Origin of the sequence: Pseudomonas sp. BN607, from assembly GCF_029871175.1 — a bacterium.
Taxonomy (GTDB): Bacteria; Pseudomonadota; Gammaproteobacteria; order Pseudomonadales; family Pseudomonadaceae; genus Aquipseudomonas.
Window position 1 is genome coordinate 159,774 of record NZ_SSOE01000069.1, and the last position, 41,800, is coordinate 201,573.

The following is a 41,800-nucleotide window of genomic DNA, read 5'->3' on the forward strand; positions in this document are numbered from 1 at the left end:
TCAAGAACATGTCCAAGCGGGCCTCGGAGCTGCTGCGCGACGACCTGGAGGCCAAGGGGCCAGTGCGGGTCAGCGATGTCGAGACGGCGCAGAAGGAAATCCTCACCATCGCCCGGCGCATGGCCGAAGCCGGCGAGATTGTGCTCGGCGGCAAGGGCGCCGAGGAAATGATCTGATCTTATAGCGGCGGCAAGCCCGCCGTTGACCCTGTGGGAGCGGGCTTGCCCGCGAAGCAGGCGCTGCGGTGGATCGCACGGGCGTTGCCCGTGTTCGCGAGCAAGCCTGCTCCCACAGCGTGCGCGCCAGTTCAATCTTTTTGAGCGAGTGTGCATTGGCTGAACATGGATTGAGTACCTGAAAACATGTCCACCAAAGAACATCACCCCAGCGACCTGATCCGCGCCCGCGACCTCGAGGGCGTGGATGTGTGGACGCTGCCCAGCTTCGACCCGGAGCCAGAGCCCGAGCCGGAACCGGAGCCTGAGGTCATCGCGGAAGAAGTAGAGGAAGTGCCGCTGGAAGAAGTCCAGCCGCTGACCTTGGAAGAGCTCGAAGCCATTCGTCAGGAAGCCTACAACGAGGGTTTCGCCACCGGTGAACGCGAGGGCTTCCACAGCACCCAGCTCAAGGTCCGCCAGGAGGCCGAAGAGGCCCTGAAGGCCAAGCTGTCCAGCCTCGAGCGGCTGATGACCAACCTGATGGACCCGATCGCCGAGCAGGACACCCAGATCGAGAAAACCGTCGTCCACCTGGTGGCGCACATGACCCGCCAGGTCATCGGCCGTGAACTGCGCAGCGATTCCAGCCAGATCACCCAGGTGCTGCGCGAGGCGCTTAAGCTGCTGCCGATGGGGGCGGACAATATCCGCATCCACCTCCACCCGCAGGATTTCGAGCTGGCCAAGGCCCTGCGCGAACGCCACGAGGAAAACTGGCGGCTGCTGGAAGACAGCGCGCTGCTGCCGGGGGGCTGCCGCATCGAAACAGCCCACAGCCGCATTGACGCGACCATGGAAACCCGTATCGAAAAGGCCGTGGCACAGCTGTTCGACCAGTTGCACGACCATTCACTGCACCCGGCGGCTCCCGACATGTCGGTAAACCTGGACGCCCCGGTCGAGCCTGCCATGGACAACCCTGATGCGCCTTGACCGCACCAGTTTCGGCAAGCGCCTGGGTAGCTACGCCGAGGCCATCGAGTTGCCAGCGCGGCCCATCGTGGAGGGCCGCCTGTTGCGCATGGTCGGCCTTACCCTGGAGGCCGAAGGCCTGCGCGCCGCTGTCGGCAGCCGCTGCCTGGTCATCAATGACGACAGTTACCACCCGGTGCAGGTCGAAGCCGAAGTCATGGGCTTTGCCGGCCCCAAGGTGTTCCTCATGCCGGTTGGCAGCATTGTCGGCATCGCCCCGGGCGCCCGCGTGGTACCCCTGGACGACGGTGGCCGCCTGCCCATGGGCATGGGCATGCTCGGCCGGGTGCTCGACGGTGCTGGCCGAGCGCTGGACGGCAAGGGCGGAATGAAGGCCGAGGATTGGGTGCCGATGGACGGCCCGGTGATCAACCCGCTCAACCGCGACCCTATCAGCAAGCCGCTGGATGTGGGTATTCGCAGCATCAACGGCCTGCTCACTGTCGGCCGAGGCCAGCGCCTGGGCCTGTTCGCCGGTACCGGCGTGGGTAAGTCGGTGCTGCTGGGCATGATGACGCGCTTTACTGAAGCCGAGATCATCGTGGTCGGCCTGATTGGTGAGCGGGGCCGGGAAGTGAAGGAGTTCATCGAGCACATCCTGGGTGAGGAGGGGCTCAAGCGCTCGGTGGTGGTCGCATCGCCCGCCGATGATGCGCCGCTGATGCGCCTGCGCGCCGCCATGTACTGCACGCGCATTGCCGAGTACTTCCGCGATAAAGGCAAGAACGTGCTGTTGCTGATGGACTCGCTGACCCGTTTCGCCCAGGCCCAGCGGGAAATTGCCTTGGCCATCGGCGAGCCGCCGGCCACCCGCGGTTATCCACCGTCGGTGTTCGCCAAGCTGCCCAAGCTGGTCGAGCGGGCCGGTAATGGCGAGCCGGGTGGCGGCTCTATCACGGCGTTCTACACGGTGCTGTCGGAAGGTGACGACCAGCAGGACCCGATCGCGGACTCGGCACGGGGCGTGCTCGACGGCCACTTCGTCCTGTCGCGGCGACTGGCTGAGGAGGGCCATTATCCGGCCATCGATATCGAAGCGTCGATCAGCCGGGTCATGCCGCAGGTGGTGGACGCCGACCACTTGCGCCAGGCGCAGAAATTCAAGCAGCTATGGTCGCGCCTGTCGCAAAGCCGCGACCTGATCAGCGTCGGTGCGTATGTGGCGGGCGGTGACCCGGAAACCGACCTGGCCATTGCCTTGCAATCGAAGCTGGTAGCGTTTCTGCGTCAGGGCCTGCATGAGAACGTGGGCATGGCGCAGAGCCGCGATGATCTGGGGGCGATTTTCACGCCCCCGGCAGGCTGATAGGCCATGGCACTGCCCGGACGTGCCGCGCGCCTGGCGCCGGTGGTGGATATGGCCGAGGAGGCCGAGCGCAAGGCGGCCCAGCGCCTTGGCCATTTCCAGCAGCAGGTGGCCACCGCCCAGGCCAAGCTGGCCGAGCTGGAGCGCTACCGCGAGGATTACCAATTGCAGTGGATCAACCGTGGCGGGCAGGGGGTCAATGGCAGCTGGCTGGTCAATTACCAGCGCTTTCTGGGGCAGCTGGAAGCGGCCATGACCCAGCAGCGGCAAAGCCTGGTCTGGCACCAGAACAACCTCAACAACGCCCGAGGCATCTGGCAGCAGGCCTATGCCAGGGTGGAGGGTTTGCGCAAGCTGGTGCAGCGCTACCTGGATGAAGCCCGGCGGGCCGAAGACAAGCGTGAGCAGCGGTTGCTGGATGAGCTTTCCCAGCGGTTGCCCCGGCAGAGCCATGTGTAGGGGTTCGTCGCTGGTCTTGCAGCGTTTGTGAGATCGAGCGCCGCCCCCGCGGCGCTCGATCCCCCGGACACCGCAGGCCGCACGGCGAACACTTGCCACCCCCACCATCGCCTGCTAAACCTTAAAGGAGTTGCATCCGCCATCATCGAAGGAATCGCTAGCATGGCAGTCGAGACTGATTTTTCGCAGGACGGGAAAAAGCTGACAATCAAGATCAAGGGGCGCTTCGATTTCGGCAAGCATCAGGAGTTTCGCGACGCTTACGAACGCCAGACCAGCCGGCCAGATTCGGTTGTTGTCGACCTGAGGGACACTACCTACCTGGACAGTTCTGCGCTCGGCATGTTGCTGTTGCTGCGCGACCACGCAGGCGGCGACGAGTCGGATGTGCGGGTGGTGCATGCCAGTTCCGACGTGCGCAAGATCCTCGCCATTTCCAATTTCGAAAAACTCTTCGATATCAGTAGTTGAGCCCCGACATGCCGGCCGAACAGGCTTTGACCGTGCTGGTAGCTGAAGACGGTGCCGCCGACCGCCTGCTGCTGGCGCAGATCGTGCGCCGCCAGGGTCATGAGGTAGTTACCGCAGAAAACGGCGAGCAAGCTGTGGCGCTGTTCGTAGAGCGGCGCCCGCAGTTGGTGCTGCTTGACGCATTGATGCCGGTGATGGACGGTTTCGAGGCGGCGCGGCAGATCAAGGCCCTGGCAGGCGAGGCGCTGGTGCCGATCATTTTCCTCACCTCGCTGAACGAGGAGCAAGGCCTGGTGCGCTGCCTGGAGGCCGGCGGTGATGATTTCATGGCCAAGCCCTACAGCGCGGTGATTCTCGCCGCCAAGATACGGGCCATGGACCGCCTGCGCCGGTTGCAGGCCACCGTGCTGGAGCAGCGCGACCAGATCACCCGGCACCATCACCATCTGCTGAACGAGCAGCGGGTGGCCAAGGCGGTTTTCGACAAGGTCGCCCACTCCGGTTGCCTGTCGGCGCCGAACATCCGCTACCTGCAATCGCCCTACGCGCTGTTCAATGGCGACCTGATGCTGGCGGCGTTTACCCCGGCCGGCGACATGCGCGTGCTGCTGGGCGATTTTACCGGGCACGGCTTGCCAGCGGCGGTCGGAGCCATGCCACTGGCCGAGGTGTTCTACGGCATGACCGCCAAGGGCTATGGCATGGCGCAGATCCTGCGCGAGATGAACGCCAAGCTCAAGCGCATCCTGCCGGTGGACATGTTCTGCTGTGCGCTGCTGCTCAACCTCAGCATGCAGCGTGGCTCGGTGGAGGTATGGAACGGCGGCATGCCGGATGGCTACCGGCTGTCAGTAAAGGGCCAGGTGCTGTCGGTGTTGGAGTCGCGGCACCTGCCGCTGGGCATTCTCGCTGCCGAGCGCTTTGATGACAGCACCGAGGTGTTGCCGCTGGCGGCAGGTGAGCGCCTGTTGCTGTTGTCGGACGGGGTGCTCGATACGGCCGACGACGAGGACCGCCTGTTCGGCGTACAGCGGCTGCGTGCAGTGCTGGCCGATAACCGTGAGCCGGCCCAGTTGTTCGATGAGCTGATGCAGGCCCTGGAGCGGTTTGGCGGGCGTCCTCGCGACGATATCAGCTTGTGCGACATCCGCATGTTCAGCGCCGAAGAGCGGGTCCCGGTGCCGATGATCTACGCTGAGAGTGGCCGCTCCAGCCCGCTGGATTGGTCGCTCGGCTTCGAGGTTCGTGGCGAGAGCCTGAAACGCTTCAATCCGGTGCCGTACCTGGTGCAGTTGTTGCAGGAAATTCACGGCCTGCGCACGCGTACAGGCAACCTGCACAGCGTGCTCAGCGAGTTGTATTCCAATGCCCTGGAGCATGGCGTGCTCGGCCTGGACTCGCAGCTGAAAAGCGATGTGCAGGGCTTTGCCAACTACTATCAGGAGCGCGCCCGGCGCCTGGGCGCGCTGACCGATGGTTTTGTAAGCATCAATTTCAAGGTTGAACCGCATGGCGACGGCGGGCGTCTGATGATCGAGGTTCGCGACAGTGGTGCCGGCTTCGATGTGCAGCGTGTCCTGGCGCGGCCTCCGCGAGATCAGGGGTTGAGCGGTCGTGGTCTGAACCTGGTGCAGCGGCTGGCCAGTGATGCGCGCTGGAGTGAAGGCGGGCGCTGCGCACATGTGGACTTCGTCTGGTGAGCCAGCGGCTGGCTCGGGCATAATCTGGCTTGATCAAGGAGTGAACAAGTGACTGACATGCATATTGACCACAAGGTACTCCGGGACCTGCGTGAGGTCATGGAAGATGGCTACCTGCAGTTGGTGCAAACTTTTCTGGATGACTCCGAACGGCGTCTGGGGCAGCTGCATGCGGCGAAAAACGCCGAAGAACTCGGCGCGGCTGCCCACAGTTTCAAGGGCAGCAGCAGTAACATGGGGGCGGTTGCCCTCGCAGCGCTGTGCCAGCAGCTGGAAGAAAGTGCCCGGCGGCCCCCGCTGTATGGCATCGAAGACCTCATCAGCCGCATCGACGAGGAGTTCGCTGAAGTGCAGCGCTTTTACCGCGATGAGCAGCAGCGTATATCTGCAGGCTGAACTGTGAGTTGGCGCGAGTCTTGCGTGTCTCTAGCCAGATGATTTTATTGTTTCTGGCGCGGAGACCCCTCGATGCCTGTCGCACCCAACCCTCTATTGCAAGCTAACGCCGCTGCCAACACATCGCGTCCGGCCGCCGTTCAGGCGGACAAACCGCAGCAGGCAGTGGGCGACAAGGGCGACGGCTTTGGCCAGGTGATGGCCCGACAGGGCCGCGACAAGGCTGTGGGGCAGGATGAAAAGGTCGCCCAGGCCAAACCCAAGGACAAACCTGATGTGGTGGCGGGCGGCAAGGAAGACCCGGCCGACGAAACCGCCGTTGCCGATGACGGCAACAAATTGCCAGCGCAAGAGGTGGTCCAGGCTGATACTGGCTTGCTTGATGCCAGCCTGGTGGCCGGCCAGGTCACCGATGCCCAGCCGGGCGCGCAGCTGATCCAGGCCCAGGCCGAGACGGTGGCGCCGATGCTGCAGGCCGCTACTGCGCAAATCCAGGAGGCGCTACCTGAGGCGCCGCCTGCCGAAGAAGCGTTCGACCCGGAAGCCGACCCTTTAGCCAACCTGCCGACCTTGCGCCTGGCGCTGGAGCACAGTGCCCAGGCCAAGGGTAATACCTCCGCACATGCCCTTGATCCCTCCCAGGCCCAGGGTGAAGATGGGCAGGTGGCCGTCAATACCTTGGCGAATGTGGTCGAGAATGCCGAGGGCGAAAGCGGTGAACCGGGTGACAAGGCCTTTGGCGCCTTGCTCGAAGATGGCTTGAAGGACACCAAGAGCGCCAGCAGCGACACCCGTGTCGACGATTTCGCCAACCGCCTGGCGAGCCTGACCCAGGCGGCCACGGCCAAGACCGCCAACGCCGTGCCGGCCAATGCCAGCCCGCTGCACCAGCCGTTGCCGATGAACCAGGACGCCTGGGCCGAAGGGCTGGTCAACCGGGTCATGTACCTCTCCAGCCAGAACCTCAAGTCGGCGGATATTCAACTGGAACCGGCCGAGCTGGGCCGCCTGGACATTCGCGTCAATGTCGCGGCGGACCAGGCCACTCAGGTCACCTTCATCAGTGGTCACGCCGGTGTGCGTGATGCCCTCGACAGCCAGGTGCACCGCCTGCGCGAGCTGTTCGTCCAGCAGGGGCTGGCGCAGCCAGATGTCAATGTGGCTGATCAGTCGCGTGGGCAACAACAGCAGCAGGGGCAGGCGCAGGCGCAGGCGCAGGGCAGCAACTTGTCCGGGGTCGCGGCGCGGCAGGCGGAACAGGGTGGGGTCGAGGTGGTTGATAGCGCCCGGCCTTTGGAGCAGCAGGTGGTTGTCGGCGACAGTGCGGTCGATTATTACGCCTGATGTCTGGTGCATGGCTTGGTTTTTGTGGCGGCGCTCGATCTCACCGCCGCAAAATCCCTCAAGCCGAATTCTGGCATAACACTTGCTCAAGCCAAGCCATTCTCCCTTGAACCCCCGATGGACGACGGATTATTGGCATGGCGAAGAGCGAAGCAGTCAAAGACCCCGCCACTAAAGGCAAACTCAAGCTGATCATCCTGGCCGTAGTGGGCCTGCTGCTGGCGATCGGCCTGTCGGTGGGCGCTACCTGGTTCATCATGCACAAGAGCGAGCCAGCACCGGCCGCTGAAGCCGCGGCCAGCAACGTCAAGCCTGCGGCGATCTACGAGGCCCTCACCCCGGCCTTCGTGGTCAACTTCAACCAGAACGGCCGCCAGCGCTACATGCAGCTGAGCATCACTATGCAGGCGCGCAGCCAGGCTGATCTGGATGCACTGAAGGTGCACATGCCGGTGATCCGCAACAACCTGGTGATGATGTTTTCCGGGCAAGGCTTCGACACCCTCGCCAGCAGCCCGGTAGGGCAGGAGATGCTGCGTCAGAAGGCTACCGCAGTGGTCCAGGAAGTGGCGCAGAAGGAAGTCGGCAAGCCGGTCATCGACCAGTTGCTGTTCACCAATTTCGTATTGCAGTAGGAGTCCGTAATGGCCGTACAGGACCTGCTGTCCCAGGATGAAATCGATGCCCTGTTGCACGGCGTCGACGACGGGCTGGTGCAGACCGAGAGTGCATCCGAGCCTGGCAGTATCAAAAGTTACGACCTGACCAGCCAGGACCGTATCGTGCGGGGTCGCATGCCGACCCTGGAAATGATCAACGAGCGCTTCGCCCGTTATACCCGCATCAGCATGTTCAACCTGCTGCGCCGCTCGGCCGACGTCGCCGTGGGTGGCGTGCAGGTCATGAAATTCGGCGAATACGTGCATTCGCTGTACGTGCCGACCAGCCTCAATCTGGTCAAGATCAAGCCGCTGCGCGGCACATCGCTGTTCATCCTCGACGCCAAACTGGTGTTCAAGCTGGTGGACAACTTCTTTGGCGGCGATGGCCGCCACGCCAAGATTGAAGGCCGCGAGTTCACCCCGACCGAACTGCGCGTGGTGCGCATGGTGCTGGACCAGTGCTTCGTCGACCTCAAGGAAGCCTGGCAGGCGATCATGCCGGTCACCTTCGAGTACATGAACTCTGAGGTCAACCCGGCCATGGCCAACATCGTCGGCCCCAGCGAAGCCGTTGTGGTGTCCACCTTCCACATCGAACTGGACGGCGGCGGCGGTGACCTGCACGTGACCATGCCGTACTCGATGATCGAGCCGGTGCGGGAAATGCTCGATGCCGGTTTCCAGTCCGACCTGGACGACCAGGACGAGCGCTGGGTCAAGGCATTGCGCGAGGACGTGCTGGACGTGGCCGTGCCCATGACTGCCACCGTCGCCCGGCGTCAGCTGAAGCTGCGTGACATCCTGCACATGCAGCCGGGCGATGTGATCCCGGTCGAGCTGCCCGAGCACTTGGTGCTGCGTGCCAATGGGGTGCCGGCGTTCAAGGCGCGGCTGGGTTCGCACAAGGGCAACCTGGCCCTGCAGATCATCGACCCGATCGAACGCCGCTGACGGCGTGCCGGTCGCTCATAACGAATTGAATGCCTGTCGAGGAAACCATGGCTAACGAAAACGAGATCACCTCCCCAGAGGACCAGGCGCTGGCCGACGAGTGGGCTGCAGCGCTGGAGGAAACCGGTGCCGCCGGCCAGGCGGACATCGATGCATTGCTGGGTGGTGACACCGGCAGCAACAGCGGCCCCGGCCGCCTGCCGATGGAAGAGTTCGCCAGCTCGCCGAAGCCGAACGAAAACGTCAGCCTCGAAGGCCCGAACCTGGATGTGATTCTGGATATCCCGGTGAGCATTTCCATGGAAGTGGGCAGCACCGAGATCAACATCCGCAACTTGTTGCAGCTCAACCAGGGCTCGGTGATCGAGCTCGACCGCCTGGCCGGCGAGCCGCTCGACGTGCTGGTCAATGGTACGCTGATCGCCCATGGCGAAGTGGTCGTGGTCAACGAGAAGTTCGGCATCCGCCTGACCGACGTGATCAGCCCCAGCGAACGTATCAAGAAGCTGCGCTGAGTGAAGGGCACGATGCGCGCCATTGCGGCACTCGCGGTGCTGTTCGCCAGCTACGCCTGCCTGGCCGCTGCCACGCCTGCGGTTACCCCGGCGGCTGCGCCTGGCAGCCTGGGTGGGCAATTGGCGCAGATGGTTTTCGGCCTGCTGCTGGTGGTCGGCCTGATCTTCTTCCTGGCCTGGTTGCTGCGGCGCCTGCAGAGCACGGCGGTGAAGGGTGGGCAGGTGATCGAGATCGTCGGCAGTCGCGCCATCGGCCCGCGTGACCGCCTGCTGCTGGTGCAGGTGGGCAAGGAGCAGATCCTGATCGGCCATACCCCTGGCAGCATCGAGGCGTTGCATGTGCTGGCTGAGCCGGTGCAGGTGGCGGAAAGCGCCCGTCAGGCGACGCCGGAGTTCGCCCAGCGGCTGCTGGAGCTGATGGGCAAGAACCCTAAGGACAACAAGTGATGAGCGGCGCGCTGCGTACGTTGTTGACTCTGGCGTTGCTGCTGGCGGCGCCATTGGCCCTGGCCGCCGACCCGCTGTCGATCCCGGCCATTACCCTGTCCAACACCGCGGACGGGCAGCAGGAATATTCGGTCAGCCTGCAAATACTGCTGATCATGACGGCGCTGAGCTTTATTCCGGCGTTCGTCATTCTGATGACCAGCTTCACCCGTATCATCATCGTCTTCTCCATCCTGCGTCAGGCCTTGGGGTTGCAGCAGACGCCGTCAAACCAGCTGCTGACCGGCATGGCGCTGTTCCTTACCCTGTTCATCATGGCCCCGGTGTTCGACCGGGTGAACCAGGACGCGCTGCAGCCCTACCTGAAAGAGCAGATGACCGCCCAGCAGGCCATCGACAAAGCCCAGGGCCCGCTCAAGGACTTCATGTTGGCGCAAACCCGGCAGAGCGACCTCGACCTGTTCATGCGCCTGTCCAAGCGCACCGACATCGCCGGCCCCGACCAGGTGCCGCTGACGATCCTGGTACCGGCGTTCGTCACTTCGGAGCTCAAGACCGCGTTCCAGATCGGGTTCATGATCTTCATCCCGTTCCTGATCATCGACATGGTGGTGGCCAGTGTGCTGATGGCCATGGGTATGATGATGCTGTCGCCGCTGATCATCTCGCTGCCGTTCAAGATCATGCTGTTCGTGCTGGTCGACGGCTGGGCGCTGATCATGGGTACCCTGGCCAGCAGTTTCGGCGGCGTCTGACGCCGTCAAGGAGAGCCGCCGATGACACCTGAAGTAGCTGTCGACCTGTTTCGTGATGCTTTGTGGCTGACAACCTTGATGGTTGCCGTGCTGGTGGTGCCGAGCCTGTTGGTGGGCCTGGTGGTGGCAATGTTCCAGGCGGCCACGCAGATCAACGAACAGACCCTGAGCTTTCTGCCGCGCCTGCTGGTGATGCTGGTCACGCTGATCATTGCCGGGCCGTGGCTGGTGCAGAAATTCATGGAGTACATCACCACGCTCTACACCAACATCCCGCAGCTCATAGGCTGATGCGGCGATGCTGGAGCTGACCGACACGCAGATCGGCACTTGGGTCGCCACGTTCATCCTGCCATTGTTCAGGGTGACGGCGGTGCTGATGACCATGCCGATCTTCGGTACCCGCATGTTGCCGGCGCGGGTGCGCTTGTACGTCTCCGTGGCCATCACCGTGGTGATCGTGCCGGCACTGCCGCCACTGCCTGAATTCGACCCGCTGAGTTTGCCGGGCCTGCTGCTGTGTGCCGAGCAGATCATCGTGGGTGCGTTGTTCGGCCTGGCGCTGCAGTTGCTGTTCCAGGCATTCGTGGTTGCCGGGCAGATCGTTGCGGTGCAGATGGGCATGGCGTTCGCCTCGATGGTTGACCCCGCCAACGGGGTCAACGTCGCGGTGATCAGCCAGTTCATGACCATGCTGGTGAGTGTGTTGTTCCTGTTGATGAACGGCCATCTGGTGGTGTTTGAGGTGCTGACCGAGAGCTTTACCACCTTGCCGGTGGGAAGTGCGCTGGTGGTCAACCACTTCTGGGAGCTGGCCGGGCGCATGGGCTGGGTGTTTGGTGCTGGCCTGCTGTTGATTCTGCCGGTGATTGCCTCGCTGCTGGTGGTGAACATTGCCTTTGGCGTGATGACCCGCGCAGCGCCACAGCTGAACATTTTTTCCATCGGCTTCCCGCTGACCTTGGTCATGGGCATGTTCGTCTTCTGGGTCGGCCTGGCCGATGTACTGTCTCACTACCAGGCATTGGCCAGCGAAACGCTGCAATGGCTGCGTGAGCTGGCGGGGGCGCGCTGAACATGGCAGAAAGCGAGAGCGGCCAGGACAAGACAGAAGACCCCACCGACAAACGTAAGCGCGACAGCCGCGAAAAGGGCGAGGTTGCGCGTTCCAAGGAGCTGAACACGGTGGCGGTGACCCTGGCCGGCGCCGGTAGCCTGCTGGCGTTCGGCGGCCATCTGGCCGAGACCATGTTGGCCATGATGCGCATGAACTTCAGCCTGACCCGTGAAATGATCGTAGACGAGCGGGCCATGGGGGCCTTCCTGCTGGCCTCGGGCAAGATGGCGATCTGGGCGGTGCAGCCGGTCTTGATTCTGCTGTTCGTGATTTCCTTCGTAGCACCCATCGCCCTTAGTGGCTTCCTGTTTTCCGGCAGCCTGCTGCAACCCAAGTTCAGCCGCATGAACCCGTTGTCGGGGATCAAGCGCATGTTCTCGATGAACAGCGTGACGGAGCTGCTCAAGGCGCTGGCGAAGTTTTTCGTCATCCTGATCGTGGCGGTGGTGGTGCTGTCCAGTGACCGTCAGGCCTTGCTGTCGATTGCCAACGAGCCGCTGGAGCAGGCGATCATCCACAGCCTTCAGGTGGTGGGCTGGAGCGCGTTGTGGATGTCGGCCGGGTTGCTGCTGATCGCCGCGGCAGACGTGCCGTTCCAGCTGTACCAGACGCACAAGAAACTGAAGATGACCAAGCAGGAAGTGCGCGACGAGTACAAGGACAGCGAGGGTAAGCCCGAGGTCAAACAGCGGATTCGCCAGTTGCAGCGCGAAGTGTCGCAGCGGCGGATGATGGCGGCGGTGCCGCAGGCCGATGTGATCATCACCAACCCGACGCACTATGCGGTGGCCTTGCAGTACGACCCGGAAAATGGCGGGGCGGCGCCGTTGCTGTTGGCCAAGGGCACTGACTTCACGGCCCTGAAGATTCGCGAAATTGCGGTAGAACACAAGATCCAGATCCTCGAGTCGCCGGCGCTGGCGCGGGCGATCTACTACTCCACCGAGATCGAGCAGGAAATCCCGGCCGGCTTGTACCTGGCGGTGGCGCAGGTGCTGGCCTATGTGTTCCAGATCCGTCAGTACCGTGCCGGCAAGGGCAAGCGGCCGGAGCCATTGAAAGACGACCTGCCGATCCCGCCGGATTTGCGCCGCGACAGTTGATTGGTGGTAGGTGGCGGGTATTTGCCTTGAGGTTTTTGTTGGCCATGAGATCGAGCGCCGCCCGCGCGGCGCTTCGCGGGGCAAGCCCGCTCCCACATCTGTTTCGGGCCAATTATGCCTGTGCCTTTGGCGCGCGCACTCTGGGTGCATGGCTGAAGATTGATGAAGAGCAGTGGCGCAGCCGATATCGAAGGGAACAAACAAGGCGGCCAGCGGCAATCTAACTGGAGTGATTGGCCCGAAACAGACAGTGGAAGCGGCCTTGTGCCGCGAAGCGCCGCGCGGGCGGCGCTCGATCTCACAGACGCAGTCGTGCGAGGGATGAGACCCGGGCTCACAGGAAAACCCGACCAGGCGAAGCCTGCCCGCGCACGATCACCATTAAGCGGTGCGTTCTGTGAGTACCGGGGGTCTCAATCCCGATCGCCCTGCGAGGCGACCCCACGACCTACGGATGTAAGGGAATTGCGTAGGGGCTGTGAGGTGCCTGCCTTAAGTCCTTCAGCGCTCATGAGATCGAGCGCCGCCCGCGCGGCGCTTCGCGGGGCAAGCCCGCTCCCACATCTGTTTCGGGACAGGTACTCCTGTTCCCTTGGTGCGCGCACCCTGGGTGCATGGCTGGAGATTGATGAAAAAGCAGCGGCGCACCCTTAAATATCGAAGGGAACAAACAAGGCGGCCAGCGGCAATCTCACTGGAGTGACTGGCCCGAAACAGACAGTGGGAGCGGGCTTGCCCCGCGAAGCGCCGCGCGGGCGGTGCTCGATCTTACAGGCGCCAAAAACCACAAGGCGAACACCCTGATTCACCCCAAACCACAAAGTTGGAAAGCTTCTTGCAATGCCAGCCGCAGGCACCCCCTGGGCGTCAAAGTTTTGCATCAAGAGGACTCGCGGTGGATCGCACTCAGTTAATCAGCAACGCCCGTAACAACCTGGCCGGGCTCGGCCGGGGCAACCTGGGCGTGCCGCTGTTACTGCTGGTGATGTTGGCAATGATGATGTTGCCGATACCGCCGTTCCTGCTCGACGTGTTCTTCACCTTCAACATCGCCCTGTCGATCGTGGTGCTGCTGGTCTGCGTGTACGCCCTGCGCCCGCTGGACTTTGCCGCGTTTCCCACCATCCTGCTGGTGGCCACGCTGCTGCGCCTGGCCCTGAACGTGGCATCAACCCGCGTGGTCATGCTGCATGGCCAGGAGGGCCACGGCGCTGCCGGTAAAGTGATCCAGGCCTTCGGCGAGGTGGTGATCGGCGGCAACTATGTGGTCGGTGCGGTGGTGTTCGCCATCCTCATGATCATCAACTTCGTGGTAGTGACCAAGGGCGCCGGGCGTATTTCCGAAGTGAGCGCGCGCTTCACCCTCGATGCCATGCCCGGTAAGCAGATGGCCATCGACGCCGACCTCAACGCCGGCTTGATCGACCAGGCGCAGGCCAAGCACCGCCGTGCCGAGGTGGCCCAGGAGGCCGAGTTCTACGGGTCGATGGACGGTGCCAGCAAGTTCGTCCGCGGTGACGCCATCGCCGGCCTGCTGATCCTGTTCATCAACCTGATCGGTGGCATGCTGATCGGCATGCTGCAGCACGGCATGAGCTTCGGCGATGCTGGCAGGGTGTACGCCTTGCTGACCATAGGTGACGGTTTGGTGGCGCAATTGCCATCACTGCTGCTGTCCACCGCCGCCGCGATCATGGTCACCCGTGCCTCGGGCTCCGAGGACATGGGCAAGCTGATCAACCGGCAGATGTTCGACTCGCCCAAGGCGCTGGCGGTGTCGGGTGCGCTGATGATCGTCATGGGCCTGGTACCCGGCATGCCGCACGTGGCGTTCATCAGCCTCGGCCTGCTGGCCGGTGGCGGCGCCTACCTGGTGTGGAAGAAGCAACAACAGGTCAAGGTCAAGGCCCAGGAAGAGGCGCAGCGCCAGCAGGACCTGCTGCCCTCGCCACAGCGCGCGCTGGAAACCAAGGAGCTGGGCTGGGACGACGTGACCCCGATCGACATGATCGGCCTTGAAGTTGGCTACCGGCTGATCCCGCTGGTCGACCGCAACCAGGGTGGTCAACTGCTGGCGCGGATCAAGGGCGTGCGCAAGAAGCTGTCACAGGACCTTGGCTTCCTCATGCCTACCGTGCACATTCGCGACAACCTCGACCTGCAGCCCAGTGCTTACCGCCTGACGCTGATGGGGGTGATCCTGGCTGAAGCCGAGATCTACCCGGACCGCGAACTGGCGATCAACCCAGGGCAGGTGTTCGGCACCCTCAACGGCATAGCCGCGCGCGACCCGGCGTTTGGCCTGGAGGCGGTGTGGATCGACGTCGGTCAGCGCTCGCAGGCCCAGTCGCTGGGCTACACGGTGGTCGACGCCAGCACCGTAGTGGCTACTCACCTTAACCAGATCCTGCAGAAGCACTGCCACGAGCTGATCGGCCACGAGGAAGTCCAGCAACTGCTGCAGGTGCTGGCCAAGGCATCGCCGAAGCTGGCAGAAGAGCTGGTGCCGGGTGTCATTTCCTTGTCGGGCCTGCTGAAGGTCTTGCAAGCCCTGTTGTCGGAACAGGTGCCAGTGCGCGATATTCGCAGTATTGCCGAGGCCATCGCGAACAACGCAGGCAAGAGTCAAGATACCGCCGCGCTGGTGGCGTTGGTGCGCGTCGGATTGTGTCGCGCCATCGTGCAAAGCATTGTCGGCATTGAGTCCGAGCTCCCAGTGATCACCCTGGAGCCAAGGTTGGAACAGATTTTGCTCAATAGTCTGCAGAGGGCCGGGCAGGGTCAGGAAGATGGTGTTCTTCTTGAGCCTAGCATGGCCGAGAAGCTGCAACGTTCGCTGATCGAAGCGGCCCAGCGCCAGGAGATGCAGGGCCAGCCGGCCATCCTGCTGGTCGCCGGCCCGATCCGCGCCATGTTGTCGCGTTTCGGTCGCCTGGCTGTACCGAATTTGCATGTTCTGGCGTATCAGGAAATACCGGACAACAAGCAAGTCACCATCGTTGCCACCGTGGGCCCTAACGGCTGAGGTAGTGGATAATGCAAGTTAAGCGATTTTTCGCCGCCGATATGCGTCAGGCCATGAAGCTGGTCCGGGACGAGCTGGGCGCCGATGCCGCGATCATTGGCAACCGCCGCATTGCCGGTGGTGTCGAACTGACGGCCGCGCTGGACTACAAGCTGTCCGCCCTGGCCCCGCGGGTGCCCAACGCTGAGCTGGAAGAGGAGCTGCGCAAGACCCACACGCGCATCGCCACTGTCCAGGCCGAGCTGGACCACCGTCAGGACAGCAGCGACAACAACCGCCAATTGTTCGCCGGCCAGTCGCTGACCGCCGCCGAGCCGTTGATCGAGCCGCACGTCGAGACCCCCGAAGCGCCGGCTGCAGCAACGGCTGCACCGGTCGACCCGCGCCTGTTCGATGCCATGCGTTCCGAGCTGTCGGGCCTGCGCGAACTGCTGGAAGTGCAACTGGGCTCGCTGGCCTGGAATCAGCTGCAGGGCAGCAAGCCGCAGCAGGCCAACCTGTGGCGCCGCTTGCAGCGCATCGGCCTTTCCGGGCCGATTGCCCGCGAGCTGCTGGAGCTGACCGCCGAGATCGAGGAGCCCCGCCAGGGCTGGCGGATGCTGTTGGCCCACCTGGCGCGGATGATCGAAATCCCGGAGATCGAGCCGATCGAAGAGGGCGGCGTGATTGCCATGGTCGGCCCGGCCGGCATGGGCAAGACCACCACCCTGGCCAAGCTGGCTGCGCGCTACGTGCTCAAGTACGGCGCGCACAACCTGGCGCTGGTGAGCATGGACAGCTTTCGCATCGGTGCCCAGGAGCAGCTCAAGACCCTGGGCCGCATCCTCAATGTGCCGGTGACCTACGTCGACCCGGGCCAGTCGCTGGCGGCCGCGCTGGAGCCGCTGCTGCGCAAGCGCGTCGTGCTGATCGATACCGCCGGCCTGCAGGCCAGCGACCCAGCTCTGCGCATGCAGCTGGAAACCTTGGCCGGGCGTGGCATTGCCGCGAAGAACTATCTGGTGCTGGCCACCACCAGCCAGAAGCAGGTGCTGACCGCCGCCTACCACAGCTACAAGCGCTGTGGCCTGGCCGGCTGCATCCTGACCAAACTCGATGAAACGGCAAGCCTTGGCGATGTGCTGAGCCTTGCCATCAGTCATGAATTGCCCGTGGCTTACCTTACCGACGGCCCGCGCATTCCTGACGACCTGCACCTGCCGCGGGGCCACCAGCTGGTCAGCCGGGCGGTGAACGTGCAGCAGCAGGACGAGCCCAGCGAAGAGGCCATGGCCGACATGTTCGCTGATCTCTACCACAACCCACGGCGAGCGGGTTGACCATGAAGTGTGTGCAAAGTAGCTATGCCAAGGGGTACGCAGAATTGCCCTACGTGTGGCCTGAGTCCCAGCGAGACAAGGTAAAGAACAGACATGGGTAGCATGCATCCCGTACAGGTGATCGCCGTGACCGGTGGCAAAGGTGGCGTCGGCAAGACTAACGTTTCAGTGAACCTGTCCCTGGCGCTGGCCGAGCTCGGCCGCAGGGTCATGTTGCTGGACGCCGACCTGGGCCTGGCCAATGTCGACGTGTTGCTGGGCCTGACCCCCAAACGCACCCTGGCCGATGTCATCGAGGGGCGCTGCGAGCTGCGTGACGTGATGCTGCAGGGGCCCGGCGGTGTGCGCATCGTGCCGGCGGCATCGGGTACCCAGAGCATGGTGCACCTGGCTCCGGCCCAGCATGCCGGGTTGATCCAGGCGTTCAGCGAAATCGGCGACAACCTCGACGTGCTGGTGATCGATACCGCTGCGGGTATCGGTGATTCGGTGGTCAGCTTTGTCCGCGCGGCCCAGGAAGTGCTGCTGGTGGTGTGCGACGAACCCACTTCGATCACCGACGCCTACGCGCTGATCAAGCTGCTCAACCGCGACTACGGCATGAACCGTTTCCGCGTGCTGGCCAACATGGCGCAAAGCCCGCAGGAAGGGCGCAACCTGTTCGCCAAGCTGACCAAGGTCACCGACCGCTTCCTTGACGTTGCCCTGCAGTACGTGGGTGCCGTGCCCTACGACGAGTGCGTGCGCAAGGCAGTACAGAAGCAGCGCGCCGTCTACGAAGCCTTCCCTCGCTCCAAGTGCGCGCTGGCCTTCAAGGCGATTGCCCAGAAGGTCGACAGCTGGCCGCTGCCCGCCAACCCGCGTGGGCATCTGGAGTTCTTCGTCGAGCGCCTGGTGCAACCCACCAGCGCGGGACCCGTGCTATGAACGCCAGCGGCTTCAAGATGTACAGCCGGGCAGCGAAAGATGCCCAGTACGAGCTGATCGAGCGCTATGCGCCGCTGGTCAAGCGCATTGCCTACCACCTGCTGGCACGCTTGCCGGCCAACGTGCAGGTCGAGGACCTGATCCAGGCCGGCATGATCGGCCTGCTGGAAGTGGCCAACAAATACGACGCCAGCAAGGGCGCCAGCTTTGAAACCTACGCCGGCATCCGCATTCGCGGGGCCATGCTCGACGAGGTGCGCAAGGGCGACTGGGCACCGCGTTCGGTGCACCGCAACACCCGTATGGTCAGCGACGCGATGCGTGCGGTCGAAGCCAGAACAGGCCGTGACGCTAAAGATCATGAAGTTGCTGCCGAACTCCAATTGAGTCTCGATGATTACTACGGGATTTTGAACGACACCCTGGGCAGCCGGCTGTTCAGCTTCGACGACCTGTTGCAGGACGGCGAGCACGAAGGCCTGCATGAGGATGGCGCCAGTGGCCAGGTGGAACCTGCGCGCGGCCTTGAGGACGAGCGCTTCCAGGTGGCCCTGGCCGAGGCCATCGCCAACCTGCCGGAGCGTGAGCGCCTGGTGTTGGCGCTGTACTACGACGAAGAGTTGAACCTCAAGGAAATCGGTGAGGTGCTGGGGGTCAGCGAGTCGCGGGTCAGCCAATTGCACAGCCAATGTGCCGCGCGCCTGCGCAGCCGCCTGGGGGAATGGCGGGCGCGTTGAGCCCGGGTTCGTTGCAGTCGTTTTCCATGTTGTACCGAATTGAATGAATGCGCGCGCTCGGGGGCCGAGCGCGTTTGAGACTGCTTGGAGGTCTACTTGAACAAAGACATGAAAATCCTCATCGTTGACGACTTCTCGACGATGCGGCGGATCATCAAGAACCTGTTGCGTGACCTGGGCTTCACCAACACCGACGAGGCTGACGACGGCACTACGGCACTGCCGATGCTGGAAAACGGCCATTACGACTTCCTGGTGACCGACTGGAACATGCCCGGCATGTCCGGTATCGACCTGCTGCGTAAAGTGCGTGCCAGCGACAAGCTGAAAAGCATGCCGGTGCTGATGGTGACCGCCGAAGCCAAGCGCGACCAGATCATTGAAGCGGCCCAGGCGGGCGTCAACGGTTATGTGGTCAAGCCGTTCACTGCCCAGGTGCTCAAAGAAAAGATCGAGAAGATCTTCGAACGCGTCAACGGCTGAGTCACGTCAGGGGGCGCGCCATGGATTCATCACAAAACTCTTTGGGCGAGTTCGAATCGACCCTGAAGAAGCATGCCCAGGAGTTGGTAGAAAGCCTGGAGCGGGGCCGTTTCGGCGAGGCGGTGCAGCTGATTCACGAGCTGAACCAGACCCGTGATCGCGGCCTGTACCAGGAAGTCGGCAAGCTGACCCGCGAGCTGCACAGTGCCATTGTCAGTTTCCAGATCGACCCGACCATGCCGCAGGCCGAGGAGGTGTCGCAGATTACCGACGCCACCGAACGTCTGTCCTACGTGGTCAAGCTCACCGAGGGCGCGGCCAACCGCACCATGGACCTGGTCGAGGAAAGCACCCCGGTGCTCAACGACCTGGCCAGCGAGGCCAAGGCCTTGAGCGCCGACTGGCAACGCTTCATGCGCCGCGAAGTGGCTGCGCCGGAGTTCCGTGACCTGGTCAAGCGTGTCGACAGTTTTCTGACGCACAGTGCCGAAGGCAACCGCAAGGTGGCCGGCCACCTCAACGACATCTTGCTGGCCCAGGACTATCAGGATCTGACCGGCCAGGTGATCAAGCGCGTCACCAGTTTGGTGACCGATGTGGAAAGCAACCTGCTCAAACTGGTGCTGATGGCCAGCCAGGTGGACCGCTTTGCGGGCATCCAGCATGACCACGATCAATTGCGCGCAGAAAAAGATCGAGAAAAACATCCGACTCGGGGTGAAGGTCCGCAGATTCATGCCGATAAGCGTGAAGACGTCGTGTCCGGTCAGGACGATGTCGACGATTTGCTGTCCAGCCTGGGTTTTTAAGGAGCACGTTTGATGAGCTTCGGCGCCGATGAAGAAATCCTCCAGGATTTCCTGGTAGAAGCCGGCGAAATTCTTGAGCAACTGTCCGAGCAACTGGTCGAGCTGGAAAGCCGGCCCGACGATGCCGACCTGCTCAATGCGATCTTTCGCGGTTTCCACACTGTAAAAGGGGGCGCCGGCTTCCTTCAGCTGAACGAGCTGGTGGAGTGCTGCCACATCGCCGAGAACGTCTTCGACGTCCTGCGCAAAGGTGAGCGCCGGGTCGACGCGGAACTGATGGACGTGGTGCTCGAAGCACTGGATACCGTCAACAGCATGTTTGGCCAGGTGCGCGAACGCACCGAAGTCACCCCGGCCACCCCCGAGCTGCTGGCGGCGTTGTCGCGCCTGGCAGAACCGGGCGGAGCCGAAGCTGTTGCAGCGCCGGCGCCGATTGCCGGCGTGGCGGTTGCAGCTCCGGCTGAGGCCGAGGAGCAGCACCAGGACATCACCGACAGCGAGTTTGAGCAGCTGCTCGATTCGCTCGATGCGGTCAAGGCGCAAGCGGCGGCCGACGAGCAGATGCAGGGCGAGACTGTCAGCGCTGCTGGTGATGAAATCACCGACGCCGAGTTCGAATCGCTGCTCGACCAGTTGCACGGCAAGGGCCAGTTCAATGCCGAGGTTGCGCCACCGCCGGTTGCCGTCAGCAGCGAAGCGGTCAGTGACGACATTACCGACGCCGAATTCGAATCGTTGCTCGACCAGCTGCATGGCAAGGGTACCTTCCAGGCGGGCGCCTTGCCCGCCGCCCAGGCACCAGCACCCGCCGCGCCGGACCACAGCGCAGCCAGCGACGAAATCAGCGAGCACGAGTTCGAAGCCCTGCTGGACCAGTTGCACGGCAAGGGCAAGTTCGGCGGCGATGTGGCCGCTGCAGAGGCCCCGGTAGCTGCCCAGGCGCACGCGCCGGCTGCCGCCAAGGCCGCAAGCCAGCCGGTGGCCAAGCCAGCCGCCGCGCCAGCGCCATCGCCGGCCAGCAAGCCTGCCGCAGCGCCTCGCGCGCCGGCCCCGGCCGCCGAAAAACATGCCGCCAGCGAAGCGGAAACCACGGTGCGCGTCGATACCGCGCGCCTGGACGAGATCATGAACATGGTCGGCGAGCTGGTCCTGGTGCGTAACCGCCTGGTGCGCCTGGGCCTGAACAGCGGCGACGAGGCCATGTCCAAGGCCGTGTCCAACCTCGATGTGGTCACGGCCGACCTGCAGACTGCGGTGATGAAAACCCGCATGCAGCCGATCAAGAAAGTCTTTGGCCGCTTCCCGCGTCTGGTCCGTGACCTGGCGCGCCAGTTGAAGAAAGAGATCAACCTGGAGCTGGTTGGCGAAGAGACCGACCTCGACAAGAACCTGGTCGAGGCCTTGGCCGACCCGCTGGTGCACTTGGTACGCAACGCCGTCGACCACGGTATCGAGATGCCCGATGAGCGTGAAGCCTCTGGCAAGGCCCGCACCGGCCGTGTGGTGCTGTCGGCGGAACAGGAAGGCGACCATATCCTGCTGTCGATTTCGGACGACGGCAAGGGCATGGACCCCAACATCCTGCGCGCCAAGGCCGTGGAAAAGGGCCTGATGGACAAGGACGCTGCCGAGCGCCTGAGCGAGTCGGACTGCTACAACCTGATCTTCGCCCCGGGCTTCTCGACCAAGACCGAGATTTCCGACGTGTCCGGGCGTGGCGTGGGCATGGATGTGGTGAAGACCAAGATCTCCCAGCTCAACGGCTCGATCAACATCTTCTCGGCCAAGGGCCAGGGCTCGAAGATCGTCATCAAGGTGCCGCTGACCCTGGCGATCATGCCCACCCTGATGGTGATGCTGGGCAACCAGGCGTTCGCCTTCCCGCTGGTCAACGTCAACGAAATCTTCCACCTGGACCTGTCGCGCACCAACGTGGTCGATGGCCAGGAGGTGGTGATCGTGCGCGACAAGGCGCTGCCGCTGTTCTACCTCAAGCGCTGGCTGGTGCAGGGCCAGGTGCACGAAGAGCAGCACGAGGGCCACGTGGTGATCCTGTCGGTCGGCACCCAGCGCATCGGCTTTGTCGTCGATCAACTGGTGGGCCAGGAAGAAGTGGTAATCAAGCCGCTGGGCAAGATGCTGCAAGGCACCCCGGGCATGTCCGGGGCCACCATTACCGGCGACGGTCGCATTGCGTTGATTCTCGACGTCCCGAGCATGCTCAAGCGTTACGCCGCACGGCGTATTTGATTTCGGTGGCGCACCCTGGCGGGTTGCGCCGCCTAATGGAGTGTTTATGGCAGTCAAGGTCCTGGTGGTGGATGATTCCGGTTTCTTCCGCCGCCGCGTCTCGGAAATCCTCTCGGCGGATCCGACGATCCAGGTAGTGGGTACCGCGACCAACGGCAAGGAAGCGATCGACCAGGCGCTGGCGCTCAAGCCCGATGTCATCACCATGGACTACGAAATGCCCATGATGGATGGCATTACCGCGGTGCGGCACATCATGCAACGCTGCCCGACGCCGGTATTGATGTTCTCCTCGCTGACCCATGAAGGCGCCCGGGTCACTCTCGATGCGCTGGATGCCGGCGCGGTGGACTATCTGCCGAAGAACTTCGAGGAAATCTCGCGTAACCCCGACAAGGTCAAGCAACTGCTGTGCGAAAAGGTGCATACCATTTCCCGCAGCAACCGCCGGTTTGGCAGCTACAGCAGCCTGGCTCCGGTCGCAGCACCGGCCAGCAGCCACACGCCTGCCAGCAGCTTTGCCAGCCCGACAGCGGCGCGCGCGCCTGTGCCGGCCCGTGCACCCGCCCCGACGGCCACGCCTGCGCACTCGCCGCCGCCCAGGCGCAAGCCCTACAAGCTGGTGGCCATCGGCACGTCCACGGGTGGCCCGGTAGCGCTGCAGCGGGTATTGACCCAGCTGCCGGCCAACTTCCCGGCGCCAATCGTGCTGATCCAGCACATGCCGGCGGCGTTCACCAAGGCCTTTGCCGAACGCCTCGACAAGCTCTGCCGCATCAGCGTCAAGGAAGCCGAGGACGGCGACATGCTGCGCCCGGGCCTGGCCCTGCTGGCGCCTGGTGGCAAGCAGATGATGATCGACGGCCGTGGCACGGTGAAGATCCTGCCGGGTGACGAACGCCTGAACTACAAGCCCTGCGTGGATATCACCTTCGGTTCGGCGGCCAAGTCGTACGGTGACAAGGTGCTGTCGGTGGTGCTCACCGGCATGGGCGCGGATGGCCGCGAAGGCGCACGCCTGCTCAAGCAGGGCGGCAGTACGGTGTGGGCCCAGGATGAAGCCAGCTGCGTGATCTATGGCATGCCCATGGCCATCGTCAAGGCCAACCTGGCCGACGCGGTGTACAGCCTGGACGAAATCGGCAAGCACCTGGTGGAGGCGTGCGTCTGATGGACGTCCTCAGCCTGATTGGTTTGATCCTCGCCTTTGTCGCCATTGTTGGTGGCAACTTCCTTGAAGGTGGCCATGTCGGCGCACTGGTCAATGGCCCGGCGGCGCTGATCGTGCTGGGCGGCACCCTGGCGGCGGCGTTGCTGCAGTCGCCGCTGTCGTCGTTCAAGCGGGCGCTGCAGATACTGCGCTGGATCCTGTTCCCGCCGCGGGTCGACCTGGCGGGCGGCATCGATCGCGTGGTCAACTGGAGCCTGGCGGCACGCAAGGAAGGCCTGCTGGGCCTGGAAGGGGTGGCTGACGCCGAACCTGACCCCTATGCGCGCAAGGGCCTGCAACTGCTGGTGGACGGCGCCGAGCCGGAGGCCATCCGCAGCATCCTCGAAGTCGATTTCCTGACCCAGGAAGGCCGCGACATCCAGGCTGCCAAAGTATTCGAAAGCATGGGCGGCTACGCGCCGACCATCGGCATCATCGGTGCGGTGATGGGCCTGATCCACGTGATGGGCAACCTGGCCGACCCGTCGCAGCTGGGCAACGGCATTGCCGTGGCCTTCGTTGCCACCATCTACGGTGTGGCCAGCGCAAACCTGATACTGCTGCCGATCGCCAACAAGCTCAAGGCCATTGTCATGCGCCAGTCGCGTTACCGCGAGATGCTGCTCGAAGGCCTGCTGTCGATTGCCGAGGGTGAGAACCCGCGCTCGATCGAGCTGAAGCTGCAAGGCTTCATGGAGTAACCCATGCGTCGCCGTCGTCATACCGAGGAACACGAAAACCACGAACGCTGGCTGGTGTCGTACGCCGACTTCATCACCTTGCTGTTCGCCTTTTTCGTGGTGATGTACTCGATTTCCTCGATCAACGAGGGCAAGTACAAGGTCATTTCCCAGGCCTTGCTGGGGGTGTTCAATGACCCTGAACGCGCCGTCAGGCCGATTCCCATCGGCGATGAGCGGCCGTTGACCGTGCGCCCGGCCGAGCCGCTGGTTAAGGACAGCGAGCAGACCGAGGCCGGCCTGGCGGCGACCAATGTCGACCCGCTGAAAACCATCAGTGATGACGTGCGCAATGCCTTTGGCGACTTGATCAACAGCGACCAGATGACGGTGCGCGGCAACGAGCTGTGGATCGAGATCGAGCTCAATTCGTCGTTGCTGTTCGGCAGCGGTGATGCGATGCCCAGCGACAAGGCATTCGCCATCATCGAAAAGGTGGCCAATATTCTCAAGCCGTTCGCCAACCCGGTGCACGTCGAGGGGTTCACTGACAACCTGCCGATCCGTACTGCGCAATACCCGACCAACTGGGAACTGTCATCGGCGCGTGCGGCGAGCATCGTGCGCCTGCTGGCCATGGAAGGGGTTAACCCGGCGCGCATGGCGTCGGTTGGCTATGGCGAGTACCAGCCGGTGGCGGGCAACGACACCGCCGAAGGCCGTGCGCGCAACCGCCGCGTGGTGCTGGTGATTTCCCGCAACCTCGAAGTGCGTCGGAGCCTGACCGGTTCGGGCAGTGCCAATGCTACGCCGGATGCTGCGTTGCGCCGGGCTGGCACACAAAGTGCACCGGCAGTACAAGCAACGGTGGCGAGGCCGTGATACGTCAATTCCCCGTCGCTGATACGAACACGATTTTGAATGTGCCGCCGCCTGCTGCGGGAGCGGGCATGCGTGAAGTTCTGCGCGTGACTGTTGTATCTACAGCGTCCCTGCCAAATCAATAGATAGAGTTTGCTTGATGAGAGTCTGGGCAGTAGCCAATCAAAAAGGTGGCGTCGGCAAGACCACCACTACCATCGCCCTGGCCGGCCTGCTGGCCGAGGCGGGCAAGCGCGTGGTCGTTGTCGACCTCGACCCGCACGGCTCGATGACCAGCTATTTCGGGCACAACCCGGATGCCCTGGAGCACAGCTGCTACGACTTGTTCCTGCACAAGGGCGCGGTGCCGGAGGGCTTGCCCGGGCAATTGTTGCTGCCCACCAGCGACGAGCGTATTTCGCTGCTGCCATCGAGCACCGCGCTGGCGGTGCTGGAGCGCCAGTCGCCGGGCCAGAATGGCTTGGGCCTGGTGATCGCCAAGAGTCTGGCGCAGTTGTGGCAGGATTTCGACTTCGCCCTGATCGACAGCCCGCCCTTGCTTGGCGTGCTGATGGTCAATGCCCTGGCCGCCAGCCAGCAGTTGGTGATCCCTGTGCAAACCGAATTTCTCGCGGTCAAGGGCCTGGAGCGCATGGTCGGCACCCTGGCCATGGTCAACCGCTCGCGCAAGCAGGCGCTGCCGTACCAGATCGTGCCGACCCTGTTCGACCGCCGCACCCAGGCCTCGTTGGGTACCCTCAAGCAACTGCGCGATAGCTATGGGCAGCAGGTGTGGCAGGGCTACATCCCGGTCGACACGCGCCTGCGCGATGCCAGCCGCAAGGGTGTCACGCCTTCGCAGTTCGATAGCAAGAGCCGCGGGCTGATTGCTTACCGGGCGCTGCTCAAGCACCTGCTGACCTACAAGACTGCAGTGCAGGTAGCCTGATGACCCAGTTTAGACAAACCGGCACCCGGCCGCAGATGGCCCTGCAATCTTACCTTGATGGCCTGCTGCAGGATGCTACCGAGGCTGAGGAGCTGTTCGAGCCGTCGGCAGTGGCAGACGAGTTCGCCGAGGCGGTGCGTGAGGAGCAGGCGCGCGATGCCCACCCAGTGGCCCGTCCTGAGCCTGCCGAAGCGGCTGCCAGCCTTGCCCCGCGGCCATTCGCCGAGCCCAGGCTGGCAGTGCTGCCCCGCGTGATGCCTGTGGAGGCGCCGGTGGTGGCGGTGGTCGAGCAGGAAGTGGTGGCCGAGGCCGCGATTCCGGTGCTGGTCGAAGAACCGACAGCCGAGCCGGCGATGCCGCTGGTCGATGTCCACCTGCCGGCACCCGACATGCCAGTACCACCGGCCAGCGTCGACGGCCGCCCGGTATGGGCGGCCGAGCCGTTCGAATGCCTGCTGTTCGATGTGGCCGGCCTGACCCTGGCAGTGCCTTTGGTGTGCCTGGGTTCGATCTATAACCTGGCCGGCCAGGAGTTGACGCCGCTGTTCGGCCAGCCCGACTGGTTCCTCGGCATCCTGACCTGCCAGGCCGGCAACCTGAAGGTGCTGGACACCGCGCGCTGGGTGATGCCCGACCGCTACCGTGATGATTTTCGCCAGGGCCTGCAATACGTGATTTCCGTGCAGGGCTACGAATGGGGGCTGGCGGTGCATCAGGTCAGCCGCTCGCTGCGCCTGGACCCGTCCGAGATCAAGTGGCGCAGCCAGCGTGGTCAGCGCCCGTGGCTGGCCGGCACGGTGATTGAACACATGTGTGCACTGCTCGACGTCGCGGCACTGGCAGAGCTGATCGCCAGCGGCGCAGTCAAGCAGATGCACGCCAAACAGAAATGACACCGAACACAACCGCCAAATAGCGGATTTAGAGGGCTAGGGGAATGAAAAAGTCGTCTGCACAAGGTTCCGAAGATCCGATCCTGCAGTGGGTTACCTTCCGTCTGGACAACGAGTCCTACGGCATCAATGTGATGCAGGTGCAGGAAGTGCTGCGTTACACCGAGATCGCTCCGGTGCCAGGCGCGCCAAGCTACGTGCTGGGCATCATCAACCTGCGTGGCAACGTGGTGACGGTGATCGACACCCGTCAGCGCTTTGGCCTGATGCCGACCGAAGTGACCGACAACACCCGAATCGTCATCATCGAAGCCGACAAGCAAGTGGTCGGCATCCTGGTCGACAGCGTGGCCGAGGTGGTGTACCTGCGCCAGTCGGAAATCGAGACCGCACCGAACGTGGGTAACGAAGAATCGGCCAAATTCATCCAGGGCGTGTGCAACAAGAATGGCGAGCTGCTGATCCTGGTAGAGCTGGACAAGATGATGACCGAGGAAGAGTGGTCCGAGCTGGAGAACATCTGAGTTGATCCTACAGGTTGCTGTCATCTTCCTGGCGCTGGTGTGGGCGCTGAGCCTGTGGTTTTTCCTCAACTACAGTAAGCGCCAGCGCGAGCTGGCCGCGCAGCAGGCCGAGGGCGATGCGCTGCGTGACCAGCGCATCAAGGACTTGGCCAAGCGCCTGGATGACTACCAGAACGGCACCGTGCGCATGGGTGAGGCCATCCATGAACTGCGTGTGGCGGTGGCTACCCTGCCAGACCGGCTGGAGCGCCTCGAGCAGCGTGACCCGAGCAACGTTACCTTCAGCCAGGCGGCCAAGCTGGTGGGGATGGGAGCGAGCATTGATGAGCTGACCCAGAGCTGCGGCCTGACCCAGGCCGAGGCGGAGCTGATGAGCAAGGTATACCGGGCTCCTTGAGGGGCCCGTTCAGCTCCGCCTGTGCATTTCAGTTGCGAACCCAGGAGTGATTGCCGCCGACGCCGGCAAAACGGTTAAGGGGCAGCAATTGCTTCAGGGCAGCATTGGCCTGCGAGGGGTTGATGAATGGGTAGCTGTTGACGCGTGGCATGATGTGCAGGTTGATGATCTGGCGCAGCGTCCGCAGCCCGGGGAGGTGACGATCGACCACCTCGGTGAGCAGCGCCGGCCCGGTGAGGTGACTGAGCTTGTTGGCGTAGCGGTAGAAACCGCTAGGGTCCTGTTCCAGGCTCGGTCGGCTGTCGTAAAAGTCTGCATGGGTCTGGTAGCGTGCGAGCATTTCATCGGAGATCGCATCCAGCACTGGGTTGCCTGGGTGGCTACCTATGAGGCTGGTGTTGTACAGGCAATTCATGCTCATTTTTTCGTTGCACATCGGCGGTGGCAGTAGCAGCCCGTCGGGTGGGGTGTGCAGCTCGACCTGGTCGATCGTTTCGCCCTTACCGTCCGGCAGCAGGAAATCGTCTACGTCCATGTACAGCCCACCCTCATGGTGCAGCATTCGGTAGCGCAGCACATCCGTCGCTGACGCGTAATTGGTGGCGATGCCACCGTTGCCATCCAGTGCTGCATCGTACTGTGCGTAATAGCGGCTCTGGCGGAAGGCCCGGAAGAAACCCTGCTCTTCAAGCGGCACTACCTGCAGCCCTGGGGCCCGGGCTGCCAGTAGCTTTGCGTTCTGTTCGTAGGCGGTAGGCGAAGCCTTCGACAGAAACAGGCGCATGCTGTACTCACTGTCGCTCAAGCGCGCCGCGTTGGCGGCAAGGTTGGCCAGCAATGGCTCGCCAAGGACTTGGTCGCCGACCCAGAGGCTGGATATGAGTTTTGGGATAGGCGCGCTGTCCGGCGCCCGTGTCGGTATTTGTACCGGCAGGGGCAAGTCAACCCCCAAGGCGCGCAAGGTGCGCGTGCGCATGGCGTCGGTTACCGGCCGGGGCATGTCGAGCGCCACCAGGTCACGGCTGTTGGGGACTGCGACGTAGGCTTGCGGATCGACCTCGTTGACGTCGTCCTTGAGGATGAACGCATCCCGCTCCATGTCATAGGCCACCCGCGCGTTGTAGGTTTCGATGCTGCATTCCAGGTCGTCCAGTTCGCCATCGTAGTGGGGCAACCGTATCACCGCGCCGGCAACATGCGGGTCGGCGTCATCAAGGGGTGCAATGGGGTCGTGGTTGTGGAAGTACTGCGCGCCTTCCGGCTCTGGAAGCCGCGGTGGGCTGGTCGGGCTCAACGGGTAGCCGAGCTGCCCGTTGACTTCACGCGGCATGACAAAACCATCGCTTTTGAACTCGAACAGGGCCTTGATGCCTGCTGTACCCTCCGTTGCCAGCGGTACGGCGTTGAACAGCCCCCAGGCAATGTCGCCCACCCCGTCCTGTTTGGCTTTCAGGCTGTGGCCGTTGATCACCTGGTCCAGGCCCAGGCCCAATTGGGCGATGCCACCGAGCGCCAGCAGTGGCGCGAGCCCTGGCACCACCAGGCACAACGGCGCCAGCAGGTTGAGCGTATTGGCGAGGTAGCCTCGCCATCTGGCTTTGGTAACCTGGCTATCGGTGGTGATGACAAAATCAGCATCGTCGTAGCTGCGCTGGCGCTGCCGTTCGGTCAAGGCTGTAAAGATATCCCCGGTCAGTTTGGGGTTGTATTTGCCAGGTTTGTAATTCACATAGGTTCTGGGTGGCCAGACGCCGTCATCGTTGAAATAACCATGTTCAGGTGGCAGGCGGTGCCGGTCCGGATAGTCGCCCAGGCCCTCGAGCGCGGTGTCCAGGCCACTGAAGTCGAGGCCTTGAGGGCGGTCGGCGAGCCTAAAGTGTTGTTTGAGTGCCTCGCGTCGGGCGGGGTCCTTGCACTGATCGCCCACCCAGTCCTTGAGCAGGTTCTCGCTTTTGAATTCGAGGAAGGGCGAGCTGTTACCTGGCATGTACAGCAGGGTCAGGTCGCTGTGGGGGGCGTTGATGTACAGCAGGTCGGTGGCCGCATAGCCATAGATGCTCAGCGTGCTCACCCGTATCTTGAAGCGCTGCGCGATCATGCCGGCGGCTTGCCAGGCCAGCTCCCTGGCGGCATCGCTCAGGCGGCCCTGGCTGACCTGGGCGTTGCAGGCGGCGATGAAATTGAGCTTGCAGGCCAGGCGGTGGTTGTCGTGGTGTTGCTGCCAGTACGTGTCGAGCATGGCTTTGAACGGCCCGTGAAAATCCAGCGCTTCGATGAAACGCTGGAACGCTTCAGCCGGTACCTGAACGTGGGTGGAAGCATCGTAACGGGCAGGGGCCGATCGCAGGAACAGGCCGTTGTACACTTCGAAAGCGGCGCCCTGATGGCCAAAGCCCAGCGCTGGCAGGCGATCGACCAGCTTCAATGGCCCTTCTGGGAAGGTGCCTGCCCAAGGGTTGGCGAACAGCGCACCGATGAGGTTGTTGTCGGACTCCCCTTGCCAGTTGCCCAGCAGCGCCTGGGTCATGTTCTGGGTTTGCTGTACCGCTGCCACATAGCCTTGCTCATCCGGCCGGTAGTGCAGGGTGACCACATCGATGCGATCGGGGTCGACATCCACACCTTGCCCGGCAAGCCACTGCCGGATCAATCGATTGGCTTCACGGTCCGGGCGCGGGATGTTGGCCAGATGGTCTACTACGAACTGCACGCCTTGGGCGTTGATTCTGCTGTGGGTCATGACGGTCACCTTGTTCGTGGAAGGCTGACAAGGTTGGGCGCATGGTGGGTTGGCGGGTGGTAGATAGCTACCGGCCGGTGCCAGGCAGCAGGGGCAATGGTGCGGTGATATCGCGCTCTGAAGGCGTCGAATCATCGAAGCCGGCGGGTACCTTGCCGCGCAGTTGCCAGGCGAAGGCGATGATTTCGGCAATGGTCAGGTACAGCGCCTCGGGTATTTGATCGCCGAGCTCCAACCGCGCCAGCAGGCGCACCAGTTCGGCGTTTTCGTAGATCGGCACTTCGTGTTCGCGGGCGAGCGCAAGGATGGCCTCGGCCAGTTCCGCGTCGCCCTTGGCGGTGACGGTCGGTGCCTGATGGCCGTCGTAGGTCAGCGCGATGGCTTGGCGTGGTGTCGTGTCGCTCATGCGGTTTCGTCCACCCAGCGTTGTTCCATTCGTGTGCGTGGTCCCTGGGGCGGGATGCCCTGGTGGCACTCCAGGTCGCCAACTTCCAGGCCTTGGGCCAGCAGGCGCTCGCGCAGCGCGCCAAGCTGGGCGTCGATCAACCGCGCGGTCTGCTCGCGCTCCGCCCACAGCTGCCCACTCAGGCGGCCCTGGCTCAGTTGCGCCTGTACCTGCAGGGGGCCGAGCGGGGACAGGTCGAAGGCCAGCTCGATGCGCCACAGGGCTTGCCTGGGCTCTTGGGCTCCATGTTGGCGATCGGCCTTTTGTTGTGGGGTTTCTTCGCGCTGCAGTTTGACTTGCAGGGGGATGAAGTCCTGGCCGTGGCGGATCGGCACTTCGGTTTGCCAGGTGGTTTGCAGGTTGCCGTTTTCCAGCGTGCCGGACTGCTGCAGGCTGCTCAGGGTGTGGCTCTGCAGGCGCGAGATGGCGGCAGCCGCCAGGCGCAGCAGTTGCTGCAGGTCACCTTCGTCCTCCATGGCCTGCAACAGCCGCGAGGGCAGCGGGAACGCCCCGGGCGGTGTTCGTGGGCTGACCCGGTCGAGCATGCCCAGCGCATTGCGGGCCATGGCCGGCACGGCCTGGGCAAGGGTGGCGGAGGCGATCATCGGGTTGCTCGGCGCATTCGCCGAGGCCTGGGCCACCAACCGCACCAGTTGCGCCTTGAGGTCGCTGGCCACACCGGCGCCGAGGCCGCCGAGCAGCTTGGCTTCCAGGAAAGCCCCACTGTTGCTCAGGGCCTGGGCGAGTGTTTTGCCGTCGCTGAGCTGGCGCGCATCCGGCAGGCTGGCCAGAAGGCTGTTGGCGCTACTGCGCAGTTCGCCGTCACTGCTTGCGCTGCTGGCCAGCTGCTGCAGGGCATTGAGCAGGCCGGGCAAGGACGCTTGGCGACCTTGCTGAGTGAGCAGTTGCTGGGCGATATTCAACTGCTCCTGGCGCCCGCTCAGGGGCACGAAGCGCAGCGACTGGTCGCCTTGCACCAGGGCGCTGAGCAGGCTGCCGACTGGCAGCGGGCGAGGGCTGTCGATGGTTAGCGTGGCGCCGGCCTGGGCCGTGTTGAGCAGGCTGACCAGTGAGCGAAAACTGGCCGCTTGCCCTGGGGGCTGCGACAACGGCTGGTTGGTCAGGACTTTTCCTTGCAGCAGAGTGCCCGGCGGGACCTTGCGGGTGTCGAGCTGGGTCAGTGTGGCGACATTGTCGGCGCTGGCCTGCTGTACCATCAACGCCAGGCGGTTGCTTTCTGGTTGGCTGATAGTGATCTGGCTGCCTTGTGCAATCGGCTGGCTGGCACTGGCCTGCACCTGGATCTGTGCGCCGTTGGCCTGAGTCACCTGTAGCAGCAATTGGAAGGTGCTGCCGGTCTGACGCAAGGTAAGGACCTCGGCCTGCGCCGTCTCACCAGGTTGCAGCAGGCCGGGTTGGGCCTGGGCCAGTTTCAACAACTCACCTACCATTGCGGCCTTGACCGTCTGGTGAACGATGGCGGTTGATGCGTTGAGGCCATTGATGTCAGTCATTGGTGGCTAGATCGCAGTTTTCGAGCGGGGGAGGCCAGGCGGCGACCCCACGGGGGCTGGAGCATTCTTGACAGGATAACGGCAGCAAGATCGATGACTTGAGGTGTTTCCTGGGAAAATGACGCTGGGTCATGCTCCGTTGTATAGCTCGATCAGTTCATTCACGTTGAACTGGGTCGGGATCACGATCCAACACCAGTACCATCTTGCTTCATCAGGTTCGATGGCCGCCAGCACCGTCAAGCGTGTCGCCGGGTTTTCGGAAAGGATGACGACGCCCTGCTGGTCGACTGTTCCTTCCCCTGCGAGAAACATCCAGTCAATGATGGCGGGATCGACCATCACTGGGTCCGTCTCTCCACGCGGCCGATAGAACATGGATAAGCGCAAGTTGCCCTGATGTTCTTCGACTTTGAAGTAGTGGGTTGGGGTGGCATTCAGCACGGCATGGTGGCAAAGCAACGCCTCTGGGCCCAGTCTGCATTCCAGCGTGTCGACACTGACCGGAGGCTTCGGGCTGGTTTCTTTCAGAACACAGGGGGCATCGGTTTTACCGGCTTCGTAGCCCTTGGTCGCGTCGAGAACAGGCGGAACGTAATACCAGTGGTCATCCCTATTTTCCAAGGTCCCCACTGCGGGTTGGCGCAGTACCCAGGTAGCCAGATCGGTGGGAGGGAATACCTCCAGAGCAGAGGCCTGGCCACCCTCGTGGTGTTCCAGAAAAAGAGGGTTGGCACCATATTCCGTGCGCTGGCTGGCGTTACTCCCGAGAACTGAATCCGGATATCGTGTGTAAATGCCCAAACTTTCATCATCGACACCGGTAAAGGCATCAACCAGCATCTGTGAATCGACCAAACCTCCGACCATCAGGTCGCACAGGTACTCGACACCTTCCCAGCCGAAACCTGCCTTACGCAGAGCACCAGGCGAGAACAGTGCTGTAGCCAGGTACGGAAGCGGCCATGGAAACACGAGATTTTTGGTAACGATGAGGTATTTCTGCCCGGCAGTCCCCGATAGCGCGGGCGTAGCGTTGGGTGCGGCGACATGCACCGATGTTTGATGGTTGTCTGCGCCGTGTGCAGACGGGCGTATGAAAAGGTTCAAGGGTTGCACGTTGGCAAAGGGCCCACCCGTTTTCAGCGTGAATGTCTGGTCCGGGGCCTGACGCAGGTGCATGGCCAAGCCACGCGCAGCCTCCTCGTCACGATTGTTGCCGTGCGCATCGCTGAAAAAGATGCGGGGGTGGTAGCCCCAGCTGAGGCACAGTTCACCGCCCTGCTTGAGGCATCCGCTGTTTTCAACTGCGTAGACTTCAATATTGAGATGCAGGTCCGCGCTGGGATAATGCGTGATCTTGAAAGGGAGTCGCAGACCATCGCCATAGGGACGCGACAGTTCCATTTCAGTGCGCGCGTTGATGGGCTCACGAATGGTCAGCTTGGCGTCCTCCAGCGGCTCTTTGCCGATGATCAGGCGGCCGCGGCCGAGCGTCGTGGAAACGGCTCGCCAGGTTCTTCCTGGGGTAATGGTGTCGATGCCGTTGATCACCTTGTCTGGCCAGTCGTGCTGGAGCGCCTGGAGCCTGGCCAGAAGCACGTTGAGTGTATCGGTGTCGTAGGTGACGATCGCCATGCTGCCGCCGAGGAAGCTTCCTTGCGCAGCACTGGTGATCGCCCAAGCGATGACGTCATCTGCGGTCTGCTGTATGCCCAAGCTCATGTCGTATTTCCAGTCAGTGGTCAAATACAAGCATGGCCAGGTCAAATCACTGGAACTACTGGCAGATTTATCAGGGCTGGGCGGGTCGCGGCGGTTTACGGTCCGAGCGCTGTTATTGATTTAAGGCATGATTGTATACAACCATGTGAATCTACCCTTGGCAGCGCTGCCACGCGTGTAATAATGCTGGCCGCCTTTCTCGACCAGAAGCGACCGCAGGCAAATGCACCCACCATCCGTTCAATTTGGATAAGGCGAATCCGTGACCTTTCACCTCCAAGCCGCAGGTCTGGCCTGCGAGCGCGACTGGCGCCTGCTGTTCGAACAGCTCGATTTCGAGCTGGGCGCCGGCGACATGCTGCAGATCAGCGGCCCCAACGGCAGTGGCAAGACCAGCCTGTTGCGGCTGCTGGCCGGGCTGATGCAGCCGACGGCCGGGCAGATCCTGTTGGGTGGCAAGCCACTGGCCGAGCAACGCCATGCCCTGGCCAGCATCCTGCTGTGGATCGGCCACGCTGCTGGCATCAAGGACCTGCTGACCGCCGAGGAAAACCTCACCTGGCTGTGCGCCCTGCACCAGCCGGCCAGCCGCGAGGCAATCTGGGCGGCGCTGGCGGCGGTCGGTTTGCGCGGTTTCGAAGACGTACCCTGCCATACCCTGTCGGCCGGCCAGCAGCGCCGCGTGGCCCTGGCCCGGCTGCACCTGGCCGGCCCGCCGCTGTGGATTCTCGACGAGCCGTTCACGGCCCTCGACAAGCAGGGCGTGGCGCAACTTGAAGCGCACCTGGCGGCCCACTGCGAGCAGGGCGGCACGGTAGTGCTGACTACCCACCACACGCTGGAACGCAAGCCCTCCGGTTACCGTGAACTGAACCTGGGGCAATGGGCGGCATGAGCGTATTCATCCTGTTGTTGCGCCGCGAGGCGCGCCTGTTGTTCCGCCGCCCGGCCGAACTGGCCAACCCGCTGGTATTCTTCGCCATCGTCGTGGCCATGTTCCCGCTGGCGGTAGGCCCGGAAAGCCAATTGTTGCAAACCTTGTCGCCGGGGTTGGTCTGGGTGGCCGCGTTGCTGGCGGTGCTGCTGTCGCTGGATGGCCTGTTCCGCAGTGATTTCGAGGACGGCTCGCTGGAACAGTGGGTGCTGTCGCCGCACCCGCTGGCGCTGCTGGTGCTGGCCAAGGTGCTGGCGCACTGGATCTTTTCCGGCTTGGCACTGGTATTGTTGGCGCCACTGCTGGCACTGATGCTGGGGCTGCCCAGCCATTGCCTGCCGGTGCTGCTCGGCTCGCTGCTGTTAGGCACACCGGTATTGAGCCTGCTGGGCGCGGTGGGCGCGGCGCTGACAGTCGGTCTGAAGCGTGGTGGTTTGTTACTGGCGTTGCTGATTCTGCCGTTGTATATCCCTGTATTGATCCTGGGCAGTGGTGCGTTGCAGGCGGCGTTGCAAAATATGCCGGCAACCGGCCACCTGCTCTGGCTCGCCAGCCTCACGGCCCTGGCCGTGACCCTGGCACCCTTTGCGATAGCGGCCGGCCTGAAGATCAGCGTTGGCGAATAACGAGTCCCGGGCTCTCAAGCCCGGCAAATACCCTGGATGTACCCTGATGAAAATAAGCTGGACGTGGTTCCACAAGCTGGGCTCCCCGAAATGGTTCTATGCCATCAGCGGCCGCATGCTGCCGTGGCTGGCCGGCGCCGCCGTGATCCTGTTGCTGGTCGGCATTACCTGGGGGTTGGCTTTCGCCCCGCAGGATTACCAGCAAGGCAACAGCTTCCGCATCATCTATATCCATGTCCCGGCGGCGATGCTGGCGCAGTCCTGCTACGTGCTGCTGGCCGTGGCCGGGGTGGTTGGGCTGGTGTGGAAGATGAAACTGGCCGACGTCGCCCTGCAATGTGCCGCGCCGATCGGCGCCTGGATGACGGCCGTGGCATTGGTCACCGGTGCCATCTGGGGCAAGCCGACCTGGGGCAGCTGGTGGGTCTGGGATGCCCGCCTTACGTCCATGCTTATCCTGCTGTTCCTGTACTTCGGCATCATTGCGTTGGGCCAGGCGATCAGTAATCGTGACAGTGCGGCCAAGGCCTGCGCAGTGCTGGCGATAGTCGGCGTGGTGAACATCCCGATCATCAAATACTCGGTGGAGTGGTGGAACACCCTGCACCAGGGCGCCACGTTCACCCTTACCGAAAAGCCGGCAATGCCGGCCGAAATGTGGCTGCCGCTGTTGTGCACGGCACTGGGTTTCTACTGTTTCTTCGGCGCCGTGCTGCTGCTGCGCATGCGCCTTGAAGTACTCAAGCGCGAAGCACGCGCCAGTTGGGTCAGGGACGAAGTATTGAACAGCCTGGGGCGGAGGGCCGCGCAATGAGCTTTGCCACCTTCGGCGACTTTCTCGCCATGGGTCACCATGGTTTGTACGTGTGGTCGGCCTATGGTATCTGCCTGGCAGTGCTGGCGCTGAATGTCGGTACGCCACTGCTGGCTCGTCGTCGCTATTTGCAAGAAGAGGCGCGCCGCTTGCGCCGGGAGAACAACCAGTGAATCCGCAGCGCAAGAAACGCCTGTTGCTCATCGTCGGCCTGCTGGTCGGCGTCGGGGTTGCCGTCGGCTTTGCCTTGAGCGCATTGCAGCAGAATATCAACCTGTTCTATACACCGACCCAGATCGCCAACGGCGAAGCCCCGCTGGACACGCGCATTCGCGCTGGCGGCATGGTCGAGAAAGGCTCGGTGCAGCGTTCGTCCGACTCGCTGGATGTGCGCTTCGTGGTCACTGACTTCAACAAGTCGGTGCCGATCACCTACCGGGGCATCCTGCCCGACCTGTTCCGCGAAGGGCAGGGCATCGTCGCCCTTGGCAAGCTGAATGCCGAAGGCGTGGTAGTGGCTGATGAAGTGCTGGCCAAACACGACGAGAAATACATGCCGCCCGAGGTCACCAAGGCGCTGAAGGAAAGCGGCCAGGCCGCTGCCGGCGGGGAGGCCAAGCCATGAATGCTGCGCTGGTGATCCCCGAGCTGGGCCAGTTGGCGATGATCCTGGCCATCTGCTTCGCCGCCGTGCAGGCCAGTGTGCCGTTGCTGGGCGCCTGGCGCGGCGACAGCCTGTGGATGAGCCTGGCACGGCCGGCAGCCTGGGGGCAGTTCGCCTTCCTGGCGTTTGCCTTCGCCTGCCTGACCCATGCCTTCATGACCGACAATTTCTCGGTCGCCTATGTTGCCAGCAATTCCAACAGCGCCTTGCCCTGGTACTTCAAGTTCAGCGCGGTGTGGGGCGCCCACGAAGGCTCGTTGCTGCTGTGGGCGCTGATCCTCGGCGGCTGGACCTTTGCCGTGTCGGTGTTCTCGCGGCAGTTGCCGCAGGTGATGCTGGCCCGGGTGCTGGCGGTGATGGGCATGATCAGCGTGGGCTTCCTGAGCTTCCTGATCATTACCTCCAACCCCTTCCAGCGCCTGCTGCCGCAAGTGCCGACCGATGGCCGCGACCTCAACCCGCTGTTGCAGGACTTTGGCCTGATCGTGCACCCGCCGATGCTGTACATGGGCTACGTGGGCTTCTCGGTAGCCTTCGCTTTTGCCATCGCCGCCTTGCTCGGCGGCCGGCTGGACGCTGCCTGGGCGCGCTGGTCGCGGCCGTGGACCATTGTCGCCTGGGCCTTCCTTGGCGTGGGCATCACCCTCGGTTCGTGGTGGGCCTACTATGAGCTGGGCTGGGGGGGCTGGTGGTTCTGGGACCCGGTGGAAAACGCCTCGTTCATGCCCTGGCTGGTGGGTACGGCGCTGATCCACTCGCTGGCGGTGACCGAAAAGCGCGGGGTGTTCAAGAGCTGGACCGTACTGCTGGCGATTGCCGCGTTCTCGCTTAGCCTGCTGGGCACCTTCCTGGTGCGCTCCGGTGTGCTGACCTCGGTGCACGCGTTTGCCGCCGACCCGTCGCGGGGCATTTTCATCCTGATCTTCCTGCTGTTCGTGGTGGGTTGCTCGCTCACGCTGTTTGCTTTGCGCGCGCCGGTGGTCAAGAGCCAGGTCGGCTTTGCCCTGTGGTCGCGTGAAACGCTGTTGCTGGCCAACAATCTGGTGCTGGTGGTGGCCGCCTCGATGATTCTGCTTGGCACTTTGTACCCGCTGGTGCTCGACGCGCTGACCGGGGCCAAGCTGTCGGTCGGCCCGCCGTACTTCGACGCCTTGTTCCTGCCGCTGATGGCGCTGCTGATGGTGGTGCTGAGCATTGGCGTGGTGGTGCGCTGGAAGGACACGCCGGGTCAATGGTTGGTCAGCATGATGACGCCGGTGCTGATCGGCAGTGCGATCCTTGCCCCGCTGGCCGGCTTTATCGTCGACGACTTCGACTGGCCTACCCTGACCGCCTTCGCCCTGGCCGCCTGGGTGGTGCTCGGCGGCCTGCGCGACATCTTCGACAAGACCCGCCACAAGGGCCTGGTCAAGGGCTTGCCTGGCCTGGGCCGTAGCTACTGGGGCATGCAGCTGGCGCACCTGGGCCTGGCCGTGTGTGCGCTGGGTGTTGTGCTTTCGAGTAACAACAGCGCCGAGCGGGACCTGCGCATGGCCCCGGGGGAAAGCGTGGAGCTGGGCGGGTATCACTTCCTGTTCGAGGGTGCCAGGCACTTCGAGGGGCCGAACTTCATCTCTGACAAGGGCACCATCGTGGTCAGCCGTGAGGGCCGTGAGGTGACCACCCTGCACCCGGAAAAACGCCTGTACACCGTGCAGCAGTCGATGATGACCGAAGCCGGCATCGATGCCGGCTTCACGCGTGACCTGTACGTTGCCCTCGGCGAGCCGCTGGAAAACGGTGCCTGGGCGGTGCGCGTGCATATCAAGCCTTATGTCCGCTGGATCTGGCTGGGTGGTCTGTTGACTGGCCTGGGCGGATTGCTGGCGGCCCTGGACCGGCGCTACCGCGTCAAGGTCAAGACCCGGGTGCGTGATGCGCTGGGCGTGTCTGGAGCAGCTGCATGAAGCGTTGGATCATGGTAGTCCCCCTGGCAGTGTTCCTGCTGGTGGCGGTGTTCCTCTACAAGGGGCTGTTCCTCAAGCCCGACGAGCTGCCTTCGGCAATGATCGGCAAAGCGTTCCCCGCATTTTCCCTGGCATCGACCCAGGGCGACCGGACCTTGACCCAGGCCGACTTGCAGGGCCGCCCGGCACTGGTCAACGTGTGGGCCACCTGGTGCCCGTCGTGCAAGGTCGAGCACCCGTACCTGAACCAGTTGGCGCAGCAGGGGGTGGTAATCCACGGGGTCAACTACAAGGATGACAACGCCGCTGCGCAGAAGTGGCTGGCCGAGTTTCACAACCCGTACCAGCTGGACATCCGTGACGAGCAAGGCAGCCTGGGCCTGGACCTTGGCGTGTACGGCGCGCCGGAAACCTTCCTGATCGATGCCAAGGGCATCATCCGTTACAAGCATGTGGGCATCGTCGATGCCACCGTTTGGCGTGAACAGCTGGCACCGCTGTACCAGGGCCTGGTTGACGAGGCCAAGCCATGAAGCGCTGGCTGGCAGCTGCCGTGCTGGGCATGAGCCTGGCCGGTGTGGCCAAGGCGGCCATCGACACCTACCAGTTCCGCGACGAGGCTGAACGTGAGCGCTACCAGCAACTGACCAAGGAGCTGCGCTGCCCCAAGTGCCAGAACCAGGACATTGCCGACTCCAACGCCCCCATTGCTGCGGACTTGCGTCGGGAAATCTTCCGCATGCTTGGCGAGGGCAAGAACAACGAGCAGATTGTTGATTTCATGGTCGACCGCTATGGCGACTTCGTGCGCTACAAGCCGGCGCTCAGCGGGCGTACCTGGCTGCTGTGGTTCGGCCCGGGGCTCCTGTTGGCCGGTGGTTTCGTGGTGTTGGCGGTGATTGTGCGCCGACGTCGAGGCACCGCCGTGCAGGGCGCCAACGAGTTGTCTGCCGAAGAACGCGAGCGTCTCGCCAAACTGCTGGAAAAAGAACAGACCCATGATTGAATTCTGGCTTAGCGCGGGCCTGCTGTTGCTCGCCGCCCTCAGCTTCTTGCTGATCCCGATCCTGCGTGGCCGTCGTCGCCAGCCGGAAGAAGACCGTACTGCCCTGAACGTGGCCCTGTACCAGGAACGCGTCGCCGAGCTGGCCGCCCAGCAGGCCGCCGGCGTACTGGACGAAGCGCAGATGACCAAGGGCCGCGACGAAGCCGCCCGCGAGCTGCTGGCCGATACCGAGGGTGCAGACACCCAGCGCCAAGGCCATCTGGGCAAGGCCCTGCCGCTGCTGGCGGCGGTATTGGTGCCACTGATGGCGTTGGGGCTTTACCTGCATTTTGGTGCAGCCGACAAGGTGGAGCTGACCCAGGAGTTTGCCCAAGCGCCGAAGTCGATGGAAGAAATGACCACGCGGTTGGAGCGCGTGGTGCAGGCCCAGCCTGATTCGGCCGAGGCCCTGTACTTCCTGGGGCGCGCCTACATGGCCGAGCAGCGTCCGGCTGATGCGGCACGTACCTTCGAACGTGCCGTGGCCTTGGCCGGTCGCCAGCCAGAGCTGTTGGGGCAGTGGGCGCAGGCGCTGTATTTTGCTGCTGACAAGCAGTGGAGCCCGCAGGTGCAGGGCCTGACTGACGAAGCGCTGAAGGCCGACCCCAATGAAGTCACCAGCCTGGGCCTGCGCGGTATCGCGGCCTTCGAGGGTGAGCGTTACCAGGAAGCCATCGATTACTGGAAGCGCCTGTTGGCGCAGTTGCCGGAAGGCGATGCTTCGCGTGCGGCCCTGCAGGGCGGCATCGACCGTGCTGCCGAGCGTTTGGGCGGGGCGCCAGCTCAGGCTGGCGAGTCTGCGCCAGTGGCGGCGCGCCTGAAGGTGCGTGTGGAGCTGGCGGCGGCGTTGAAGGACAAGGTCAAACCGGACGATACGGTGTTCATCTTCGCCCGTGCCAGCAAGGGGCCGCCGATGCCGCTGGCGGCCAAGCGGGTAACGGTGGCGCAGTTGCCGATCGAGGTGGAATTGTCGGATGCGGATGCGATGATGCCGCAGATGAAACTGTCCGACTTTGCCGAAGTCCAACTGGTTGCACGTGTTTCGCGTGCGGGCCAGCCGACCCATGGTGAATGGATCGGTCAAGGTACGCCACTGCCGAGCGCGACCCAGGCCATGCAGCACCTGACCATCGACAGCCCCGACCCGTAAGAGAAGAATGCCATGCACAGCACCGTCCGCCTGACCCTGATCACCCTGGCCTTGGGTTTGTCTGCGTGTACGGTGCAGCAGCCGTATGAACAGCCCGAACCACCGATCGAGCGGGTGCCGCCGCAGGGGCCGGTGGTCAAGCCCTTGCCGGGCGGGCAGCCGTCCACTCAGCCGAGCAAGCCGGCGGCGATTCCCAAGCCCATGCCGCGTACGTCGGCCAGCTTTGCGCCGCCGCCTGGCGGGGCTAGCCACTGGGACCCGAAACTGGGTGTCTACGTGCTGGAGAAGCAGCCGAATACCTTTTACCGGCAGCGTACCTATTACCGGTTTGACAACGGCTGGAGCTGGTCGCTGAGCCCGAATGGGCCTTGGCAGGAGACTGACAGCAGCGGGGTTCCTGGTGGTTTGGGGCGTGCATTCGGGCAATAACTGCGAAGCTGTATCTCGCTCTCGCTCTCGCTCTCGCTCTCGCTCTCGCTCTCGCTCTCGCTCTCGCTCTCGCTCCGCTTTTGATTTTGCTTCTAAGCGCGCGATAACTCAGGCGACACAGATTGCGACTTCAGTAGGCCGAGCGAAGGGCATGCGGAGGGAGGTGACGGGCATGGATGCCCGTCAAGCGCTGAGGCCCCATGGATGGGGCCTTCGGCGCGTACTCCCGGGAGCATGCCCGTAGCGAGGGGACCCCGGAGCGTAGCGTAGGGGCCGGATGATGGGAGC

General features: G+C 63.3%; 44 protein-coding genes (1 of these 44 running past the window's edge). 40 read left to right on the forward strand and 4 right to left on the reverse strand.

Annotation, left to right across the window (positions count from 1 at the left end; translation table 11 throughout):
• The 30 genes from fliG to E8E68_RS26790 all read left to right on the forward strand — a co-directional run.
• Positions 1-176, forward strand: the 3' portion of a protein-coding gene (fliG, locus tag E8E68_RS26645; RefSeq protein ID WP_013973604.1) for a flagellar motor switch protein FliG. It extends 844 nt beyond the left edge of the window; the window shows 176 of its 1,020 coding nt (coding positions 845-1,020); the start codon falls outside the window, past its left edge; it ends in the stop codon at positions 174-176.
• A 186-nt stretch (positions 177-362) separates the two neighbouring features.
• Entirely contained in the window at positions 363-1,151 is a 789-nt protein-coding gene (gene fliH, locus E8E68_RS26650) for a flagellar assembly protein FliH (RefSeq protein WP_280346252.1), read from the forward strand.
• A complete protein-coding gene (gene fliI, locus E8E68_RS26655) occupies positions 1,141-2,496 on the forward strand; it encodes a flagellar protein export ATPase FliI (RefSeq protein ID WP_266028907.1) in 1,356 nt (451 codons plus the stop codon). Before fliH ends, fliI begins: the two co-directional genes overlap by 11 nt.
• A 6-nt stretch (positions 2,497-2,502) precedes the next feature.
• Entirely contained in the window at positions 2,503-2,955 is a 453-nt protein-coding gene (gene fliJ, locus E8E68_RS26660; protein ID WP_280346254.1) for a flagellar export protein FliJ, read from the forward strand.
• Between the two features lie 162 nt (positions 2,956-3,117).
• Positions 3,118-3,426, forward strand: coding sequence for an STAS domain-containing protein (locus tag E8E68_RS26665; RefSeq protein ID WP_110747226.1), 309 nt, complete (start codon positions 3,118-3,120; stop codon positions 3,424-3,426).
• Between the two features lie 8 nt (positions 3,427-3,434).
• Positions 3,435-5,126, forward strand: a complete 1,692-nt coding sequence (locus E8E68_RS26670) for a fused response regulator/phosphatase (RefSeq protein WP_266028909.1) — start codon at positions 3,435-3,437, stop codon at positions 5,124-5,126.
• A gap of 48 nt (positions 5,127-5,174) precedes the next feature.
• Positions 5,175-5,522 (forward strand): Hpt domain-containing protein, encoded by a 348-nt coding sequence (locus E8E68_RS26675; RefSeq protein WP_266028910.1) that lies wholly within the window; start codon positions 5,175-5,177, stop codon positions 5,520-5,522.
• A 72-nt stretch (positions 5,523-5,594) separates the two neighbouring features.
• Complete coding sequence (locus tag E8E68_RS26680; protein ID WP_280346258.1) at positions 5,595-6,866, forward strand: flagellar hook-length control protein FliK; 1,272 nt, start codon at positions 5,595-5,597, stop codon at positions 6,864-6,866.
• A 137-nt stretch (positions 6,867-7,003) separates the two neighbouring features.
• The gene (gene fliL, locus E8E68_RS26685) at positions 7,004-7,501 is read left to right on the forward strand and encodes a flagellar basal body-associated protein FliL (protein ID WP_280346260.1); all 498 of its coding nucleotides are present in this window, start codon (positions 7,004-7,006) and stop codon (positions 7,499-7,501) included.
• Between the two features lie 9 nt (positions 7,502-7,510).
• Entirely contained in the window at positions 7,511-8,479 is a 969-nt protein-coding gene (gene fliM / locus E8E68_RS26690; protein WP_012273501.1) for a flagellar motor switch protein FliM, read from the forward strand.
• Positions 8,480-8,526: 47 nt separating this feature from the next.
• Positions 8,527-8,994: a flagellar motor switch protein FliN gene (gene fliN, locus E8E68_RS26695; RefSeq protein ID WP_266028912.1), complete on the forward strand. Its 468-nt coding sequence runs from the start codon at positions 8,527-8,529 to the stop codon at positions 8,992-8,994.
• A 12-nt stretch (positions 8,995-9,006) separates the two neighbouring features.
• Positions 9,007-9,441, forward strand: a complete 435-nt coding sequence (gene fliO, locus E8E68_RS26700) for a flagellar biosynthetic protein FliO (protein ID WP_280346289.1) — start codon at positions 9,007-9,009, stop codon at positions 9,439-9,441.
• Positions 9,441-10,196 (forward strand): flagellar type III secretion system pore protein FliP, encoded by a 756-nt coding sequence (gene fliP, locus E8E68_RS26705; protein ID WP_266028913.1) that lies wholly within the window; start codon positions 9,441-9,443, stop codon positions 10,194-10,196. The genes fliO and fliP overlap by 1 nt, the downstream gene beginning before the upstream one ends.
• Positions 10,197-10,217: 21 nt before the next feature.
• Positions 10,218-10,487, forward strand: coding sequence for a flagellar biosynthesis protein FliQ (gene fliQ, locus E8E68_RS26710; protein ID WP_266028914.1), 270 nt, complete (start codon positions 10,218-10,220; stop codon positions 10,485-10,487).
• A 7-nt stretch (positions 10,488-10,494) separates the two neighbouring features.
• Positions 10,495-11,271, forward strand: coding sequence for a flagellar biosynthetic protein FliR (gene fliR / locus E8E68_RS26715; RefSeq protein ID WP_266028915.1), 777 nt, complete (start codon positions 10,495-10,497; stop codon positions 11,269-11,271).
• A gap of 2 nt (positions 11,272-11,273) precedes the next feature.
• Positions 11,274-12,416 (forward strand): flagellar biosynthesis protein FlhB, encoded by a 1,143-nt coding sequence (flhB, locus tag E8E68_RS26720; protein WP_266028917.1) that lies wholly within the window; start codon positions 11,274-11,276, stop codon positions 12,414-12,416.
• An 895-nt stretch (positions 12,417-13,311) separates the two neighbouring features.
• Positions 13,312-15,441, forward strand: coding sequence for a flagellar biosynthesis protein FlhA (flhA, locus tag E8E68_RS26725; protein WP_266028918.1), 2,130 nt, complete (start codon positions 13,312-13,314; stop codon positions 15,439-15,441).
• A gap of 11 nt (positions 15,442-15,452) precedes the next feature.
• Entirely contained in the window at positions 15,453-16,760 is a 1,308-nt protein-coding gene (gene flhF / locus E8E68_RS26730) for a flagellar biosynthesis protein FlhF (protein ID WP_266028919.1), read from the forward strand.
• Between the two features lie 93 nt (positions 16,761-16,853).
• Positions 16,854-17,687: a flagellar synthesis regulator FleN gene (gene fleN, locus E8E68_RS26735; RefSeq protein WP_003254408.1), complete on the forward strand. Its 834-nt coding sequence runs from the start codon at positions 16,854-16,856 to the stop codon at positions 17,685-17,687.
• On the forward strand, positions 17,684-18,424 hold the full coding sequence (gene fliA / locus E8E68_RS26740) for an RNA polymerase sigma factor FliA (RefSeq protein ID WP_280346268.1): 741 nt from the start codon (positions 17,684-17,686) through the stop codon (positions 18,422-18,424). Before fleN ends, fliA begins: the two co-directional genes overlap by 4 nt.
• A gap of 108 nt (positions 18,425-18,532) precedes the next feature.
• Positions 18,533-18,907, forward strand: coding sequence for a chemotaxis response regulator CheY (locus E8E68_RS26745; RefSeq protein ID WP_010955070.1), 375 nt, complete (start codon positions 18,533-18,535; stop codon positions 18,905-18,907).
• 20 nt (positions 18,908-18,927) lie between these two features.
• Positions 18,928-19,716, forward strand: coding sequence for a protein phosphatase CheZ (locus E8E68_RS26750; protein WP_280346271.1), 789 nt, complete (start codon positions 18,928-18,930; stop codon positions 19,714-19,716).
• 12 nt (positions 19,717-19,728) lie between these two features.
• Complete coding sequence (locus E8E68_RS26755; protein ID WP_280346272.1) at positions 19,729-21,966, forward strand: chemotaxis protein CheA; 2,238 nt, start codon at positions 19,729-19,731, stop codon at positions 21,964-21,966.
• Between the two features lie 46 nt (positions 21,967-22,012).
• A complete protein-coding gene (locus tag E8E68_RS26760) occupies positions 22,013-23,137 on the forward strand; it encodes a chemotaxis response regulator protein-glutamate methylesterase (RefSeq protein WP_280346274.1) in 1,125 nt (374 codons plus the stop codon).
• On the forward strand, positions 23,137-23,877 hold the full coding sequence (locus E8E68_RS26765; RefSeq protein WP_266028923.1) for a flagellar motor protein: 741 nt from the start codon (positions 23,137-23,139) through the stop codon (positions 23,875-23,877). Before E8E68_RS26760 ends, E8E68_RS26765 begins: the two co-directional genes overlap by 1 nt.
• Positions 23,878-23,880: 3 nt before the next feature.
• Complete coding sequence (gene motD / locus E8E68_RS26770) at positions 23,881-24,738, forward strand: flagellar motor protein MotD (RefSeq protein WP_266028924.1); 858 nt, start codon at positions 23,881-23,883, stop codon at positions 24,736-24,738.
• Between the two features lie 139 nt (positions 24,739-24,877).
• Complete coding sequence (locus tag E8E68_RS26775) at positions 24,878-25,666, forward strand: ParA family protein (RefSeq protein ID WP_266028925.1); 789 nt, start codon at positions 24,878-24,880, stop codon at positions 25,664-25,666.
• Positions 25,666-26,559 (forward strand): CheW domain-containing protein, encoded by an 894-nt coding sequence (locus tag E8E68_RS26780; RefSeq protein ID WP_266028926.1) that lies wholly within the window; start codon positions 25,666-25,668, stop codon positions 26,557-26,559. Before E8E68_RS26775 ends, E8E68_RS26780 begins: the two co-directional genes overlap by 1 nt.
• 44 nt (positions 26,560-26,603) lie before the next feature.
• Positions 26,604-27,083 (forward strand): chemotaxis protein CheW, encoded by a 480-nt coding sequence (locus tag E8E68_RS26785; protein WP_003254393.1) that lies wholly within the window; start codon positions 26,604-26,606, stop codon positions 27,081-27,083.
• 1 nt (position 27,084) lies between these two features.
• Positions 27,085-27,480: a DUF2802 domain-containing protein gene (locus tag E8E68_RS26790; RefSeq protein ID WP_266028927.1), complete on the forward strand. Its 396-nt coding sequence runs from the start codon at positions 27,085-27,087 to the stop codon at positions 27,478-27,480.
• 28 nt (positions 27,481-27,508) lie between these two features.
• Here the strand turns inward: E8E68_RS26790 and E8E68_RS26795 are convergent, their stop codons facing one another.
• The 4 genes from E8E68_RS26795 to E8E68_RS26810 all read right to left on the reverse strand — a co-directional run bounded on the left by E8E68_RS26795 (position 27,509) and on the right by E8E68_RS26810 (position 33,904).
• Complete coding sequence (locus E8E68_RS26795; RefSeq protein ID WP_280346278.1) at positions 27,509-30,220, reverse strand: DUF6543 domain-containing protein; 2,712 nt, start codon at positions 30,218-30,220, stop codon at positions 27,509-27,511.
• 67 nt (positions 30,221-30,287) lie between these two features.
• On the reverse strand, positions 30,288-30,626 hold the full coding sequence (locus tag E8E68_RS26800; RefSeq protein WP_266028929.1) for an EscU/YscU/HrcU family type III secretion system export apparatus switch protein: 339 nt from the start codon (positions 30,624-30,626) through the stop codon (positions 30,288-30,290).
• Positions 30,623-32,179: a flagellar hook-length control protein FliK gene (locus E8E68_RS26805; protein ID WP_280346280.1), complete on the reverse strand. Its 1,557-nt coding sequence runs from the start codon at positions 32,177-32,179 to the stop codon at positions 30,623-30,625. The genes E8E68_RS26800 and E8E68_RS26805 overlap by 4 nt, the downstream gene beginning before the upstream one ends.
• Positions 32,180-32,308: 129 nt before the next feature.
• Positions 32,309-33,904 carry a hypothetical protein gene (locus E8E68_RS26810; RefSeq protein WP_266028931.1) on the reverse strand — a complete coding sequence of 532 codons (1,596 nt, stop codon included), beginning with the start codon at positions 33,902-33,904 and terminating at the stop codon, positions 32,309-32,311.
• Between the two features lie 262 nt (positions 33,905-34,166).
• On the opposite strand from E8E68_RS26810, the gene ccmA reads away from it, so the two are divergent.
• Genes ccmA through E8E68_RS26860 form a run of 10 tightly spaced genes read left to right on the forward strand, consistent with a single transcriptional unit; the run spans position 34,167 to position 41,512 of the window.
• Positions 34,167-34,799, forward strand: coding sequence for a cytochrome c biogenesis heme-transporting ATPase CcmA (gene ccmA, locus E8E68_RS26815; protein ID WP_266028932.1), 633 nt, complete (start codon positions 34,167-34,169; stop codon positions 34,797-34,799).
• On the forward strand, positions 34,796-35,464 hold the full coding sequence (gene ccmB, locus E8E68_RS26820; protein WP_012051653.1) for a heme exporter protein CcmB: 669 nt from the start codon (positions 34,796-34,798) through the stop codon (positions 35,462-35,464). The genes ccmA and ccmB overlap by 4 nt, the downstream gene beginning before the upstream one ends.
• A gap of 46 nt (positions 35,465-35,510) precedes the next feature.
• Positions 35,511-36,278, forward strand: a complete 768-nt coding sequence (locus E8E68_RS26825; protein WP_110747177.1) for a heme ABC transporter permease — start codon at positions 35,511-35,513, stop codon at positions 36,276-36,278.
• On the forward strand, positions 36,275-36,451 hold the full coding sequence (gene ccmD, locus E8E68_RS26830) for a heme exporter protein CcmD (RefSeq protein ID WP_266028933.1): 177 nt from the start codon (positions 36,275-36,277) through the stop codon (positions 36,449-36,451). The genes E8E68_RS26825 and ccmD overlap by 4 nt, the downstream gene beginning before the upstream one ends.
• Complete coding sequence (gene ccmE, locus E8E68_RS26835; protein ID WP_051100801.1) at positions 36,448-36,903, forward strand: cytochrome c maturation protein CcmE; 456 nt, start codon at positions 36,448-36,450, stop codon at positions 36,901-36,903. Before ccmD ends, ccmE begins: the two co-directional genes overlap by 4 nt.
• A gap of 11 nt (positions 36,904-36,914) precedes the next feature.
• Complete coding sequence (locus E8E68_RS26840) at positions 36,915-38,888, forward strand: heme lyase CcmF/NrfE family subunit (protein WP_280346291.1); 1,974 nt, start codon at positions 36,915-36,917, stop codon at positions 38,886-38,888.
• Entirely contained in the window at positions 38,885-39,421 is a 537-nt protein-coding gene (locus E8E68_RS26845) for a DsbE family thiol:disulfide interchange protein (protein ID WP_266028934.1), read from the forward strand. The genes E8E68_RS26840 and E8E68_RS26845 overlap by 4 nt, the downstream gene beginning before the upstream one ends.
• Positions 39,418-39,894 carry a cytochrome c-type biogenesis protein gene (locus E8E68_RS26850; protein WP_266028935.1) on the forward strand — a complete coding sequence of 159 codons (477 nt, stop codon included), beginning with the start codon at positions 39,418-39,420 and terminating at the stop codon, positions 39,892-39,894. The genes E8E68_RS26845 and E8E68_RS26850 overlap by 4 nt, the downstream gene beginning before the upstream one ends.
• A complete protein-coding gene (gene ccmI, locus E8E68_RS26855; RefSeq protein ID WP_280346285.1) occupies positions 39,887-41,083 on the forward strand; it encodes a c-type cytochrome biogenesis protein CcmI in 1,197 nt (398 codons plus the stop codon). Before E8E68_RS26850 ends, ccmI begins: the two co-directional genes overlap by 8 nt.
• 12 nt (positions 41,084-41,095) lie before the next feature.
• On the forward strand, positions 41,096-41,512 hold the full coding sequence (locus tag E8E68_RS26860) for a hypothetical protein (RefSeq protein WP_110747167.1): 417 nt from the start codon (positions 41,096-41,098) through the stop codon (positions 41,510-41,512).
• The last annotated feature ends 288 nt before the right edge of the window (positions 41,513-41,800 follow it).

What these genes read in the sequence shown, in the direction of transcription:
- E8E68_RS26845 (WP_266028934.1), top strand. Translation starts at nt 38,885, where the DNA reads ATGAAGCGTTGGATCATGGTAGTCCCCCTGGCAGTGTTCCTGCTGGTG.
- fliN (WP_266028912.1), top strand. Translation starts at nt 8,527, where the DNA reads ATGGCTAACGAAAACGAGATCACCTCCCCAGAGGACCAGGCGCTGGCC.
- ccmD (WP_266028933.1), top strand. Translation starts at nt 36,275, where the DNA reads ATGAGCTTTGCCACCTTCGGCGACTTTCTCGCCATGGGTCACCATGGT.
- fliJ (WP_280346254.1), top strand. Translation starts at nt 2,503, where the DNA reads ATGGCACTGCCCGGACGTGCCGCGCGCCTGGCGCCGGTGGTGGATATG.
- ccmI (WP_280346285.1), top strand. Translation starts at nt 39,887, where the DNA reads ATGATTGAATTCTGGCTTAGCGCGGGCCTGCTGTTGCTCGCCGCCCTC.
- fliL (WP_280346260.1), top strand. Translation starts at nt 7,004, where the DNA reads ATGGCGAAGAGCGAAGCAGTCAAAGACCCCGCCACTAAAGGCAAACTC.
- E8E68_RS26795 (WP_280346278.1), bottom strand. Translation starts at nt 30,220, where the DNA reads ATGACCCACAGCAGAATCAACGCCCAAGGCGTGCAGTTCGTAGTAGAC.
- flhF (WP_266028919.1), top strand. Translation starts at nt 15,453, where the DNA reads ATGCAAGTTAAGCGATTTTTCGCCGCCGATATGCGTCAGGCCATGAAG.
- E8E68_RS26670 (WP_266028909.1), top strand. Translation starts at nt 3,435, where the DNA reads ATGCCGGCCGAACAGGCTTTGACCGTGCTGGTAGCTGAAGACGGTGCC.
- E8E68_RS26765 (WP_266028923.1), top strand. Translation starts at nt 23,137, where the DNA reads ATGGACGTCCTCAGCCTGATTGGTTTGATCCTCGCCTTTGTCGCCATT.
- E8E68_RS26760 (WP_280346274.1), top strand. Translation starts at nt 22,013, where the DNA reads ATGGCAGTCAAGGTCCTGGTGGTGGATGATTCCGGTTTCTTCCGCCGC.
- E8E68_RS26825 (WP_110747177.1), top strand. Translation starts at nt 35,511, where the DNA reads ATGAAAATAAGCTGGACGTGGTTCCACAAGCTGGGCTCCCCGAAATGG.
- fliM (WP_012273501.1), top strand. Translation starts at nt 7,511, where the DNA reads ATGGCCGTACAGGACCTGCTGTCCCAGGATGAAATCGATGCCCTGTTG.
- E8E68_RS26850 (WP_266028935.1), top strand. Translation starts at nt 39,418, where the DNA reads ATGAAGCGCTGGCTGGCAGCTGCCGTGCTGGGCATGAGCCTGGCCGGT.
- E8E68_RS26755 (WP_280346272.1), top strand. Translation starts at nt 19,729, where the DNA reads ATGAGCTTCGGCGCCGATGAAGAAATCCTCCAGGATTTCCTGGTAGAA.
- fliR (WP_266028915.1), top strand. Translation starts at nt 10,495, where the DNA reads ATGCTGGAGCTGACCGACACGCAGATCGGCACTTGGGTCGCCACGTTC.
- fleN (WP_003254408.1), top strand. Translation starts at nt 16,854, where the DNA reads ATGGGTAGCATGCATCCCGTACAGGTGATCGCCGTGACCGGTGGCAAA.
- E8E68_RS26665 (WP_110747226.1), top strand. Translation starts at nt 3,118, where the DNA reads ATGGCAGTCGAGACTGATTTTTCGCAGGACGGGAAAAAGCTGACAATC.
- fliA (WP_280346268.1), top strand. Translation starts at nt 17,684, where the DNA reads ATGAACGCCAGCGGCTTCAAGATGTACAGCCGGGCAGCGAAAGATGCC.
- E8E68_RS26775 (WP_266028925.1), top strand. Translation starts at nt 24,878, where the DNA reads ATGAGAGTCTGGGCAGTAGCCAATCAAAAAGGTGGCGTCGGCAAGACC.
- flhB (WP_266028917.1), top strand. Translation starts at nt 11,274, where the DNA reads ATGGCAGAAAGCGAGAGCGGCCAGGACAAGACAGAAGACCCCACCGAC.
- E8E68_RS26785 (WP_003254393.1), top strand. Translation starts at nt 26,604, where the DNA reads ATGAAAAAGTCGTCTGCACAAGGTTCCGAAGATCCGATCCTGCAGTGG.
- fliP (WP_266028913.1), top strand. Translation starts at nt 9,441, where the DNA reads ATGAGCGGCGCGCTGCGTACGTTGTTGACTCTGGCGTTGCTGCTGGCG.
- E8E68_RS26800 (WP_266028929.1), bottom strand. Translation starts at nt 30,626, where the DNA reads ATGAGCGACACGACACCACGCCAAGCCATCGCGCTGACCTACGACGGC.
- E8E68_RS26745 (WP_010955070.1), top strand. Translation starts at nt 18,533, where the DNA reads ATGAAAATCCTCATCGTTGACGACTTCTCGACGATGCGGCGGATCATC.
- motD (WP_266028924.1), top strand. Translation starts at nt 23,881, where the DNA reads ATGCGTCGCCGTCGTCATACCGAGGAACACGAAAACCACGAACGCTGG.
- fliH (WP_280346252.1), top strand. Translation starts at nt 363, where the DNA reads ATGTCCACCAAAGAACATCACCCCAGCGACCTGATCCGCGCCCGCGAC.
- E8E68_RS26810 (WP_266028931.1), bottom strand. Translation starts at nt 33,904, where the DNA reads ATGAGCTTGGGCATACAGCAGACCGCAGATGACGTCATCGCTTGGGCG.
- ccmB (WP_012051653.1), top strand. Translation starts at nt 34,796, where the DNA reads ATGAGCGTATTCATCCTGTTGTTGCGCCGCGAGGCGCGCCTGTTGTTC.
- fliO (WP_280346289.1), top strand. Translation starts at nt 9,007, where the DNA reads ATGCGCGCCATTGCGGCACTCGCGGTGCTGTTCGCCAGCTACGCCTGC.
- E8E68_RS26680 (WP_280346258.1), top strand. Translation starts at nt 5,595, where the DNA reads ATGCCTGTCGCACCCAACCCTCTATTGCAAGCTAACGCCGCTGCCAAC.
- E8E68_RS26860 (WP_110747167.1), top strand. Translation starts at nt 41,096, where the DNA reads ATGCACAGCACCGTCCGCCTGACCCTGATCACCCTGGCCTTGGGTTTG.
- fliI (WP_266028907.1), top strand. Translation starts at nt 1,141, where the DNA reads ATGCGCCTTGACCGCACCAGTTTCGGCAAGCGCCTGGGTAGCTACGCC.
- E8E68_RS26750 (WP_280346271.1), top strand. Translation starts at nt 18,928, where the DNA reads ATGGATTCATCACAAAACTCTTTGGGCGAGTTCGAATCGACCCTGAAG.
- fliQ (WP_266028914.1), top strand. Translation starts at nt 10,218, where the DNA reads ATGACACCTGAAGTAGCTGTCGACCTGTTTCGTGATGCTTTGTGGCTG.
- E8E68_RS26805 (WP_280346280.1), bottom strand. Translation starts at nt 32,179, where the DNA reads ATGACTGACATCAATGGCCTCAACGCATCAACCGCCATCGTTCACCAG.
- E8E68_RS26780 (WP_266028926.1), top strand. Translation starts at nt 25,666, where the DNA reads ATGACCCAGTTTAGACAAACCGGCACCCGGCCGCAGATGGCCCTGCAA.